Source organism: Brachybacterium sp. YJGR34 (assembly GCF_003347015.1).
GTDB lineage: Bacteria > Actinomycetota > Actinomycetes > Actinomycetales > Dermabacteraceae > Brachybacterium.
Genome location: NZ_PNFB01000003.1, coordinates 220,344 through 267,139 on the forward strand (window position 1 = coordinate 220,344; position 46,796 = coordinate 267,139).

General features: G+C 73.1%; 43 protein-coding genes and 2 pseudogenes (1 of these 45 only partly in view). 28 read left to right on the forward strand and 17 right to left on the reverse strand.

The window, feature by feature from the left end; genetic code table 11:
* From CXH06_RS18755 to CXH06_RS04935, 3 genes are all read right to left on the reverse strand, one after another.
* Positions 1–435, reverse strand: the beginning of a protein-coding gene (locus CXH06_RS18755; RefSeq protein WP_114854036.1) for an RNA polymerase sigma factor. It extends 870 nt beyond the left edge of the window; only the first 435 of its 1,305 coding nucleotides appear in the window; it begins with the start codon at positions 433–435; its stop codon lies beyond the left edge, outside the window.
* A gap of 5 nt (positions 436–440) precedes the next feature.
* A complete protein-coding gene (locus CXH06_RS04930; RefSeq protein WP_114854037.1) occupies positions 441–791 on the reverse strand; it encodes a YciI family protein in 351 nt (116 codons plus the stop codon).
* A 146-nt stretch (positions 792–937) separates the two neighbouring features.
* Entirely contained in the window at positions 938–1,324 is a 387-nt protein-coding gene (locus CXH06_RS04935; protein WP_114854091.1) for a DUF1801 domain-containing protein, read from the reverse strand.
* Between the two features lie 234 nt (positions 1,325–1,558).
* Between CXH06_RS04935 and CXH06_RS04940 the strand changes: the two genes are divergently transcribed.
* From CXH06_RS04940 to CXH06_RS04955, 4 genes are all read left to right on the forward strand, one after another.
* Positions 1,559–2,581, forward strand: coding sequence for a siderophore ABC transporter substrate-binding protein (locus CXH06_RS04940; RefSeq protein WP_114854038.1), 1,023 nt, complete (start codon positions 1,559–1,561; stop codon positions 2,579–2,581).
* 86 nt (positions 2,582–2,667) lie between these two features.
* Positions 2,668–3,666, forward strand: coding sequence for an ABC transporter permease (locus tag CXH06_RS04945; RefSeq protein ID WP_114854092.1), 999 nt, complete (start codon positions 2,668–2,670; stop codon positions 3,664–3,666).
* Complete coding sequence (locus CXH06_RS04950) at positions 3,659–4,759, forward strand: iron chelate uptake ABC transporter family permease subunit (protein WP_114854039.1); 1,101 nt, start codon at positions 3,659–3,661, stop codon at positions 4,757–4,759. Before CXH06_RS04945 ends, CXH06_RS04950 begins: the two co-directional genes overlap by 8 nt.
* Positions 4,756–5,520: an ABC transporter ATP-binding protein gene (locus tag CXH06_RS04955; protein ID WP_114854040.1), complete on the forward strand. Its 765-nt coding sequence runs from the start codon at positions 4,756–4,758 to the stop codon at positions 5,518–5,520. The genes CXH06_RS04950 and CXH06_RS04955 overlap by 4 nt, the downstream gene beginning before the upstream one ends.
* 47 nt (positions 5,521–5,567) lie before the next feature.
* On the opposite strand, the gene CXH06_RS04960 is transcribed toward CXH06_RS04955, so the two are convergent.
* From CXH06_RS04960 to CXH06_RS04970, 3 genes are all read right to left on the reverse strand, one after another.
* Complete coding sequence (locus tag CXH06_RS04960) at positions 5,568–6,413, reverse strand: aldo/keto reductase (protein WP_114854041.1); 846 nt, start codon at positions 6,411–6,413, stop codon at positions 5,568–5,570.
* A 65-nt stretch (positions 6,414–6,478) separates the two neighbouring features.
* The gene (locus CXH06_RS04965; RefSeq protein WP_114854042.1) at positions 6,479–7,285 is read right to left on the reverse strand and encodes an ABC transporter permease; all 807 of its coding nucleotides are present in this window, start codon (positions 7,283–7,285) and stop codon (positions 6,479–6,481) included.
* Positions 7,278–8,249, reverse strand: coding sequence for an ABC transporter ATP-binding protein (locus CXH06_RS04970; protein WP_114854043.1), 972 nt, complete (start codon positions 8,247–8,249; stop codon positions 7,278–7,280). The genes CXH06_RS04965 and CXH06_RS04970 overlap by 8 nt, the downstream gene beginning before the upstream one ends.
* A 91-nt stretch (positions 8,250–8,340) precedes the next feature.
* Here CXH06_RS04970 and CXH06_RS04975 point away from each other — a divergent pair, with 91 nt between their 5' ends.
* The 13 genes and pseudogenes from CXH06_RS04975 (at position 8,341) to CXH06_RS05035 (ending at position 24,558) form a co-directional block, all read left to right on the forward strand.
* Positions 8,341–8,982 (forward strand): TetR/AcrR family transcriptional regulator, encoded by a 642-nt coding sequence (locus CXH06_RS04975; protein ID WP_114854044.1) that lies wholly within the window; start codon positions 8,341–8,343, stop codon positions 8,980–8,982.
* Between the two features lie 66 nt (positions 8,983–9,048).
* Complete coding sequence (locus CXH06_RS04980) at positions 9,049–10,590, forward strand: LssY C-terminal domain-containing protein (protein WP_114854045.1); 1,542 nt, start codon at positions 9,049–9,051, stop codon at positions 10,588–10,590.
* Positions 10,591–10,698: 108 nt separating this feature from the next.
* Complete coding sequence (locus CXH06_RS04985; protein WP_114854046.1) at positions 10,699–12,129, forward strand: APC family permease; 1,431 nt, start codon at positions 10,699–10,701, stop codon at positions 12,127–12,129.
* A 39-nt stretch (positions 12,130–12,168) separates the two neighbouring features.
* On the forward strand, positions 12,169–12,597 hold the full coding sequence (locus CXH06_RS04990) for a universal stress protein (RefSeq protein ID WP_114854047.1): 429 nt from the start codon (positions 12,169–12,171) through the stop codon (positions 12,595–12,597).
* 182 nt (positions 12,598–12,779) lie between these two features.
* Positions 12,780–14,837: a PhoX family phosphatase gene (locus CXH06_RS04995; protein ID WP_114854048.1), complete on the forward strand. Its 2,058-nt coding sequence runs from the start codon at positions 12,780–12,782 to the stop codon at positions 14,835–14,837.
* Positions 14,838–15,130: 293 nt separating this feature from the next.
* Positions 15,131–18,112, forward strand: a complete 2,982-nt coding sequence (locus tag CXH06_RS05000) for a DUF4040 family protein (RefSeq protein WP_114854049.1) — start codon at positions 15,131–15,133, stop codon at positions 18,110–18,112.
* A pseudogene (locus CXH06_RS05005) lies at positions 18,109–18,435 on the forward strand (sodium:proton antiporter); the annotation flags it as partial. The gene CXH06_RS05000 and the pseudogene CXH06_RS05005, both read left to right, overlap by 4 nt.
* A gap of 92 nt (positions 18,436–18,527) precedes the next feature.
* Positions 18,528–20,069: a proton-conducting transporter membrane subunit gene (locus CXH06_RS05010; protein ID WP_114854051.1), complete on the forward strand. Its 1,542-nt coding sequence runs from the start codon at positions 18,528–18,530 to the stop codon at positions 20,067–20,069.
* Positions 20,066–20,551, forward strand: coding sequence for a Na+/H+ antiporter subunit E (locus tag CXH06_RS05015; RefSeq protein WP_114854052.1), 486 nt, complete (start codon positions 20,066–20,068; stop codon positions 20,549–20,551). The genes CXH06_RS05010 and CXH06_RS05015 overlap by 4 nt, the downstream gene beginning before the upstream one ends.
* Positions 20,548–20,808, forward strand: a complete 261-nt coding sequence (locus CXH06_RS05020) for a monovalent cation/H+ antiporter complex subunit F (protein WP_114854053.1) — start codon at positions 20,548–20,550, stop codon at positions 20,806–20,808. The genes CXH06_RS05015 and CXH06_RS05020 overlap by 4 nt, the downstream gene beginning before the upstream one ends.
* Complete coding sequence (locus CXH06_RS05025; protein ID WP_114854054.1) at positions 20,805–21,200, forward strand: monovalent cation/H(+) antiporter subunit G; 396 nt, start codon at positions 20,805–20,807, stop codon at positions 21,198–21,200. Before CXH06_RS05020 ends, CXH06_RS05025 begins: the two co-directional genes overlap by 4 nt.
* Positions 21,201–21,251: 51 nt before the next feature.
* A complete protein-coding gene (locus CXH06_RS05030) occupies positions 21,252–23,321 on the forward strand; it encodes a prolyl oligopeptidase family serine peptidase (RefSeq protein WP_114854055.1) in 2,070 nt (689 codons plus the stop codon).
* 13 nt (positions 23,322–23,334) lie between these two features.
* Positions 23,335–24,558 carry a serine hydrolase gene (locus tag CXH06_RS05035; protein WP_114854056.1) on the forward strand — a complete coding sequence of 408 codons (1,224 nt, stop codon included), beginning with the start codon at positions 23,335–23,337 and terminating at the stop codon, positions 24,556–24,558.
* A gap of 3 nt (positions 24,559–24,561) precedes the next feature.
* Here CXH06_RS05035 and CXH06_RS05040 read toward each other — a convergent pair whose 3' ends face one another.
* Positions 24,562–25,050 (reverse strand): glutathione peroxidase, encoded by a 489-nt coding sequence (locus CXH06_RS05040; RefSeq protein WP_114854057.1) that lies wholly within the window; start codon positions 25,048–25,050, stop codon positions 24,562–24,564.
* Positions 25,051–25,120: 70 nt separating this feature from the next.
* Between CXH06_RS05040 and CXH06_RS05045 the strand changes: the two genes are divergently transcribed.
* Positions 25,121–25,723, forward strand: coding sequence for a GNAT family N-acetyltransferase (locus CXH06_RS05045; RefSeq protein ID WP_114854058.1), 603 nt, complete (start codon positions 25,121–25,123; stop codon positions 25,721–25,723).
* Positions 25,724–25,968: 245 nt separating this feature from the next.
* The gene (locus CXH06_RS05050; protein ID WP_198684008.1) at positions 25,969–27,480 is read left to right on the forward strand and encodes a DUF222 domain-containing protein; all 1,512 of its coding nucleotides are present in this window, start codon (positions 25,969–25,971) and stop codon (positions 27,478–27,480) included.
* A gap of 12 nt (positions 27,481–27,492) precedes the next feature.
* On the opposite strand, the gene CXH06_RS05055 is transcribed toward CXH06_RS05050, so the two are convergent.
* Complete coding sequence (locus tag CXH06_RS05055) at positions 27,493–28,467, reverse strand: aminoglycoside phosphotransferase family protein (protein WP_232820201.1); 975 nt, start codon at positions 28,465–28,467, stop codon at positions 27,493–27,495.
* Complete coding sequence (locus tag CXH06_RS05060; protein WP_232820202.1) at positions 28,464–30,047, reverse strand: serine hydrolase; 1,584 nt, start codon at positions 30,045–30,047, stop codon at positions 28,464–28,466. The genes CXH06_RS05055 and CXH06_RS05060 overlap by 4 nt, the downstream gene beginning before the upstream one ends.
* Positions 30,048–30,122: 75 nt before the next feature.
* Here CXH06_RS05060 and CXH06_RS05065 point away from each other — a divergent pair, with 75 nt between their 5' ends.
* The gene (locus CXH06_RS05065; RefSeq protein WP_114854060.1) at positions 30,123–30,860 is read left to right on the forward strand and encodes a glutamine amidotransferase; all 738 of its coding nucleotides are present in this window, start codon (positions 30,123–30,125) and stop codon (positions 30,858–30,860) included.
* Between the two features lie 78 nt (positions 30,861–30,938).
* Complete coding sequence (locus tag CXH06_RS05070; RefSeq protein ID WP_114854061.1) at positions 30,939–31,841, forward strand: glycoside hydrolase family 25 protein; 903 nt, start codon at positions 30,939–30,941, stop codon at positions 31,839–31,841.
* Positions 31,842–31,858: 17 nt separating this feature from the next.
* On the opposite strand, the gene CXH06_RS05075 is transcribed toward CXH06_RS05070, so the two are convergent.
* Complete coding sequence (locus CXH06_RS05075; protein WP_114854062.1) at positions 31,859–32,308, reverse strand: SRPBCC domain-containing protein; 450 nt, start codon at positions 32,306–32,308, stop codon at positions 31,859–31,861.
* Positions 32,309–32,508: 200 nt separating this feature from the next.
* Between CXH06_RS05075 and CXH06_RS05080 the strand changes: the two genes are divergently transcribed.
* Positions 32,509–33,231: an AAA family ATPase gene (locus CXH06_RS05080; protein ID WP_114854063.1), complete on the forward strand. Its 723-nt coding sequence runs from the start codon at positions 32,509–32,511 to the stop codon at positions 33,229–33,231.
* Positions 33,232–33,259: 28 nt separating this feature from the next.
* Here CXH06_RS05080 and pdxH read toward each other — a convergent pair whose 3' ends face one another.
* Together pdxH and CXH06_RS05090 are read right to left on the reverse strand one after the other, a co-directional pair.
* Positions 33,260–33,958: a pyridoxamine 5'-phosphate oxidase gene (gene pdxH / locus CXH06_RS05085; RefSeq protein ID WP_114854095.1), complete on the reverse strand. Its 699-nt coding sequence runs from the start codon at positions 33,956–33,958 to the stop codon at positions 33,260–33,262.
* A 208-nt stretch (positions 33,959–34,166) separates the two neighbouring features.
* A complete protein-coding gene (locus tag CXH06_RS05090; RefSeq protein WP_157975606.1) occupies positions 34,167–34,475 on the reverse strand; it encodes a hypothetical protein in 309 nt (102 codons plus the stop codon).
* Between the two features lie 107 nt (positions 34,476–34,582).
* Here CXH06_RS05090 and CXH06_RS05095 point away from each other — a divergent pair, with 107 nt between their 5' ends.
* The gene (locus CXH06_RS05095) at positions 34,583–35,182 is read left to right on the forward strand and encodes a GNAT family N-acetyltransferase (protein WP_198684009.1); all 600 of its coding nucleotides are present in this window, start codon (positions 34,583–34,585) and stop codon (positions 35,180–35,182) included.
* Here the strand turns inward: CXH06_RS05095 and CXH06_RS05100 are convergent.
* Positions 35,157–35,672, reverse strand: a complete 516-nt coding sequence (locus CXH06_RS05100; RefSeq protein WP_232820203.1) for an N-acetyltransferase — start codon at positions 35,670–35,672, stop codon at positions 35,157–35,159. The two genes, CXH06_RS05095 and CXH06_RS05100, sit on opposite strands and share 26 nt — an antisense overlap.
* Before the next feature lie 200 nt (positions 35,673–35,872).
* Between CXH06_RS05100 and CXH06_RS05105 the strand changes: the two are divergent.
* Positions 35,873–37,089: pseudogene (locus CXH06_RS05105) on the forward strand (acetyl-CoA C-acetyltransferase).
* Complete coding sequence (locus tag CXH06_RS05110; protein WP_114854066.1) at positions 37,089–38,432, forward strand: acyl-CoA dehydrogenase family protein; 1,344 nt, start codon at positions 37,089–37,091, stop codon at positions 38,430–38,432. Before CXH06_RS05105 ends, CXH06_RS05110 begins: the two are co-directional and overlap by 1 nt.
* Before the next feature lie 7 nt (positions 38,433–38,439).
* On the opposite strand, the gene CXH06_RS05115 is transcribed toward CXH06_RS05110, so the two are convergent.
* The 4 genes from CXH06_RS05115 to CXH06_RS05130 form a co-directional block, all read right to left on the reverse strand.
* Positions 38,440–39,417: an aldo/keto reductase gene (locus tag CXH06_RS05115; RefSeq protein WP_114854067.1), complete on the reverse strand. Its 978-nt coding sequence runs from the start codon at positions 39,415–39,417 to the stop codon at positions 38,440–38,442.
* A gap of 107 nt (positions 39,418–39,524) precedes the next feature.
* Positions 39,525–41,264, reverse strand: a complete 1,740-nt coding sequence (locus CXH06_RS05120; RefSeq protein WP_198684010.1) for an ATP-binding protein — start codon at positions 41,262–41,264, stop codon at positions 39,525–39,527.
* Between the two features lie 86 nt (positions 41,265–41,350).
* A complete protein-coding gene (locus CXH06_RS05125) occupies positions 41,351–42,466 on the reverse strand; it encodes a PLP-dependent cysteine synthase family protein (protein WP_114854069.1) in 1,116 nt (371 codons plus the stop codon).
* 37 nt (positions 42,467–42,503) lie between these two features.
* Complete coding sequence (locus CXH06_RS05130; RefSeq protein ID WP_114854070.1) at positions 42,504–43,217, reverse strand: GNAT family N-acetyltransferase; 714 nt, start codon at positions 43,215–43,217, stop codon at positions 42,504–42,506.
* 212 nt (positions 43,218–43,429) lie between these two features.
* Here CXH06_RS05130 and CXH06_RS05135 point away from each other — a divergent pair, with 212 nt between their 5' ends.
* From CXH06_RS05135 to CXH06_RS05145, 3 genes are read left to right on the forward strand one after another with little or no spacing between them, the layout of a single operon-like run.
* On the forward strand, positions 43,430–44,101 hold the full coding sequence (locus CXH06_RS05135; RefSeq protein WP_114854071.1) for a TetR/AcrR family transcriptional regulator: 672 nt from the start codon (positions 43,430–43,432) through the stop codon (positions 44,099–44,101).
* 33 nt (positions 44,102–44,134) lie between these two features.
* Positions 44,135–45,058: an ABC transporter ATP-binding protein gene (locus CXH06_RS05140; RefSeq protein ID WP_114854072.1), complete on the forward strand. Its 924-nt coding sequence runs from the start codon at positions 44,135–44,137 to the stop codon at positions 45,056–45,058.
* Positions 45,055–46,731 carry an ABC transporter permease gene (locus CXH06_RS05145; RefSeq protein WP_114854073.1) on the forward strand — a complete coding sequence of 559 codons (1,677 nt, stop codon included), beginning with the start codon at positions 45,055–45,057 and terminating at the stop codon, positions 46,729–46,731. Before CXH06_RS05140 ends, CXH06_RS05145 begins: the two co-directional genes overlap by 4 nt.
* Positions 46,732–46,796: the final 65 nt, after the last annotated feature.

Below are 46,796 nucleotides of genomic sequence, written 5' to 3' on the forward strand. Positions count from 1 at the left end.
GACGAACCGCAGCATCAGCGCGATCCGATCTGCCGGGGCGATCGCCGGATGGCAGCAGCCCATGAGCATGGCGAGGCGCTCGTCGGGCAGGTCCCCGGCGGCGAGGGCGCGCTCGTCCGCCGGCGGGCCGACGGGCTCGCCCTGCTGGAGGTGCAGCTCGGCGAGGCGCCGCGCGGCGACCTGGTCGTGGCGCACCCGGTCCAGGGCGACGTTCTTCGCGGCCGTGGTCAGCCAGGCCAGCGGTCTCTCGGGGACGCCCTGGGCGGGCCAGGTGCGCAGGGCCGCGGCCATCGCCTCCTGGGCGGCGTCCTCGGCGAGGTCGAGGTCGCCGAGGCGGCGCACGAGGGTCGCCAGCAGACGGCTGTGCTCCTCCCGGTGGATCCGGGCCAGCACGTCGTCGGCCGAGGGCGCCTCGTGCGCCGCGTCGGAGGACATGGTGCTCAGAACTCGAGCATCGCGCGGATCTCGACGCGGCCGCCGATCGCGCCCGGGCACTTCGAGGCCCAGGCCAGCGCCTCGTCGAAGCTCTCGACGTCGAGCACGATGGTGCCGCCCACGAACTCCCGGCTCTCGGCGTAGGGTCCGGCGGTGACCACCGGCTCCGCCGTGGCCGAGGCCTTGCTCACGCTCGTGCCGTCCTCGGGGTCGGAGAGGCCGAAGCCTCCGGCCAGCACGCCGGCCTTCTCGAGCTCCGCGTCGAAGGCCATGAACTCCTCGACGCCCGGACCCTCCTCGCTCTCGCCGCAGCGATCGTCGGCCATGTTCCCCATCAGCAGCAGTACGTACTTCATCGTGGCTCCTCCATCGGTGCGGTGACCGAGCCGAGCGGCCCGGACACCATCATGACGAACGAGGAGCGCCCGGATCGACAGTCCGGGGAAGGTCTCCGCTCCGCCACCCCGAGCCCCGAGCTCCCCGTCCGCGGCCGCCGCCGCGGTCAGCGGGCGAGGTTCAGCGCGACCGCCTCCCGCACCAGCTCCGCCACGGCCTGCGCGTCCACCTCATCGCCCTCGCCGTGGTCGATCGCGCGAGCGACCGTGCTGTCCAGGCGGCTCGTGAACAGCGGGCTGGGCTCCATGTGAGCGCCCTTCGAGAAGGTCAGTCGCACCGACGCCTTGAGGACATCGACGAAGCAGACGTCGCCCTCATGGGTCCAGAACGCCACGCCCTCGGGCTTCGAGGGCTTCTTGTACTTGACCGCCTCGACGATGTCCGGATCGGCGGAGCGGATCGCGGCGCGCAGGGCGCTCATCGTCTCCTGCTTCCAGCCGCTCTGCCGGGCGATGATGTCGTCGATCTGCTGGGAGGCGGTCGCGTCGCTCATGTCCGGATCCTCGCGGACGGGTCCGGCGAGGGCAAGTGCGGCGCCGAGCTCCTCCGTGGTCATGACCGCCACGACCCGGGGTGAGTCGCGCGTCACACCCCGGCGAATACCGCAACGCGGGGCTGGCGAAATGCGGCGAGGTGAGGCTAGCCTCAGTGACGTCCCCGCTCGGTGTCGCGGCCCTCCCGGTCGCCTCCTCGCACCGGGCTCCGGCCCCGAACGAAGGCAGACTCCATGACGTCCCTGACCCGCCGCCACCTCGGCGCCCTCTCCGCCGTCGGCGCCCTCGGCCTGACCCTCACCGCCTGCGGCGCCTCGACCGACGCGGCCGATGCCGACGGCGGCGCCGCGGCCAGCGATGCGGGCGGCGGGAGCGCAGCGGGGACCGTGGAGGTCGAGGACAACAACGGCGCCCAGAGGGTCGAGGTGCCGCCGGCCTCCGTGGTCGCCACCGACAACCGCACCTTCGAGACCCTCGCGGACTGGGAGGTCACCCTCACCGCCGCCGCCCGCACCCTGATGCCCTCGACGAACCCCTACAAGGAGGACGAGTCGATCGTCGACCTGGGCAGCCACCGCGAGCCCGATCTCGAGGCCGTCGTCGCCGCCGAGCCCACCCTGATCATCAACGGCCAGCGCTTCACCCAGTACCACGACGACTTCGTGAAGTACGCCCCCGAGGCGACGGTTCTCGAGCTCGACCCCCGTGACGACCAGCCCTTCGCCGACGAGCTCAAGCGCCAGGTCGCCGCGCTGGGCGAGATCTTCGACAAGCAGTCGGAGGCGGAGACGCTGGGCACCGACCTCGATGCGTCCATGGAGCGCGTCACCGAGGCCTACAACGGCGAGGACACGGTCATGGCCGTGACCACCTCCGGCGGCGAGATCGGCTACATCGCCCCCGGCGTGGGCCGCACCCTGGGCTGGACCTTCGACGCGCTGGGCCTGGTCCCCGCGCTCGAGGTCGAGGGCTCGAGCGACGACCACGAGGGCGACGACATCTCCGTCGAGGCCATCGCGGACTCCGATCCCACCTGGATCCTGGTGATGGACCGCGACGCGGCCATCTCCGCCGACGATCCCGAGTTCACCCCCGCCAACGAGGTGCTGGAGGCCTCCGAGGCGCTGCAGTCCGTCACCGCGGTCACCGAGGGCAACATCGTCTACATGCCCGCGGACACGTACACCAACGAGTCGATCCAGACCTACACGGAGTTCTTCACGACCTTCGCCGAGGCGCTCGAGGCGAAGGCCTGAGCCACGTCCGCCGCTGAGCTCCGCACGGCGGGCCGGGCCCTCGCGGCCGGGCCCGCCGTGCGGCGCGTCCGTGCCCAGGAGAGATGATGTCCACCCCCGCCCTCGCCACCGGGTCGCCGCCACGGCGCCGCGGACGCGAACCACTCATCGACCGCAATCTCGTGATCGGTATCGTGCTGGTCGCGCTGCTGCTGGTCGCCTCGCTGCTCACCGGTGTCTACGACGTCTTCGGCGCGGACGACGGCGCGGAGATGTTCGCGATCACCCGCATCCCCCGCACCGTCGCCCTGGTCCTCGCCGGGGCCGCGATGGCGATGTCGGGGCTGATCATGCAGCTGATGACCCAGAACCGCTTCGTCGAGCCCTCGACCACGGGCACCACCGAGTGGGCGGGGCTGGGGCTGATCCTGGTGATGGTGCTGGTGCCGACGGCGAGCCTGCTGACGAAGATGTCCGTGGCGATCGTCTTCTCCTTCGTCGGCACGATGGTCTTCTTCCTGTTCCTGCGGAAGGTCACCCTGCGCAGCTCCCTCATCGTCCCGATCATCGGGATCATGCTCGGGGCCGTGGTCGGCTCGGTCTCCACCTTCGTCGCGCTCCAGTTCGACGCCCTGCAGAACCTCGGGGTGTGGTTCGCCGGCTCCTTCACCTCGGTGATGCGCGGCGGGTACGAGGTGCTGTGGATCGTGCTGCTGGTGGGGATCGCGGTGTTCGTCGTCGCCGACCGGCTCACCGTCGCGGGCCTCGGCGAGGACGTCGCCACCAACATCGGCGTGAACTACCAGCGGGTGCTGCTGATGGGCACCGGCCTGGTCGCCGTCGCCACCGGCGTGGTCACGGTGGTGGTGGGCAACCTGCCGTTCCTGGGCCTCATCGTGCCCAACATCGTCTCGATGGTCCGCGGCGATGACCTGCGCACCAACCTGCCCTGGGTGTGCCTGCTGGGCATCGCGATCGTGACCATCTGCGATCTCATCGGGCGCACCATCATCATGCCCTTCGAGGTGCCGGTCTCGCTGATCCTCGGGATCGTCGGCGCCGTCGTCTTCATCGCGCTCCTGCTGAGGCAGCGTCGTCATGGGTGACCGCACCGAGCTCCGCCCCGCGCCGGCCCCCGCCGGCCCGCCGGTCCCCGCCGCCCCGTCGGCCCCGGCTCCGCGTCTCGCGCGCGAGCGCCGCAGCGGCTCCGGGGCCTTCCCCGACGCGCGCAGCCGCCGACGCTACTGGACCATGGTCGCGGTGCTGTCCGTGCTCGCCGCGGGCTGCGCCCTCGGCCTGCTCGCGATGGACAACCCGATGCCCGTGGGCTCGCGCGGGTTCTGGCTGATCGCCGAGATGCGGGTGACCTCGCTGGTGGTGATGGGCGTGGTCGCCTTCTGCCAGGCGATCGCCACGATCACCTTCCAGACCGTCACGAACAACCGGATCATCACGCCCTCGATCATGGGCTTCGAGTCCCTGTACACCCTCATCCAGACCACCGCGGTGTACGTCATCGGGGCCGCCGGGGTGGTCGCGATCCAGGGGACCGGCCAGTTCCTGCTGCAGGTCGTGGCGATGGTGGGCCTCTCGGTGCTGCTCTACGGCTGGCTGCTGCGCGGGCGGTACGCGAACATCCAGGTGATGCTGCTGGTGGGCATCATCATCGGCGGCGGCATGGGGGCGATCTCCACCTTCATGCAGCGCCTGCTGTCCCCGAGCGAGTTCGACGTGCTCTCCGCCCGGCTGTTCGGCTCGGTGACCAACGCGAGCGCGGAGTACCTGCCCTACGCGATCCCGATGATCCTCATCGCCGGGGTGCTGATCTGGGCGAACGCCCGCACCCTCAACGTCCTGGCGATGGGCCGGGAGGTCTGCGTGAACCTCGGCGTGCGGCACGGCCGGCAGACCATCGCGATGCTGGTGCTGGTCTCGGTCCTCATGGCGGTCTCCACCGCCCTGGTGGGCCCGATGACCTTCTTCGGCTTCCTCGTGGCCACGCTGACCTACCAGCTCGCCGGCACCCACGACCACCGCCGGGTGCTCCCCCTGGGCGTGCTGGCCGGCTTCGTGGTGCTCTCCGGGGCGTACTTCGTCATGAACCACGTGTTCTACGCGCAGGGCGTCGTGTCCATCATCATCGAACTCGTCGGCGGGACCGTGTTCCTCGTCGTCATCATGCGGAAGGGGCGCCTGTGATCACCATCGACGCGGTGCGGAAGCAGTACACCTCGGCGTCGGGGACGGTCGAGATCGGTCCGGTCACCGCCCGGATCCCCGCCGGCGGCGTGACCGCCCTGGTGGGGCCCAACGGCGCCGGCAAGTCGACCATGCTGACCATGGTGGGGCGCCTGCTGGACATCGACGAGGGCGCGATCGAGGTGGCCGGCTACGACGTCTCCTCGACCGCCTCCAAGGACCTCGCGAGGATCCTCTCGGTGCTGCGCCAGGAGAACCACTTCATCACCCGGCTGACGGTGCGCCAGCTGGTGGGATTCGGCCGCTTCCCCTACTCCAAGGGGCGGTTGACGGTGCACGACGAGCAGAAGATCTCCGAGGCCATCGACTTCCTCGACCTCGACGAGCTCGAGGGGCGCTACCTCGACGAGCTCTCCGGCGGGCAGCGCCAGCGCGCCTACGTCGCGATGGTCCTCGCGCAGGACACCGAGTACGTGCTGCTGGACGAGCCGCTGAACAACCTCGACATGCGCCACAGCGTGCAGATGATGGGCCGCCTGCGCGACGCCGCCCGGCAGCTGGGGCGCACCATCGTGGTGGTGCTGCACGACATCAACTTCGCCGGCCACTACGCCGATCACATCATCGCCATGAAGGACGGCGGCGTGGTCGAGTCCGGGCCCGTCGGCGAGATCATGGACGGGGCGATCCTCAGCCGCGTCTTCGACACCCCCGTGCACGTCATCGAGGGGCCGACGGGACCGCTGGCCGTCTACTACTGAGGGCGGGGCGGCGCGCTCCGTGCGCCGGTCCCCGCCCCCGTCCGGCCTCAGGACTCCTTGGTGGACGGATCCGCGCCGCCGCGGCCGTCGGGGCGGTCCAGGGCGTCGATCGCCGCGACCTCCGCGGCGGTGAGCTCGAGCTGCGCGGCGGCGAGGTTCTCCACGATCCGCGAGGGCGTGACGGACTTCGGGATGGTCACCAGGCCGCTCGCGAGATGCCAGGCGAGCACCACCTGCGCCGGGGTCGCCCCGTGCGCGGCCGCGATCTCGGTGATCGCGGCGTTCTCGAGCAGATCGGACTTGCCCTGGCCCAGCGGGCCCCAGGACTCGGTGACGATGCCGTGCTCCTCGTGGAAGGCGCGCAGCTCGCGCTGCTGGAAGTAGGGGTGCAGCTCGATCTGGTGGACGGAGGGCACCACGCCGGTGGCGTCGATCGCCTCGCGCAGCTGCGGCAGCGGGTAGTTGGAGACGCCGATCGAGCGGGCCAGTCCCCGCTTCTGCAGCTCCACCAGCGCCTTCCAGGCCTCGACGTAGGTGCCCTGGACGGGCACCGCCCAGTGCACGAGGTAGAGGTCGACGTACTCGGTGCCCAGGCGCTCGAGCGACGCCTCGCAGGCGGTGATCGCATCGTCGAAGCGCTGGGCGTCGTTCCACAGCTTGGTGGTGAGGAAGATGTCCTCCCGCGCCACGCCGGAGGCGCGGATCGCGCGGCCCACGCCCTCCTCGTTGCCGTACACCTTCGCGGTGTCGAGGTGGCGGTAGCCGGCCTCGAGGGCCTGCACGGTGACATCGGCCGCGACATCGTTCTCGACCTTGAACACGCCGTAGCCGAGCTGGGGGATGGAGGCTCCTCCCGGCAGCGGCAGGGACGGGACGGCGCTCTGATCAGACATGGGGATCCTCTCCTCGGGGGTCCCGCCAGCCTAGCCGCGAGCTGCGCTCGAGCGGGCGGCGCCGCTCACCGTCGCCGCACCAGCGCCCGGAGGGTGACCAGCAGGCCCAGCGCGGTCCACAGGGTCAGGACCAGCAGGTCACGACCGGAGGCCGTGAAGGTGTCCGCGGCGATCCCGGCCCGCAGGAGATCGGCGGCGGGCTGGATGGGCAGCACCTCGTGCACGCGCTGGAACCAGTCCGGCAGCTGGCTCGCCGGGAAGGTGATCGGCGAGAACAGCAGGACGAAGAACACCAGCACCTGGGACAGCAGCTGCGCCAGCATCGCGGGGAAGGACACCGCGATCGCGTAGCCCACGGAGGTGGCCATCGTCGTCACCAGCAGCGAGGCGAGGATCAGCAGCGGCCAGTCGAAGGAGAAGGCGAGGTCGTAGCGCAGATGTCCGACCAGGAGCCCGATCGCCACGCCGGGCAGGGCGATGAGGGTCCACACCACGAGGTCGACGGCGAGCAGCAGCGGCCGGGCCACCGGAAGCGCCCGCTGGTAGTCCAGCGCCCCGGAGGCCCGGGCGCGGGCGACTCCCTGCGGCACGATGACCAGGCCGATGGTCAGCAGCAGGATCGTCGGCGCGCCGGAGGACAGGAACAGGGCGGCCTCCGCCGTGATGTCGGGGATGAGCAGGCCGAAGCCGATCACGATCCCCGCGGCGAGCATGGCCTGGACGACGACGATGAGCGGCAGCATCGCGCCGATCGACGCGAGCGACCAGCGCAGCAGCATGCCCAGGCTGCGCCAGGGGCTCACCTGGACCGGGGTGATCGACGGCGGGTGCGGTGCGGTCGGCGTCCTCGGGGCGGCGGTCGGCTCAGTCATCGGTGGCCCCCTCGCGGGTCGGGTCGGGCGGTGTGGTCAGCGCCAGGTAAGCGTCCTCGAGCGTCGACGGCGTGAGCGAGAAGCCCTCGATCCGGTGCTCGGCGTGCTGCGCGGCGGCCCAGGCGACGGCCGGGGCCGCCTCCTGCGCCGCGACGGTGAGCAGGGTGCGCCGGCCGGTCCGGACCCGGCGCCGCACCGCCAGGTGAGGGTCCGTGGCGGAGGGGTCCGCCCCCTCGGGCGGCAGCTGCAGCTCCAGGCGCAGGTCGGTGTCCTGGGTCCCGCGCAGGTGGGCGGGCGACCCCTCGGCGACCAGCCGGCCCCGGTCGAGGATCACCAGCTCGTCCACGATCCGCTCCGCCTCGGAGACGTTGTGGGTGACCAGCAGGACGCCGCTGCCGGCGTCGCCGCGGCGTCGCACGGCGTCCCAGAGCAGCCGGCGCCGCGAGGCGTCGATGTCGTTGGTGGGCTCGTCGAGGATGAGCAGCGGGATGGGGGCCGCCACGGCCATGGCGAAGCCGGTCAGGCGCCGGATCCCGCCGGACAGCCCGCCGCCCTCGGGCAGGGCGCGGCGGTCCATCCACGGGCCGATGTCCAGCTCCTCGGCCAGGGAGACCGCGGCCGCGCGGGCATCGCGGGGCGTCAGGCCGCGCAGGCCGCCGGCGATCTCGATCGCCGAGCGCGGGGTGAGCCCGTCGATCGGCGCCTGCGCCTGCGGCTGCAGGGCGACGTGCCGCCGCGCGGCGGCCGGGTCCCGCACGGCGTCGGTCCCGCCCACGCGGATGTCCCCGGCGTGGGGTCTCAGCAGGCCGACGATCTGGGAGACCACCGTGGTCTTCCCGGCGCCGTTGTGGCCCAGCAGGCCCACCACCTCCCCGGCGCGGACGTGGAAGGAGAGGTCGTCATTGGCGACGACCGGACCGTAGCGGCGGGTGAGGTCGGTGATGCGGAGCACGTCGGGGTCCATCGCGCCTCCTTGGATACCAATGGTCTGTGGATACCGACGGTATGTGGATACCGCAGGTACGTCAAGGGTCCCGCGGCTCTACGCTGGTGCCATGACAGAGATCCCCGACCCCCTCTCCCGCCGGGATCGCCAGCAGCAGACGCGCGAGGCGCTGGTCGCCGCGGCCCGCGAGGTGTTCTCCGAGGACGGGTACCACGCGGCCAGCCTGGCGCGGATCGCGCGCGTGGCCGGCTTCTCCAAGGGCGCCGTGTACTCGAACTTCGAGGGCAAGTCCGCGCTCTTCCTCGCGGTGATGGACAAGAACCTGGAGCTGGCCGAGGCCGATCCGCGGCATCCGTTCTCGCCGCCCGGCCACCCGGCCTCCACCGGCTGGGACGTGGCCGGGAGGGAGGGCTTCCCACGGCAGGCCACCCAGGGCTTCGCGCTGGCCACGCTCGAGTTCATCGCCCGCGCGGCGCGGGACGAGGCCCTCGCCCCCCAGCTGCATCAGCGGCTCGCGACGATCCTGGACCGTTACGACGCCATCGCCCGATCGGCGCGGCCCGAGGGCGAGACGCTCGAGGCGGCGGACGTCGGCCGGCTGCTGGCCGCGCTGGACCAGGGAGCCGGGCTGATCCTGCTCGCCGGGGACGTGATGCCGGGCCCCGCGGTGTTCACCGCCGGGATGCGCCGCCTGGTCGACCCGGCGCGCGCGGCCGCCGAGGAGGCGGCCGGGGGTGCGGCGGGGGCGTAGGTCGGGAACGGCCAGGCGGCCGCTCTACGATGGCGGCATGATCCCCCGGAGTTCGGAGCACGGCCGATGACGCCGGTGCGCTCCTCGCGTCTGGCACCGCTGAGCCGCCCGCTCCCGCAGGAGCCGCCCGTGTACGACCACGCCGGTGGGCACTCGCCCACGGCGCGCCGGATCGACGTCTACGCCTTCCTGGACAACCTCTTCATCGCCGCGGGCGTGGTGGTCTCGATCTGGCTGGCCCTGCTGTACCTGGTGGAGGGCTTCTCGCTGACGCCCGCACGCCTGCTGTACCTGCTCGTGTTCTGGGTCCTGCTGACCTACATCACGCTGCCGCGCCTGCACCAGCTGATGACGTGGATCTACCTGCCGGACTACTTCTTCGGCCGCACCCGCACCACCGAGGGGGTGCTCTCGGACCCGATCAACCTGGCCTTCGACGGCCCGGAGCGGGATCTGCACGTGGCGATGCGCCGCGCCGGCTGGGTGCTGGCCGAGGAGCGCACCCTGGCCTCCGCCTGGGCGATGGTCCGCTCCACGCTGCTGCGCCGCTCCTACCCCGCGGCGCCGGTCTCCGACCTCTACCTCATGGGGCGCCGCCACGACTTCACCTACCAGCAGGAGGTGGGCGGCACCACCACCAAGCGTCATCACGTCCGGTTCTGGCGGATGCCGCCGGACTTCGTGCTGCCCGGCGGCTATCGCACCGACTGGCTCGCCGCCGGCACCTACGACCGCGCGGTCGGCTTCTCCTTCTTCACCCTGCAGATCACCCACCGCATCGACGAGAACATCGATGTCGAGCGCGACTACCTCGTGGACACCGTGCGGTTCGCCGATCCGCAGGTCGAGGTGGAGATGATCGAGGAGTTCTCCACCGCCTATCACGACCGCAACGGCCAGGGCGATCGCTTCCGCACCGACGGCGACCTCCCGGTCATCGACGTCGAGGGGGCGTCCCGGCGCTCCGAGGGCGCGAGCGCGATGATGCTGCCCCGGCACCGGCCGACGGGCTCCTCGGTGATGAAGTCCCGTGCCCGCGCGGCCACCCAGTCCGCGCTGGCCGCGGCGCGGCGGCCGGGCGATGCCCGGGCCACGGTGGGCGACGAGCTCTCCGCGCAGTGGCACGGCACGGTCGACGACTTCCACGAGGTCCTCGCCCGGGCGGCGGACCACCACCTCCCGCCGCCCACCGTGATCCTCACCGGCGTCCTGGTGCTGATCCAGGCCGTGCTGGTGGGGGTGCAGTGGTTCGGCGTCCTCAGCGGCATCGTCTTCAGCGCCCTGGCCCCGGACCTCGCCCTGATCCTCCCGTCCCGGGACGGGATCGTGCTGGCGACCGTCTTCGCGACGGTGCTGGTGCTGCTCCAGATCGGGGTGCTGCGCCGCAGCCGCTGGGCCCGCATCGCCCTCATGGCCCTGTTCCTCGTCGACGCCTTCGCGCGTCTGACCGTGGCGACCTCCCTGGCCGGGGACATCGCCCACCCGCTGCTGGTGGGTGCCGGCGCCTCCGCGCTCGGCGTGATGGCGATCAGCTCCGACGCCTCCCGGCAGTGGGTGCAGACCCTGCGCGTGGACTCGCGGGAGGACGCTCGCGGCACGGAGAGGTGATCCGGGTCACCGGGGAGTAGTATTCCGGCACCGCGTCGAGGGAGTCCCGGATCCACCGGCCCCGGGCCCCGGCCGGGCGTCGCCGCATCCTTGTCCGGGAGGATTTCCATGAGCGAGACCACCGAGACCGAGTCGTCGTCCCCCGCGCCGTCGGAGCTGAAGAGGGCGATCACCCCGAAGCTGCTGCTGCTGTTCATCGTCGGAGACATCCTCGGCACGGGCGTCTATGCCCTGACCGGGCAGGTGGCCGGCGAGGTGGGCGGCGCCGGCTGGCTGCCGATCCTCCTCGCCTTCGCCGTCGCGATGGTCTCCGCGCTGTCCTACGTCGAGATGGTCACGAAGTACCCGCAAGCCGCCGGCGCCGCGCTCTACGTCCACAAGGCCTTCGGGATCCACTTCCTGACCTTCATGGTCACCTTCGCCGTGCTCTCCTCCGGCATCACCTCGGCGTCCACCAGCGCGATCTTCCTCGCGGAGAACGTCCTGGTCGCCTTCGGCCTGGAGGACTCCCTGGGCGCCGCCGCCGGGGGCACCGCCACCCTCATCGCCCTGCTCTTCATCGGCCTCGTGGCCGGCGTCAACCTCTACGGCGTCTCGGAGTCGGTGAAGGCCAATGTGGTCCTGACCCTCATCGAGCTCACGGGCCTGGTGACCGTGATCCTGGTGAGCCTCGCGGTGGTGTTCCAGGGCCGGGCGGACTTCTCCCGGGTGATGGTCTTCGAGACCGCGGGGGACAAGAGCATGCTCCTCGCGGTGACCGGTGCGACCGCGCTCGCGTTCTTCTCCATGGTGGGCTTCGAGGACTCGGTGAACATGGCGGAGGAGACGGTGGACCCGGTGAGGAACTTCCCCCGGGCCCTGATCGGCGGCCTGTCCGTCACCGGCGTGGTCTACGTGCTGGTCTCCGTGCTCGCCGTGGCGGTGGTCCCGATCGGGGAGCTCGCCTCGGCGACCACGCCGCTGCTCTCCGTCGTGGAGCGCGGTGCCCCGGACCTCCCGATCGACACGATCTTCGCGGTCATCTCGATCTTCGCCGTGGCCAACACGGTGCTCATCAACATGATGATGGCCTCCCGCCTGCTCTACGGCATGGCGCGACAGGAGGTCCTGCCCGGCTTCCTGCGCGGCGTGCTCCCGGGACGGCGCACACCCTGGGCGGGGATCGTGTTCTCCACCGGCCTGGCCGTCGCCCTGGTGCTCACCGTCCGGTTCCTGCTCGCCGAGGACACCATCGGTGCGCTCGGCGGCACCACCGCGATGCTGCTGCTGGCGGTCTTCGCCATGGTCAACATCTGTGTGCTCGTGCTGCGCCGGGACCGGGTGGCCGTGCGCCACTTCCGCACGCCGACGGCTCTCCCGGTGATCGGTGCGATCACGTCCATCGCGCTGATCACGCCGCTGGCCCAGCCCCTCGAGCGCTACGCCATCGCGGGCGGCCTGCTGGCCATCGGGCTGCTGCTGTACGTCATCACCTGGCTGTACAACGGCGCGGTCCGGGCGCGTCGCACCCGCATCCGCCGCCCCGACGATCTGGGCTGAGCGCCTGCCCCGCCGTCACGCCCCGGAAGAGGAGATGCCATGTCGACCGTCCTGCTGGCCTACGTCCCCGGACCCACGAGCGACGCCGCCCTCGCGTACGCCGTCGAGGAGGCGCGACGACGCGGCGCCTCCTTGCTCGTGCTCGCGTCCGAGCGGCGCCACGACCCTCGTGCGCCCCGCGGAGACGTCGATCCGCGCCCGCTGGACGCGCGTCTGGCCGAGACCGGTCTCGAGGTCGATCTGCGCACGGTTCCCCGTCGCGACGACCCGGCCGACGACATCCTCGAGGCGATCGAGGCGGAGGACGTGGACGTGGCGGTCCTCGGCATCCGCCGCCGCACCCCGATCGGGAAGATCCTCCTGGGCTCGACGTCCCAGCGGGTCGTGATGGAGTCCCCGGTGCCGGTGGTGCTGGTCAAGCCGGAGGACTTCGCCGCCCCGCCACGGGTCCGGCCCGGTGCCGACTGATCCGATCCGGGACGATCTCCGGACGCTCTGACCAGGCGTTGTGGCTCCTCGGTTCCGGGCCGTTCACCGGCTGGTTCCGAGCCGGAAGCTCGTCCCTCACTTTGCTGTCGCATCGTCAGCACGTCTCGACCGCCGGGCCGGCCCCGGCGGCAGGGAATCCCGACGACAGCAAAGGACCCCAGATGGCTCTCATCGACCTCCCCCTGCTCATGAAGGACGCCGTGCGCGGCAAGCGCTCGGCGGTGACCTGTGCGCTCAAGTGCGGCAACCAGTGCGCCTTCGGTCCCTGCAACCACAGCGACAACGCCACCTTCCGCGACGTGGCCTCCGCCGCCCTCTCGCGCCGCACGGTGCTGGGCGGTTCCACCGCCGCGCTCGCGATCGGCCTCGCCGGCACGCAGGGCGCCCTCGCGGCCCCCGCGGGCTCCACCGGCGCCGCCCCGGCGAAGCCGAAGACCACCGCTCCGAACGGCTCCGCCCTCGAGTTCGAGGCGATCGCCCCCGTCGACGCCGCGGCCGACGAGTTCACGGTGCCCGAGGGCTTCGAGTGGCGCAGCGTCATCCGCTGGGGCGACCCGCTGTTCGCCGACGCCCCCGAGTTCGACTGGGACGCCCAGAGCGCCGAGGCGCAGAAGCAGCAGTTCGGCTACAACAACGACTACACCGAGATCCAGGAGATCCCCGGCAGCAAGGGCCGGCGGGCCGTGATGTTCGTGAACCACGAGTACACGAACGAGAACATCATGTTCCCCGCGAGCCTCGACGAGGACGAGGTGATCGACATCGGCATGGCCGCCCACGGCCTGACCGTCGTCGAGCTGGAGCGCCAGAACCACAACAAGCCCTACACCTATGTCCAGGGCGCGCCCCTGAACCGTCGCATCCTGCTGGACGACGAGTTCGCCCTCACCGGTCCCGCCGCCGGCAGCGACCTGCTGAAGACCGTCGAGGACCCCGAGGGCCGGACGGTCCTGGGCACGCTGGGCAACTGCGCCGGCGGCCTCACCCCGTGGGGCACGCTGCTCTCCGGCGAGGAGAACTTCCACAGCTACTTCGTCGCCCCCGGCACCTCGGAGGCCGAGCAGCGCTACGGCCTGCGCGATGCGCCCACCGCCCGCGGCTGGGAGAAGAAGCACGCGCGCTTCGACGCGACCGGCGAGGGCTACGAGAACGAGCCCAACCGCTTCGGCTACATCGTCGAGGTCGATCCCTTCGACCCCACCTCGACCCCGCGCAAGCACACCGCGCTGGGCCGCTTCAAGCACGAGGGCGCCAACGTCATCATCGCCGAGGACGGCCGCGCCGTCGCGTACTCGGGCGACGACGAGCGCTTCGACTACCTCTACAAGTTCGTCTCCCGCGACACCTACGTCGAGGGCGACCGCGAGCACAACATGACGCTGCTGGAGAACGGCGACCTGTACGTCGCGAAGTTCACCGGCAACTCGCCGGCCGCGGAGATCGACGGCTCCGGCGAGCTCCCGTCCGACGGCGCCTTCGACGGCTCGGGCGAGTGGCTGCCGCTGCTGCTCGACGGCGAGAGCGCCGTCGAGGGCTTCAGCGTCGAGGAGGTCCTCGTCCACACCCGTCTCGCGGCCGATGCCGTGGGGCCCACCAAGATGGACCGCTGCGAGGACGTGGAGCCCTCGCTGCACAGCCGTCGCGTCTACGTGGCCTGCACCAACAACTCCAACCGCGGGGTCGAGGGATACGCCGCCCCCGACGAGACGAACCCCCGCACCGAGAACCGCGACGGCCACATCGTGGAGATCGACGAGCAGGGCGACCAGACCTCCACCACCTTCGCGTGGAACCTGCTGATGGTCTGCGGCGACCCCGCCCAGGGCGACCAGACCTACTTCTCCGGCTTCCCCGTGGACCAGGTCTCCCCGGTCTCCTGCCCGGACAACCTGGCCTTCGATGCGGTGGGCAACCTGTGGATCTCCACCGACGGCCAGCCCTCCGGCATCGGCTACAACGACGGTCTGTTCCGGGTGACCCTCGAGGGCGATGCCCGCGGTCGCGTCGAGCAGTTCCTCTCCGTCCCGCGCGACGGCGAGACCTGCGGCCCGATTATCCGCGACGAGGACCGCACGGCCTTCGTCTCCGTGCAGCACCCGGGTGAGGACGGCTCCTTCGAGGAGCAGTTCTCCTTCTTCCCGGACTACGACGGGAAGGGGCCGCGGCCCACCGTCGTCCAGGTGATGCCGTCCAAGCCCGGGCGCGGACTGGGGCGCTGAGACCCCGCGCGCCGCAGCGGCCCCGCAGCTCCGGCTGCGGGGCCGCTCGTCGTCCCCGCACCGGGCCCGCCCGGGCCCGTCCGCGACGGCTCCACGTTATGAATCCGCTCACCTCCGGCACGCTCGGGAGCCCTCGCGAGCCCCGATCGAGTCTTATTCTTATCGCGCACGCGCGCGGAGCGCCCTCTCCCTGCCAGGACGATCGGCTTTGGAGCGGTGCTCCCGGGCTGGATAGACTCCGAGCCATGTCCCGCCACGTCTTCGCAGCCCACTCCATGGCGGGGTGCTGACGGATGTCCGTGCTGTGGACCCTGCTGATCCTCGTCGCGACCGTCGCGCTCACCCCGCTCCTGGACCGCGCCCTCGGCCGCTCCGCCTGCTGGCCGCTCGCCGCGCTGTACCTCGCCGCCGCCGCGGCCCTGCTCCCGGCGACCGCCGCCGTGCTCACGGGCGCCGGCGACGAGGATGTCACCGCCTTCGCCGTGCCCTGGGCGCCGCAGTGGGGCATCGAGCTCGCCTTCCGGGCCGACGGCCTCGGCATCGTCTTCGCGATGATCGCCCTGGTCATCGGCGCCGTGGTGCTCGCCTACTCCGCGCGGTACCTCGAGCGCGGCAGCCAGCTGAGCTTCTCCCTGGTGATGGCGCTGTTCACGCTGTCGATGGTGGGCCTGGTGCTCGCCGACGACCTGGTGCTGCTGTTCATCTGCTGGGAGCTGACGTCCATCGCGTCCTTCCTGCTCATCGCCCGCTCCGGCGCCGCCGGTCAGGCCGCCTCCCTGCGCACGATGCTGATCACCTTCCTAGGCGGGCTGTCGCTGCTGGCCGCCGTGGCCCTGATGGTGATGCGCCTGGGCACCTCCTCCCTGCAGGAGGTCCTGGCCTCGGACATCTGGACCACGGACCCGGCCTTCACGACCCTGGTCGCCGTCCTGGTGGCCGTCGCCGCTTGCACGAAGTCGGCCCAGTTCCCCTTCCACGTCTGGCTGCCCGACGCGATGGCCGCGGCCACCCCGGTCTCCGCCTACCTGCACGCCGCCGCCGTGGTCAAGGCCGGCATCTTCCTCCTGCTGCGCTTCAGCCCCGCCTTCCACGAGGTGCTCGCCTGGAACCTGCTGCTCATCATCGCCGGCCTGATCACCGCCTTCGTCGGCGGATTCCTGGCCCTGCAGCAGCGTGACCTCAAGAAGCTCATGGCCTACTCGACGGTCAGCCAGCTGGGCCTCATCGTAACCGTGATCGGCGTGGGTACCGAGGCGGCGATCCTCGCCGCGGTGCTCCACACCATCGCCCACGCCCTGTTCAAGTCCGGACTGTTCATGATGGTCGGCGTCATCGACCACGGCGCCCACACGCGCGAGCTGCGCCGGATGCCGGCGCTGCTGCGCGCGATGCCCGGCGCCTTCGCGGTGACGCTGCTGGGCTGCATGTCGATGGCCGGCCTGCCGCCGATGCTCGGCTTCGTCTCCAAGGAGTCGCTGCTGACCGGCGCCCTGGACGCGGGCGGTCCTGCCTGGGCGGGCTGGGTCGTGGCGCTCGGCATCGCCGGCGCCAGCGTGCTGACCTTCGCGTACTGCGCGAAGATCGTGCTGGGAGCCTTCATCGACGGCCGCGACGAGGACGCGGTCACCCCGCGGCGCGAGGTGCACCCCGCGGACCGCGTCATGCTCTGGACGGCGGCGCTCCCGATCCTCGCGGGCCTCCCGCTCGCTCTCGTGGTCGGCGTGCTGGACACCCCCGTCTCCCGGGCGATCGAGGCGGCCCTGCACGAGGGGGAGGTGCACGCGCACCTCGCCTTCTGGCACGGCCTGACCCCGGAGCTCGCCATCACCGCGGGCGTCATCACGCTGGGCACCCTGATCGCCCTGAACCGGCGCCGGCTGCTGCCGGCCCTCGAGGCCCGTCCCTTCCCGGTCGACGGCGCCCGCGTGCTGACCGCTGTGGACCGCCTGGCCGAGCGGATCGGCGCCGTGCTGGTCCGCCCCATCGCCTCCGATGACCCGATGCGCCACCTCGCCGCGATCCTGGTGCTGTTCTCCGCCGTGGCGCTGGGCTCGCTGGCCGTGCTGGCGGGATCGCTCGAGCCGATCACGGAGGGCGTCAACCAGCCGATCGACGGCATGCTGCTGGTGCTCATCACGGGAGCGACCCTCCTGGCCTGCACCCGGCGGGACCGGCTCGGGGCCACGGTGTCGATCTCGGCTGTGGGCATCCTCGCCACCGTCCAGATCCTCGCGCTCGGCGCCCCGGACGTCGCCCTGACCCAGCTGCTGGTCGAGTCGCTGACGATCATCGTCATCATGCTGGTGCTGCAGAAGCTGCCCCGGCACTTCGAGCCCCCGACCCGTTCCCGCCATCGCGGGGCCGTCGTCCTCGCGGTGCTCGCGGGGCTCGCCGCGGGAGCGGCCACCTTCCTGTTCGCCGGTCGCCGCGACCGCAGCGAGGTCGCCGAGTACTACATCGCGAACGCCGAGGAGATCACCGGCGGCCACAACATCGTCAACGTCATCCTCGTCGAGTTCCGTGCCCTGGACACCCTCGGGGAGCTGGCGGTGCTGGGCATGGCCGGCGTCGCGATCGTCGCGGTGCTCTCGAGCATCCGCCACCGCTTCATCGACCCCCACGACCGTCCCGAGCCGGACGCGCCCGCCGCGCTGCGCGAGGAGGGCACCACCGCCCATCGCGCCATCACCTCCGCCTGGAGCAATGCGGCCGCCCTGCAGATGATGGTGCGGGTCACCGCGCCGATCCTCGCGCTGGTCTCGGCGATGCTGTTCCTGCGCGGCCACAACGCCCCGGGCGGCGGCTTCATCGCGGCCCTCGTCGGCTCCTCGATCGTGGCCCTGCTGTACCTCTCGACCTCGCGCGACCGCCAGATCGGGCCGCCCCGCCTGCCGCTGCTGCTCATCGGCGCCGGCATCGCGGTGGCGATCGGCTCGGGCGTGCTCGGCTTCGCCGCGGAGGGCTTCCTCGAGCCCCTGCACGGCTACCTGTTGGGCGTGCACGTCTCGAGCTCGATGATCTTCGACCTCGGGGTCTACCTCGCGGTGCTGGGGCTCGTGATGGTGGCCGTCAACCTGCTGGGCACCTCGGCGGCCGTCGGCGACCCGGACTCCGAGGAGGAGACCCGCGAGCGCGCCGACGAGGCCTTCGAGGGCGAGCTCGAGGGCCCGCTGGAGACCATCCGCGGTGAGCGCGCCCCGCGCCGGCGGCGCGTCGGCCGCGGCACCGCGCACCTGTCCTCCGGGACGCGACCCAAGGAGGTCGGACGACGATGATCCTCAGCCTCACGGTGGCCGTCCTGGTCGCGGGCGGCGTGTATCTGCTGCTGCAGCGGAGCATGGTCCGCGCGGTCTTCGGGATCACCCTGCTCAGCCATGCCGCGAACTTCGCCCTGCTGATCACCGGCGTGCCGGGATGGCGGGCCGAGCCCCTCACCGACGTCTCCCCGCGCGGGGAGATGGCGGATCCGCTGCCGCAGGCCTTCGTGCTCACCGCCATCGTCATCACCATGGCGGTGACCGTGTTCATGCTGGCGCTGGCGGTCATCGGCCGCGACGACGACCTGGGGGCCCATCCCGAGACCGGGGCGGCGCGCGACGTCGAGGGCCCTGACGCCGACGGGCACGCGGCCGCGGTGGACGACATCGCCGGGCGCACCGCCGCCGGACCCGAGACCGAGGGGCGCGACGCATGAGCTCTTTCCTGGACGCCTCCCTGCTCCCGCTGTTCATCGCCGTGCCGATGCTGGGCTCCGCCCTGCTGGTGCTGGTGCGCCGCCGCGCCCTCGAGGTGGCTCTGCTGCTGACGGTGCCGATCCTGGTCGGCGCCGGGGCGGTGGCGCTGATGCTCGCGCATCGCACCGAGCCGGTGCTCGCCCACGCCGTCGGCGCCTTCTCCGACCTCATCGCGATCCCCTTCGTCTCGGACCCGTTCACCGCGCTGATGCTGCTGGTGACGGCGCTGTCCACGCTCGCGGCGAGCATCTTCCTGGTGCTCACCGGCGAGTCCCGGTACCGCTTCGTGCCGCCCCTGGTGCTGCTGCTGACGGCGGGCGTCAACGGCGCCCTGCTCACCGGCGACCTCTTCAACCTCTTCGTGTGGGTCGAGGTCATGCTGATGCCCTCCTATGCGCTGATCGCCCTGACCGGCACCTGGCGGCGGCTCGGCATCGGACGGCTGTTCGTGCTGGTCAACCTCCTGACCTCGACGCTGCTGCTGATCGGCGTGGGCTTCGTGTACGGCACCGCCGGCACGGTGAACCTCGCGGCCCTGGCCGGCGCCGGGAGCGAGGACCCGCGGACCGCCGCGGCCCTCGCGGTGGTGCTGCTGGCGCTGGCCGTCAAGGGCGGCATGGTCCCGGTGCACTCCTGGCTGCCGCGCGCCTACCCGGCGACCTCGGCCGGGATCATGGCGCTGTTCTCCGCTCTGCACACCAAGGTCGCGCTGTACGCGATGTACCGCATCGTCGCGGTGACCTTCTCCGACGGGCTGCCGTTCATGGCGGTGCTGGCGGTGCTGGTGCTGGTGACCATCCTGGTGGGCGCCTTCTCCACCGCCGCCTCCTCCCGGGTGCGTACCGCCATGGGCCATCAGATGGTCGCGGGCGTGGGGCACATCCTGCTGGGCCTGGTGCTGTTCTCCCAGGTCTCCCTCGCCGCCGGCATCCTCTACCTGGTCCACCACGTGGTGACCATGTCCGCGCTGCTGCTGACCACCGGAGCGGTCGAGCACACCTACGGCCTGGGCCGCCTCGAGCAGCTCGGCGGGCTCGCGCGCCGCGACCCCTGGGTGATGGCCGTGCTGGCCCTGGGGCTGTTCAGCCTCGTGGGCCTGCCGCCCACCTCGGGGCTCTGGGGCAAGATCGGCCTGGTGCGCGCCTCCGCGGAGCAGCTCCTGGCCGAGCAGCCGATCCTCGGCTGGGCCGCGATCCTCGCGATCCTCGCCGCCTCGGTGGGGTCCCTGCTGGGTCTGCAGCGCCTGTGGCGGAAGATGGCCTGGGGCTCCGACCTCACCACCTACCGTCCGGACGACCCGTTGACCGGGCGCGGCCCCGCCACGCCCCTGCCCGAGGGGACCCGGGTCCCGCTGCGCCTGCTCGCCCCGGGAGGGGCGATGCTCGCGGTCTCGGTCGCGATGTTCGTCGGCATCGGGGCGGTCCTGCCGCTCACCGAGGCGGCGGCCGCGGGCCTGCTGGACGTCCCCGCCTACGTGGAAGCGGTGAGCTCCGCATGATGCGCCTGTGGTACGCCCTGAGCTACGCCCTCTGGATCCTCCGCGAGATCATCGCCGGATCGATCGAGGTGGCGCGGACGACCTACTCGCCGGGCACCCGCACCTCCCCGGCGATCGTCGAGTACCCGCTGCGGGCGGAGACCGACGTCGAGATCGTCGCGATGGCGTCCTCGATCACCATCACGCCCGGCACCCTCGTGCTCGGCACCTCGCACGGGACGCTCCAGCAGCGGCCCAGCCTGTTCGTCCACGCCCTCTTCGCGAGCTCCCGCGAGCAGGTCCTCGCCGATCTCACCGAGATGGAGGACCGCCTGCTGCGCGCCGTCCGCGGCCGCGGCGGGGCCGCGGCGATCCCGGCCACGCGCCGCGGCGGCATGGACCTGGAGTACCGGGATGGTCGTGCCCTGCGCCGCTCCGACGAGGTCGGCAACACCGAGGGGCGCGAGGCCGCCGAGGCCCGCGCCGCGGAGGAGGAACGATGACCGTCGTCCTGTGGCTGACCCTGGCCATGCTCGCCGCGGCGGTGCTGGTGGGGCTGGTCCGCATCGCCACCGCCCCGGACCCCGCCAGCCGCGCCGTCGTCGGCGACCTGGCCTACTTCTCCGCGATCGGGGTGATCGTGCTGCTGGGCCTGGTCAACGACTCCGCGGCGGCGGTCGACGCCGCGCTGCTCGCCGCCTTCCTGGGCATCCTCGCCACAGTCGCCCTCGCTCGCATTCTCACCAGGGGGCGCCGATGACCGCCGTGCTCGACCTCGCCCTGAACGTCCTCATCGCCGTGCTGCTGCTCGGCGGCGCGTTCTGGATCCTCACCGCCGCGCTGTCGATGTTCCACGTCCGCGACGCCGTCAGCCGCATCAACGTCTTCTCGCCCGCGACGGGCCTGGGGCTGCCCATGATCGTGGTGGGCGCCTTCCTGCAGCACACCCGGGTGACGGGCTTCGAGCCCGGGGTGCTGGTCAAGACCCTCCTGACCGTGGTCGCACTGATCATCGTCTCCTCGGTGGCCTCGAACGTGCTCTCCCGGGCCGCGTATCTCTCCGGATCGGAGATCGACCCCCGCACCGCCCCGCAGGATCTCTCCCGCGCGCCGGGGGAGGGGGAGCAGGAGCCCCATCGCGGAGATCGCTGACCGCTGAGGGAAGGAGCCCCGGCGGCTGCGTCGGCCCTCTAGTCTGGGCGCATGGTGACGACGCTCCCGTACGGTTCCTGGCCCTCCCCGATCACCGCGGCGCAGCTCGCGACGGGCGGCACCCGCCTGGGCGGTGCGCGCCTCGTGGGCGACGCCGTGTGGTGGCAGGAGGGCATCGCGACCGAGGGCGGGCGGCAGGCGATCATGCGCTCCGCCGGTCCGGTGGGGCTGCCCGCTCCCGGGTCCGCCGCCGAGGAGTCGGCCGAGCCGGTCACCGTCCTGCCCGCACCCTTCAACGCCCGCTCCCGCGTCCACGAGTACGGCGGCGCGAGCTGGACCGCGGTGCCCGGCAGCGGTCCGTCGCCCCTGATCGTCTTCGTGAACTTCGAGGACCAGCGCGTGTACAGCCTCCGCGAGGGGGAGGAGCCGCGCCCGCTGACCCCTGTCGGCCCCGAGGTCGCCTCCGCCCAGGGGCCCTCGCTGCGCTGGGCGGAGCCCACGGCCGTCACGCCGCCGGGCGGCGAGGTCGAGGTGTGGTGGGTCTGCGAGGACCACACCGTCGACCCCGCCGGCGCCGCGGGCCCCTCGGCCCCGGCCATCGAGCGCTCCGTCGTCGCGGTGCCGCTGGACGGCTCCGCGGCCGAGGACCCGACCGCCCTGCGCCGCGTCACCCCCGCCTCCCGCTTCGTCGCGGGGGCGCGCCCCAGCCCCGACGGCAGCCGCGTGGCGTGGATCAGCTGGGAGCACCCGCAGATGCCCTGGGACGGCACGCAGCTGCACGTCGCACCGCTGATCGCCGGTCGGGCGGGGGAGGGCGAGACCGTCGCCGGCGGCGAGGACGTCTCCGTGCTGCAGCCGGAATGGCTCGACGACGAGCACCTGATGTTCGTCTCCGACGCCTCCGGCTGGTGGAATCCCTGGGTCTGGTCCGCCGACGGCGACACCCGCCAGGTCCTCGAGCTCGATCAGGAGTTCGCCGGCGCGCTGTGGGCGCTGGGGACCACCTGGTACCAGGTGCTCGACGCCCGCACCGCGCTCGTCCGGCACGGCCGCGCCGCGACCTCGCTGAGCCTGCTGCGGATCGACACCGGCGAGCTCACCGCGCTCGAGTGCCCGCTCACCCAGATCGCCACGGCACAGCGCCGGGACGACGGCCTGCTGCTCCTGGCCGGCGCCTCGCCCACCCAGTTCGCCGCCCTGTACACCGCCCGTCTCGACCTCGACGGCGCCCCGGCGCTGTCGCAGCCGTCGGTGCTGCGCTCCTCCCGCACCGACGCCCCCGATCCCGGGGTGCTGCCCGTCGGCGAGCCGATCGAGGTCCCGCTGCCGGACGGCGGCGTGGTCCACGCGATCCTCCACCGGCCGCACCAGGAGGGGATCGCCGGACGCGAGGGCGACCTGCCGCCGGTCATCGCCCAGGTCCACGGCGGTCCCACCAGTCACGTCCCTCCGGTCCTGTCGCTGCCGGTGGCCTACTACACCTCCCGAGGACTGGGGGTGGTGGTCGTGAACTACGGCGGCTCCACGGGCTACGGCCGCACCTACCGCAACCGTCTGCGCGGCCAGTGGGGTGTGGTCGACGTGCAGGACACGGTCGCGGTGATGGAGCACCTGGTCGCCCAAGGGCTCGCCGACGGGAACCGGCTCGCGATCGAGGGCGGCAGCGCCGGCGGCTGGACCACGCTGGCCTGCCTGACCCGGACCGACACCTTCGCCGCGGGCGTCTCCAGCTTCGGCGTCGCCGAGCTCGAGCGGTTCCGCGCGGACACCCATGACTTCGAGTCCCGGTACATCGACGGGCTGGTGGGCCCGTATCCGGAGCGGCGCGACCTCTACGTGGAGCGGGCGCCGCTCAGCCACGTCGACGAGCTCGAGGTGCCGGTGCTGCTGCTCCAGGGCGAGGAGGACCGCATCGTCCCGCCCAGCCAGTCCGAGCTGTTCCGCGACGCGCTCGCCGCGAAGGGCATCCCCCACGCCTATCTGCTGTTCGCGGGGGAGCAGCACGGGTTCCGCCAGGCCTCGACCATCATCCGCGCCACCGAGGCGGCGCTGTCCTTCTACGGGCAGGTGCTCGGCTTCAGCCCGGCCTGCGTCCCGGTGCTGGAGCTGGAGCGCGGCTGAGGCCGCGCCCGTCATGGCCCCGTCCCCGGAGCTCCGTCCCTCCGCCGCCGCGCCGTGGGCCCGGCGCCCGCCGTCGGCGCCCCTGCAGCGGGCGGCGCCGGGCGCCGTCGGCCTCGACGCCGACGAGCTCGCCCGGATCCCTGCCATCCTCCGGGAGGGTCTGGAGCACCAGCCGCCGCGCTTCGCCGGGGCGAGCGTGCTGGTGGCCTCGCGCGGGGCGGTCGTCCTCGAGCACGCGGAGGGCTGGGCGGTGGGCTGGCAGGACGCCGCGACCCCGCTGCCCGCGGGGCAGCGGGTCCCCGCCCGCACGGACACCCTCTACGACATCGCCTCGCTGACGAAGATCGTCACCGCCGTCGCGGTCCTGCAGCTCGTCGAACAGGGGGTGCTGGGGCTCGAGGACCCCGTGGCCCGGCATCTGCCGCGCTTCGCGACGGGCGGGAAGGAGCAGGTCACCGTCGCACACCTGCTCACCCACGTCAGCGGCCTCCCCGCCCTGATCGACCTCGGCGCCGTGGGGCCGGATCCCGCGGCGCAGCGGGAGGCGGTGCTGACCGCCGCACCGAGCACGGGCCCCGGCGAGTCCTACGTGTACAGCGACCTGGGGCCGATCACGCTGGGATGGCTGGTCGAGGAGCTCACGGGTCAGCGGCTGGATGGTCACGTGCGCGAGCACATCACCGGACCGCTCGGCATGGGCGAGACGATGTTCCGCCCGCCCGCCGCGCTGCGTCCCCGCATCGCCGCCACCGAGTTCTCCGCGGCCGACGGGGAGATCCTGCGCGGGCGCGTCCACGACGAGAACGCCGCCGCCCTCGGGGGCGTCGCCGGGCACGCCGGGCTGTTCTCCACCGCCGGCGACCTCGCGATCCTGGGACAGATGCTGCTGGGCGGCGGGCAGCACGGCGAGGCGCGGATCCTGCGGCCGGCGACGGTGGAGGCGATGTTCACCGACCGCATCGCGGCGATCACCGGGCCGGGCGGGGCGCGGCGCGGCCTCGGCCCCGAGCTGGAGGCGCCGCGCTACCACGGCGGGCTCACGAGTCCCTGGTCCGGCGTGCACACCGGCTTCACCGGCACCTCGATGGTCATCGACCCGCTCAGCGACACGATCGTGGTGCTGCTGACCAACGCCGTCCACCCCGCCCGCGAGCGGGCCGGGGCGATGGCGACCCGGCGGGAGGTCTCCAGCTGCGTCGCCCGCGCAGCGGGCCAGGGGGCGGGTCGGGACGGCTGAGCCTCAGCCCTCGGCGGCCAGAGCCTCCTCGACGTCGCCGGCGACGTCGGCCGGCTCGACGCTCGGGGCGTAGCGGCGCAGCACGGTGCCGTCCCGGCCCAGCAGGAACTTCCCGAAGTTCCACTCGATCTCGCCGGCGGGGACGTCCCCGTGCGCCCCGGTCAGCCAGCGGTAGAGCGGATGCGCCCCCTCGCCGTTGACGTCGATCTTCGCGAACATCGGGAAGGTGACGCCGTAGGTGACCTCGCAGAACTCGGCGATTTCCGCCGCGGTCCCGGGCTCCTGGTGCATGAACTGGTCGCAGGGGAAGCCCAGCACCGTCAGGCCCTGGTCCCGGTAGCGCTCGTGCAGCTCCTGCAGCCCGGCGTACTGCGGCGTCAGGCCGCACCGGCTGGCGGTGTTGACCACGAGCACCACGGCGCCGAGGTGCTCGGCGAGCGGCTGCTCGGTGCCGGAGAGGGTGGTGGCGGTGAAGTCGGCGAGAGTCGTCATCCGCCCAGTGTGGGCCATGCGTCGGGAGCGTCGCTCCTGGCGCCGCCGGCGGCGTTGATAGCGTGTTCCGATGGACCACGTCTCGCCGTTCGATCAGCTCGTCGACGTCGATCAGGCCGTCGACTACGCCGAGAATCTGCTCACCGGTCGCACCGTCCGCCTGCGTGCTCTGCGGCAGGACGACCTGCTCTCCCTCGAGCAGTGGTGGTTCGACCCCGCGGTCGTGGTGCTCCAGAACTCGACGGTGCAGCCCTGGCCCGCCGGAGGCGTCTCGGACCTGTTCACCCAGTGGAGCGCCAATCGCACGCCCGATGCCGTCGGGTTCAGCATCGAGCACCGGGAGACGGGCGAGTTCATCGGCCACGTCACCCTCTTCGGCCGCGACTCCGTCAACCAGACGGCCACCCTGGCGATCATCCTCGGCCCCGCGTTCCAGGGCCACGGGCACGGCTCCGACGCGCTGCGCGTGATGGTCGGCTACGGCTTCCTCCAGCTGGGACTGCACCGCATCGAGCTGCACACCTGGGCGTTCAACACCCGCGGCATCGCCGCCTACCGCAAGGCCGGGTTCGTCGAGGAGGGTCGGCGCCGCGACGCCGTGCTCTTCAACGGCCGTCGCCACGACGAGGTCATCATGTCGATCCTGAGGAGCGAGTGGTCCGGGGACCGCTGACGGCGCGCGCATTGTTCCTCCCCACCGCTGGGTTTTCCACACATGAGGGTGGGCGGAATTCCGTCTTTCCTCCACAGAGGAGGGTTGTCCACCGCTCCGGCGAGTGGATGGGCGGGTGTCCTGGCGCGTCGAAGCGCCTTCTGACCTGGTGGCCCGTAGGGCGAGGGCGGCGTCGCGAGGGGTGCGGGATGTCGACGGCCCGAGGGGGTGTTTCGCCTGTCGGGGGTGCCGGGGATGATGTGTCCATGTCGAATTCGTCGTGGTGTCCGGGGCCTGAGGGGGATTTCTCCCCCGAGGCTCTCGCCGGTGCCGTCCGGGGGCGGGGGACCGAGGGGCTGACGGATCTGTTCACGGCGATGGCCGGGGTGCTGCAGGCTCTCGCGGCGGACCGCGGCGAGCTGTTCGCGACGGATGCGCGGGCCCGCGGCGCGTTCACGGTGCTGCTGGAGGCGCTGCAGAGCACGCGCGGAGCGGTCGATGCGCTGGAGGCGCGGACGCTGGTCGCCCTGCGGGACGTGACGCGGCGGGAGCGGCTGGCCGCGGCGCGGGACCGCGCGGCGCGCGGGGAGGGCAGGGCCCCGGCGGTGGGGGCGGTGCACGAGGACGCGGATCGGGTGACGCGGCGGGATCTGTCGCTGATCACGCGGAGGTCGCCGCATCGTGCGGGGCGGACGCTGGGCTCGGCGCAGCGACTGGTGGAGTCGATGCCGTCGATGATGAGCGCACTGGGGGAGGGGAAGCTGGGCGCGGACGCGGTGTATGCGGCGGCGGACGCGGGCGCGGTGCTGTCCCCGGAGACGCTCTCGGCGGTGGACGAGCAGCTGGGGCGGCGACTCGCGGACCTCGATTCGGCCGGGACGCGGCAGGTCAAGGACGCGGTGGCGGTGATCGCGGCGGAGACGGACCCGGAGGGGGAGAGGGAGCGTCACCGTCGCTCGGTGCCGCGGCGCCATGTCACGCTGACGCCGGGACGGCACGGGATGGCGACGCTGAGCGCGCATCTGCCGGCGATGGAGGCGGAGCTGATCCGCAAGAAGCTGGCGCTGGCGGCGGAGCGGGCGCGCAGCGAGGGATCCCGGGAGGGGCACGGGGCGCAGATGGCCGATGAGCTCGTGGCGCGCCTGCTCTCACGGGACGCGGAGGCGGAGCCGGTGACGCTCGAGCTGGGCGTGGTCATCACCGACCGGGCGCTGTTCCGTCCCGAGGCCGGGGAGGTCGCGCAGCTGGAGGGGTACGGACCGGTGCCGGCGGTGTCCGTACGGGCCCAGATCCGTGCTGCGCTGGAGACCCCGCAGGGCGAGGATCCCTTCGGGGCCGACGGACCGGCGGTGCGGGTGATGATCCGCCGCCTCTACACCCACCCCACCACGGGGGAGCTGGTGGCGATGGATGCGCGCTCGCGGGTCTTCCCGCCGGGGATGAAGAGGTTCCTGTCGCGCCGGGACCTGCGGTGCCGGGGCCCGTTCTGCAACGCCCACGCCCGGCAGGCCGATCACATCGTCCCCCACGCGCGGGGCGGGCCGACGAGCCTGGCGAACGGACAGCAGGTCTGTGCGCACTGCAACCAGAAGGAGGACGACACCGCGGCCGTCCTCCGCGAGCGCGCCCTGGGACGTCCCGGCCACAGCGTGACCTGGACCGGGCACTCCGGCGCCCGCCGCACCACCGTCCCCCCGCCCCTGATCTGGCCCCGAGGACGGGACCGGAGCCGGAGCCGGGGCCGGGAGCACGGCCCGGACCCGGACGGCGTGCCGTAGCTCCCGTCCTGGTCACTCCACCCCGTCGGCCACCAGCCTCAGCGCCGCCTGCGCCGCGCCCTCCATGCCCGCGGACTCCTGGACGCAGCGCGCCAGCAGCCAACGGCGTGCCCGCGCCGGGTCCAGGCCCGCGAGGGATGCCATCCTCCCGGCGAAGCGGCTCGGCTCCGCGGCCAGGCGCTCGGGATCATTGAACATGTGCTGCAGCAGGTCGTAGTGCGGATCGCCCACGTACGGCTTCGGGTCGATGAGCACCCAGCGCCGCTCGGAGCCCTCGCCGGCGGCCAGCACGTTGGACGGATGCAGATCGGTCGCCAGGAGCACCTGCTCGCCGTCCCACTGCCGGGGCAGCTCGCGGAACAGGGCGAGGCCGTGGGCCGTGACGTCGGCGGGGAGCGAGGAGAGACCGGCCTCCGCGCGCTCCTGCGCCCCGTCCGCCCACCACGCGCACATCGAGCTGAGCGTCCGGAACTGTCCGGCCTCGGACGTGGGCAGCAGCTCCTCCGGTCGCACCCAGAGCTGCCGCGCCACGGCGACCACGATCTCGTCGCGCTCGGGCCAGGTCAGCAGCTGCGCGAGCGGCGTCCCGGGACGCACCCGGTCCAGCAGCAGGGCCGCCGTCGCGCCCCGACGCTCGCTGCGATGCACCCGCGCGGCCCCCCGCCCCTGCCAGGCGACCATCCCCGCCGCCTCGTCGCGGGCCTCGTCATGGGCCCAGGCCACCTTCAGCACCCGCTCGGAGCCGTCGACCTCCCGGACAGGCGCCACCCAGGCCGAGGAGCCTCCGGGGCGGAACGGGGCCGACGGCGTCAGCGACCACCGGGCGAGCAGTTCCTCCACGATCCCCGGCAGGTCGTCGCGCCAGGCGACGAGGCCCGGGTCGGCGGCCTCGGCGAGCAGCGGCGGCATCGGGTGACCGGCGACCAGCGGCGCACCGCCGCCCGCCGCACCGCCGCCCGCGGCGCCGCCGCTCTCCGGCCCGGTCACGGCGCGACCACCCGCTCGGGCATCGTGAAGTCCGCGCTCGGCGTGAGCACCTGCCCGGTGCTGATCAGGGCCGTGCAGCGCACGGTCCCGTCCCCCGTGCTCCTCCCGAGGCGCGCCAGCAGGGGCTCGGACCAGCTCCCGTAGCCCGAATCGCCCCAGGCCGGGAGCTCCACCGCCTCCGCGCCCGGCGCGATCGGGTCCTCGCGCACCGCGCCGACGGATAGCTCGAGCGCCGTCGCCGCCGGGTCCGCGGACGCCTCGTCCAGCGCGAACAGCCGCACACCCAGACGCGTCAGCCGCGTGCGGCCCCACAGCGAGTCGTAGGTGCCGGTGAGGACCTCCGTGAGCTCCTCGGCGCTCAGCGCACTCCCGGCCGCGGCCGGCTCCACCGCGGCCTGGGCGGACAGCACCGCCGGGCGCGGCCGACCGTCGGAGCCGCCGCCCTGCGCCCCGGGGCTCTCCCACTCCTCGGCGCTCGGTGCCGGCCGGCCCGCCGCGAGGGAGAGCAGCCCCAGGATCCCCAGGGCCAGCTCGGAGCTCGGCGCGTCCACGGCGGTCCCGATCACGCTTACCACCAGGCGTTCTCTCGGCGCGGCCCAGGTGCGGGACAGGCCCGTCGGGAAGCCCCCGGAGTGGCCGATCACCGTGAAGCCGTGCAACCGGCCCTCCTGCAGCCCCAGCCCGTACTGGCCGCCGTCGTGCAGGGACCAGACCCGTCGGCGCATCTCCCGCAGGGAGCCCGGCGTCAGCAGCGCATCACCGGTGAGCACCTCCCCGGCGAAGCGCGCGATGCTCCCCGCGCTCGCCCAGAAGCCGGTCGCGGCCGCGAGCGCACCGGTGGGGATCTGCTCCACCACCCGCCGCGGGCCGTGCAGGAGGGAGGTGTGTCCGGCGGCGAAGCCCCCGGGCGTCTCCGGACCGGGGGCGTCCGCCGGGAGGTCCGGGCCGATGCCCTCCACCCCCACCGGGTCGAGCACCAGCGCGGTGACCGCCGCGGCGAAGTCCTGCCCGGTGACCTCCTCGATGACCAGGCCCAGCAGGCCGTAGCCGATGTTCGAGTACTGCAGGTGCAGCCCCGCCTCCGCCGTGACGGCGCCGGTGCGCGCGATCTCCAGCAGCTGCTCGCGCTCCGGGAAGGGAGTGCCCAGGCGCCACCACCGCGAGTCCGCGGAGTCCCGGGTCAGGCCCGAGGAGTGGGAGAGCAGGTCGCGCAGGGTGCGGTCCGCGACGGGAGAGCCGGCCAGCTCCGCCACGCGCTCGCCGACGGTGTCGTCCAGGCGCAGCCGCCCCTGCTCCCGCAGCCGCATCACGGCCAGGGCGGTGATCATCTTCGAGTGCGAGGCGATCCGCAGGCGGTGCGCGGTGGTCAGCGGCAGATCGGCCGAGACGTCGGCAGGCCCCACGGCGACCTCGGTGATCAGCTGGCCGTCGTGCCAGATCGCGGCCTGGATCCCGGTCTGGCGGCGCAGACGGCGCTGGGTCTCGAGCCACTCCGGCAGCATCGCGGCGACGTCCCGGACGGCGGCGTGCGGCAGCGCGGCGGGAGCGGAGGACGGACGGGCGGTGGCCGAGGCGGTCACGGCATCTCCTTCGAGGTCGGGACGAGAGACACACTACGGTCCCGGGCTCCCTGCCGCGCCCGCTAGCATGCGGTCGTGAAACCGTTCGTGCAGATCGCCACCCGCCCCGAGGACGACGTCGCCCTCACCGAGCGCCAGGCGGTGCTGTCGTTCACCGGTCTCGCCGAGGACGAGCTGCTGTGGGCCCGGCTGGACCGCGATCCCTTCCCCGACCTCGCCATGGAGGACATCTCCGGGATCATCCTGTGCGGCAGCCCCTTCACCGTCTCCGACCCGGTGGAGTCCAAGCCCGCCGCGCAGATCAGGGCGGAGCAGGAGATCTTCCGGATCCTGGACCAGGTGATCGCCGCCGACCTCCCCTTCCTCGGCGCCTGCTACGGCATCGGCACTCTCGGCACCCACCAGGGCGCCCTCGTCGACACCGTCCACGGCGAACCGCTGGGCGTCGTCGAGGCGACCCTCACGCCCGCGGGGCGGCGGGACCCGTTGATCGAGGCGGCGGGACTGAGCAAGTCCTTCGACGGGATCGTGGGCCACAAGGAGGCGGTGCACACCCTGCCCGATCACGCGACCGTGCTGGTCTCGGGGACCACCTGCCCGGTGCAGATGTTCCGCGTGGGCACCCGCCAGTACGCCACCCAGTTCCATCCGGAGCTGGACATCCCCTCCACCATCGAGCGGGCGCGCGCCTACCGCGACCACGGGTACTTCTCCCCGGACCAGATGGAGGAGCTCTTCGCGACCCTCCGCCGCCGCAGCGCGGACCAGCCGCCCCGCCTCCTGCGCGCCTTCGTCGAGGTGTTCGCCCGCTGATCCGGGCGGTGCCGCGGTCGACAGGCCCGCGCCGTCATCTCCCGGCCCGCCGGCACCGGCTCGGGTAACCTCCGCACCGTGCCCCGTTTCACACCTGAGCAGGTCCGCCGCCGTCAGATCGTCGCCGGAGCGATCGCCGTGCTGCTCGTGCTCGCCGTCGGCGGATGCACCGTCAGCATGATCGGCGCGCTGCGCGGCGGCGAGGAGGCCGCAGGTCGGGGCGCCGACGAGGCGATCGCGGACCGGGAGCCCTTCGTCGCCGACGACGAGGCGATGACCGTCCCCGCCACCGCCCAGGACGCGGCGGTCGCCGCGAACCTGCCCGAGGGGATCGAGCTCGCACCGGACGAGGTCCTGGGCATCGACGTCTCCAGCCATCAGGGCGACATCGCCTGGGACCAGGTCGCCGCCGACGGCGTCGCCTTCGCGTACGTCAAGGCGACCGAGGGCTCCGGCTTCGTCGACTCCCACTTCCGCGCCAATTGGGACGGGGCCGAGGGGGCCGGCATCACCCCCGGCGCCTACCACTACTTCACGCTGTGCTCCCCGGGCGCCGAGCAGGCGGAGGACTTCCTCGCCGCGGCGCCCCCGGTGGACGGGGCGCTGCCACCGGCGCTGGACCTCGAGTTCGACGGGGCCTGCGAGGAGCGGCCCGAGGCGGCGCACGCCCAGACCGAGATCGACGAGTTCACCGCGATCGTCGAGGAGGCGTGGGGGCGGCGCCTGGTCATCTACTCCTCCTCCGAGTGGCGCGCGCACTACGGGCTCCCGGTCACCGACTCGCGGCCGGACTGGCTGTTCGCCGCTGGCCAGCGGCCCGAGCAGGAGGACTGGGCGGTGTGGCAGCTGCGCTTCGACGGCACGGTCGCGGGGATCGACGGCGGGGTCGACATCGACGTGGCCCGGATCGAGCAGCTGCGCGAGGGGGCGGCCATCCCCGAGGGGGAGGGCGCTCTCGTCCACGCGCCGCCGGAGGACTGAGAGGCCGCGGCGTCGGCTCAGCCGGGCAGGTCGCGCCCGCGGACGGTCTCGCGCCGGTAGTCGGCGACCAGCTGATCGAGGACCGTGGTCCAGTGCTCGAGCAGTCCCTGGCGCTCGGCCGGCCCCAGCAGCCGTTCCTGGTGGACCGCGAGCACCGTGCCGCCCGCGGCCTCCTGCAGCGTCACCTGGAACACCGTCTCGTGATCGAGGGCCTCGGGCTGCCAGCGCAGGCGCACCCGTCGGCCCATATGGCAGCCGACCACGCGGCCGCACGCCGCGGTCCCGCGGCGCAGCGGGGCGCCCACCATCTGCGGGACGGACTCGACGCCCAGCCACTGCGGGAGCCACTCGGACAGCAGGCGCCGCCAGACGTCCTGGTCGGGGGCGGGAAGGGTGCGACGCACGCCGAGCTCCCACCCGGCGTCATGGGTGAGGCCGACGGGATGGTGCCAGGTCTCGGTCTGCATACGGCCACGGTAGGGCGAGGCCCCGGGGGATCCCAGGGCGCTCTCCGAGGCGTCCTCAGGTGTTCGCCGATCCGTCGCCGAGCGGCCATCCGCAGGCAGGCGAGCCGGCGCGTCGGGGCTGCCTGGCATGCTCTGACCATGACAGCGCGCCGGACCCGCCCTCCCGCCCCCACCCCGTCGTGGTGCCGGGGGAGGCGCTGATGCCCGGCCTGCTCGACGGCCCGGTGCTCCCGCTGCGGGAGGTGCGTGCCCATCCCGAGGCACCCGCGGACCTCTCCGTGTGGCCGGCGACCCTGCCACCGGTGCGCCAGGTCCTCGAGGGCGGCCTGGTGCTCGGGGCGTCCACGGTGCTGACCGGGGACAACGGTGCCGGGAAGTCCACCCTCGTCGAGGCGATCGCCGCGGCGTACGGCCTGAATCCCGAGGGCGGCGGCACCGGCGCGCAGCACGCCACCCGCGCCACCGAGTCGCCGCTGGCCGATCACCTGCAGCTGGTCCGCGGTGCGGGCGCTCCGCGCTCGGGCTTCTTCCTGCGGGCCGAGACCATGCACTCCCTGTTCACGTACTACGAGGAGATCGGCGTGGGCGGGATGATGCATGAGCGCAGCCACGGGGAGTCGTTCCTCGAGATCGTCGCCGAGCGGTCCCGATCGCGCGGGCTGTGGGTGCTGGACGAGCCGGAGTCGGCACTGTCGCTGCCCGGCTGCCTGGCCCTGCTGGGGCTCCTGCGGGACCTGGTCGGCACCGGATCGCAGGTCATCCTGTCCACCCACTCCCCGGTGCTCGCGGCGCTGCCCGGCGCGGACCTCTACGAGGTGGGCACCTGGGGGCTGCGCCGCAGCGACTACGACGATCTCGAGCTGGTGCGCACCTGGCGCAGCTTCCTGGACTCCCCGCAGCGGTTCCTGCGGCACGTGGACTGAGGGGCCCGGCGCCGGCGACCGCCGGCGCTCAGGGCTGCAGTCGGTGCCGGCTCCAGGCACCGCCCGCCGTCCGGAGGTACGCGATCCGGTCGTGGAAGCGGTGCTCGCGGCCCTGCCAGAACTCCATGCGCTCGGCCTGCACCCGCAGCCCGCCCCAGTGCGCGGGCCGCGGCACCGGACCGTCCGCGAAGCGCGCCTCGACCTCGGCGTACTGTTGCTCGAGATCCTCCCGGGAGGCGATCTCCTCCGACTGCTGGGAGGCCCAGGCGCCCAGCTGGGCGCCGCGCGGGCGCCGCGCCCAGTAGGCGTCGGAGACCGCGGCGGGGACCGGTGCGGCGGCCCCCTCGATGCGCACCTGGCGCTGCAGCGCGTACCAGGGCATCAGCAGCGCGGCCCGCGGGGTCGCCGCGATCTCGCGCGCCTTGGCGGAGCGCAGGTTGGTGTAGACGACGAAGCCCTCGGCGTCATGATCCTTGAGCAGCACGGTCCGCGAGCGCGGGGACGGGGCGCCCGCGGCGTCGAGGGCGACCGTCGAGAGCACCACGGCGGACGGATCGCTGAGATCGCCGTGCTCGGCGCGACGGGCGAAGGCCGCGTCCAGCCAGGCGTCGAAGAGCGCGATCGGGTCCTCGGGCGCATCGTCGGCGAGGGACCCGGTGAGGTAGTCGGTGCGCTCGGCGGCCAGGCGGTTCCCGGGGGTGGGCTCGGTCGCGGGGTGCTCGCTCATGGCGGTGATCCTAGGCCGTGGCGACGGCCGATGGCACGGGCGCCGACGGTCGATCCCTCCATGCAGTGGCCGGTCGATGACGATCAGTGTCGGAATGCGTCCAGGTGGGCCCCATAGCGACGAGCCTGGCCGTATTCCGACAGTGATCGTCATGTCCTGCCGGCGCCCCGGGTCCGGCGGCCGAGTCCTCACCGCCACGGCGTCCGGCTCAGGCGGTGGCGAGGTGCCCGCCGCCGTGCCCGGTGCGCCGGTGCGTCCCGTGCCCGCGGCCCAGCAGCGCGAGCAGGCCGCGACGGCGCGCGGGCCGCGCCGCGGGGTCGGCCGGGCCGGGGGCCGCGGCAGGGGCGACGATGAGCTCGAGCGTGCTGGGGTCCAGGCCGCGGGCGCCGGCGCGGGTCCGGGTGGCGCGCAGGGCCCGCAGCGACTCCAGGTCGCCCCACTCCTCGGGCAGCGGGCGGTAGTCGATGAGGTCGGTGGTGGCTCGGGTCCGGCTGGTGGCGATGGTCGCGTCTCTCATGCCTCCACTGTCCTCGCGCTCGCCGCGCGGCGCGTCCGCCCGGGAGCGCGGGGAGGTCATCCTGTGGTCGGATCCTGGGACGCGATCGAGGGCGAGAGGTGATGGGCATGGAGGACGAGGACGCGGTGGATGCGCGCGACGGGGTGCTGCTCGCGACGGAGCGCCTGTGGCTGCGGCCGTGGCGCCCGAAGGAGGCGGTGGTCCTGCGCGCGCTCTGGGCCGAGCGTGACCCCCGCGTCCCGCCGCACCGCCGGATCGACGAGGACGGCCGCCCGAGCCTCGAGGACCTCGAGGCCTCGATCCGGCGCCAGGCCCACCGCCCCGGCGGACTGGGGCTGCCCGCCCTCGAGATCCGGGCCACGGGGGAGGTGATCGGCTACTGCGGACTGGTCGAGGACGGTCCCGGCGCCGCCGCCCTCGGGGACGAGCACCCGGGGCCGGAGCTCGCCGTCGAGCTGCTGCGCAGGGCGCAGGGCGCCGGCTACGCGACCGAGGCCGGCCGGGCCGTGATGGCCTGGGCGCGCGGGGCCGGGATCCCGCGCCTGCAGGCCACCGTGTGGGACTGGAACTACGCCTCGCGCCGACTGCTGACCAGGCTGGGGTTCGTCGAGACGGACCGTTCCCGGCCCGCCGGGGCGGAGCACGAGATGCTGGTCATGACCGCCGTGCTGGGAGAGTCCCTCACCGCACCATCCGCAGGTCCCTGAGCCCGCCCAGCTGCTCCTCCACGTGGGTGGCCCCGTCGGCCACGAAGCCGAGCTTCTCGTAGAACCGGCGTGCCCGAGGGTTGTCCTCGGCGACCCACACGCTGGCGCCCTCGCCCTGGAGGATCTCCTCGGCGAGGGCGCGGGCCAGGCCGCTGCCGAACCAGTCCGGGTCGAGGTAGAGCACGGACAGCTCGCGCGGCCGCACGGGCTGCGGATCCCGCGGCGCCCAGGATGCGGCCAGCCCGATCGGCCGGCCGGTCCCGTCGCGGCCGATGCGGAAGGTGCCGCCGTCGGATGCGGGGTTCCCCGGCGTCAGCCACAGCGTCCAGTGCCGGATGCGGCGCGCGATCGCCTGCTCGCCGAACCACTCGTCGCCCTCGAGCAGGTGTCCGTAGGCGACCTCCCAGCCGCGCACGTGCAGGCGGGCGAGGGCCGGGACGTCCTCGAGGGCGGGGGTGTCGATCGTGAAGGCACGGTCCGTGCTGGTCATGGGGAGAGTCTCGCAGGTGCGCGGCGGGACGGCCGGCATCACAGCGACCGTGAGCGGTGAGCGCGCCCCCTTCCCCCGGATACCTGCAACCCGTAGTATCACCAACGGCCCGTCATCGAGGACGCCGTCGCCGTCGGCCCCGATGCCGGACCCGCGCCGGGCGTGATGCGTCCGCGTGATCCGCCGTCGAAGGAGACTCCGTGCCCGAAGCCGTCGTCGTCGCCGCCGCCCGGTCACCGATCGGACGCGCCCGGAAGGGCTCGCTCGCGGACCTCCGCCCGGACGACCTCGCCGCCAGATGGTCCGCGCCGTCCTCGACCAGGTCCCGCAGCTGGACCCGGAGAGCCTCGACGACCTGCTGCTGGGCTGCGCGATCCCCGAGGGCCGCCAGGGCGGCAACCTCGCCCGCACCGTCGCGATCCAGCTGGGCCTGGACGCCGTGCCCGGGGCGACCGTGACCCGCTTCTGCGCCTCCTCACTGCAGAGCACCCGCGCCGCCTTCCATGCCATCCGCGCCGGGGAGGCGCAGGCGGTGATCTCCGCGGGCGTCGAGTCGATCTCGCAGAGCAGCGGACAGCTCCTGGACCCCGAGGCCCGCAATCCGCTCTTCCGCGAGGCCTGGGAGCGCACCGCCCGCCGCGCCGCCCGCGAGCTCCCCGCGCCCTGGCACGATCCGCGCGAGGACGGCGAGCTCCCCGACGCCTACATCCAGATGGGCCAGACCGCGGAGAACGTGGCCGAGCTGCGCGGCATCACCCGCGCGGACCAGGACGCCTACGCCCTGCGCTCCCAGGCCCGGGCCGAGGCGGCGATCGCGGGCGGTTCCGCGGCACGCGACATCACCCCCGTCGCCCTCCCGGACGGCACCCTCGTCACGGCCGACGACTCCCCGCGCCCCGGGGCGACGCTCGAGGCCATGGGCGCGCTCGACCCCGTCTTCCGCCCGGGCGGCACGGTCACCGCCGGCAACTGCTGCCCGCTGAGCGACGGCGCCGCCGCGCTCGCGATCCTCGCCGACGACCGCGCGCGGGAGCTGGGGATCACGCCGCTGGCCCGCATCGTCGCCACCGGAGTCTCCGGCCTCAGCCCCGAGATCATGGGCCTCGGCCCGGTCGAGGCCACCCGCCGCGCCCTGGCGAACGCCTCGATGAGCATCGCCGACATCGACCTGGTCGAGCTCAACGAGGCCTTCGCCGCCCAGGTGCTGCCCGCCGCCGAGGACCTCGGCCTCGACCACGACAGGCTCAACGTCCACGGCGGCGCGATCGCGCTCGGCCACCCCTGGGGCTCGACGGGAGCCCGCATGACCACCACCCTGCTCCACGGCCTGCAGGAGCGCGACGGCCAGCTGGGCCTGGCGACCCTGTGCGTCGGCGGCGGCCAGGGCATGGCCCTCATCATCGAGAGGATGCACTGATGACCAGCACCGACCCCACGCCCACCAGCGCCCCGGCCCCGGGAGTCCTGGGCATCGGCGGCGACCTCGGCCCCGCTGCCGAGCACCGCAGCCCCTCCGTGGTCACGGACCGGGCCGTCGTCTCCCCGCCCGACGCCGACGCCGTCACCGCCGCGGAGCTGCTGCCCGCGACGGCGGACCACTTCGCCCTCTTCCAGGACGTCGCCGGGGAGGACCTCGCGGCCTGGCGCGACGCCCGCTCCCTCGCGGCCGAGGTGCTCCCGCAGATCAACGACTGGTGGGACCGCGGCGAGTACCCGCGCGCGCTGATCGGCCGCCTCGGCGAGCTGGACCTGCTGACCGACGGGCTCGACGTCCCCGGCCACCGTCGCCTCTCGCCGCTCGCGACCGGCCTGGTCACCATGGAGCTCTCCCGGATCGACGGCTCCGTGGGCACCATGGTGGGCGTCCAGGGCGGCCTCGCGCTGCGCTCGATCCTGTGGCTGGGCTCCGAGGAGCAGAAGCGGCGCTGGGTCGAGCCGATCGCGCGCGGCACCGAGCATGCCGGTTTCGCACTCACCGAGCCGGACCACGGCTCCGATTCCGTCTCGCTGGAGACCGTGGCCCGCCGCGAGGGGGAGCAGTGGGTGCTGAGCGGGCAGAAGCGCTGGATCGGCAACGGTGCCGGCTGCCACCTCACCGTGGTCTGGGCCCGCGTCGAGGATCCCGAGGACGAGGTGCTGCACGGCCGGGTCAGCGGCTTCCTCGTCGAGCAGGACCGGCCCGGCTACGAGGCCGAGGTGATCCGCGGGAAGGTCGCCCTGCGCGCCATCGACCAGGCCCACATCACCCTCGACGAGGTGCACGTCCCGCTCGGGGCGCGCCTGCCCGGCGCCCGATCCTTCGCGGACACCTCGCGGGTCCTCTTCGCCACCCGCGCCGGCGTGGCCTGGGGCGCGCTGGGGCATGCGACCGCCTGCTACGAGGCCGCCCTCGAGCACGCCACCACCCGCATCCAGTTCGGTCGGCCGCTCGCGAAGGCGCAGTCCATCCAGGTGCGGCTGGCGAGCATGCTGCAGTCCCTGACGGCGATGCAGCTGTACTGCCGGCGCCTGGCGGAGCTCGAGGCCGAGGGGGCGCTGCACCCCGAACAGGCCTCGCTGGCCAAGGTGTTCGCCACCCGCACCGCCCGTGAGATCGCCTCCGACGCCCGCGACATGCTGGGCGGCTCCGGGATCCTGCTCGAGAACCGCGTGGTCCGCCACCGCAGCGACCTCGAGGCCCTGCACACCTACGAGGGCACCGACACCATGCAGTCGCTGATCGTGGGACGGGCGATCACGGGCCTCAGCGCCTTCACCTGAGGGGCGCTCAGCGCCCGGCGCGCAGCGCCGCCACGGCCCGCCGCTCCTCGCCGCTGAGCGGACCGCGTCGCTCGGCGTCGAGGCATTCCTCCAGCTCCTCGCGGTTCTTGACCCCGAGCACCACGGTCGCCACCCCGTCCACGTCCAGCGCGCAGCGATGCGCCAGCGCGGCAGGGGACTCGCCGAGCTCGGCGGCGAGCTCGCGGAAGCCCGCGGCGCGCTCGTACTCGGCGACGACGGGGTGGCCGGGATCGACCGCGCGATCGATGCCCCCGGTCAGAGCACCCGCGGCGACTGCGCGGATGCCGATCACGGGCACCCCGGCGCGGCGGGCCGAGGCCAGGATCTCGCCGTTGCGCGGGGTGGCCTGCTCGCCGAAGATCCACATGTCCCCGGACAGGTCCAGCGCATTGACCACCACCTGGACGGCACCGGGCGTCTCCTCGCCGGCCAGGGCCTCGAGCACCGCGGCGGGATGGCCCACTCCGGTCAGCCCCCAGTCCCGGATCAGCCCCTCCTCGCGCAGCGCGAGGAAGGTGGGCAGGACCTGCTCCTGGAAGACCGACCAGCCGGCAGTGCGCGGAGCGCGCGCCGCATCCCCCGGCGGCCGCAGCTGGCTGTGCAGGAGCAGCAGATCCACCTGCTCGCGACCCAGCCGCTGCAGGCTGCCGGCCAGGCTCTCCCGGATCCGCGCGGGGACGTCGTGGGGCGCGATCTCGTCGTCCGGGGCCTCGACCTTGGTCGTGATCAGCGGATGCTCCGCCGAGGAGAGGCCGGCGAGCGCCTCGCCCGCCACGCGCTCGGCCTCGTGGTCGGGGCCGTAGGAGGGGGCCAGGTCCAGCATGGTCACCCCCGCCTCGAGGGCCCCGTGCACGGTGGCCACGGCCTCGGCGCGGTCGGTCGCGCCCCACACGCCGCCGATGCCTCCGCCGCCGAGCGTCAGCGCGCTCACCGCGCCCAGTCGCCCGAAGTCTCTCGTCCTCATCGCCGTTCTCCTCCCGGGAGTCTCTGCTCGACGGTCACGCTACAGAGCAGCGGGCGCGGGGGATAGAGGGTGGCCGCGGCAAGGTCGTCCTCGCGGGCGGCAACGGGTCACTCGAACTCGAGCTCCTCCTGGTTCCCTGCGTCGCTCCGACGGGAGGAACGCTGTGAGCGACTGGTGGGGAAACGGTCGCCCGGTCCGTATGTGACGCTGGGGCCGCGGGTCGCTGTGCTCGTCTTGACCAGGATGCGCCGGTCCACCAGGTCCGACAGAATGCGCGATGCTGTCGCCGGCTTGACGTCGAACATCGTCTGGACCATACGCCCGTTGATCTGCCCCGCTTCGCGGACGATCTCGACGACTTTGCGGTCCGTGTCGTCGCCGGAGCGCCGGCGGTAGGTGACCGCGGCCCCGAGAGCGCGGACAGCGGGACCGACCAGGCGATACTCTCCCTGCCTGCTGCGCGCTGAATCTGCGGTGCGCTCGAGAAGGGCATCACCGGGCGCCGAGAGGCGCATCAGGATGCTCTCGGTCTCTCGGTCGGTCTTCTGGAGGATCGGAGCGATTCTGCGCGCGGTGACGGTGCGGTGCGTGAGCAGGAATGTCATCACGAGGAGGGCGTCGGGGTCCTCTCGCTGGTCCTCGGGGAGGGCCGCGACGAACCGTGTGACCGGCTCATTGGGAGGGCCGCCCTCCAGAGTGATCTCCACCGTGTCGCCGTCTGTCATGAACACGGGAGGCTGGTGTCCGACGGACGTCATGGCGGCATACATCCGGTCGACCCCGACGCCGGCCGCCTCTCCGAGGCCCAGACCACGAATCGCCTGGACCAGTGAAGGATTGCGGCTTCGACTGCTGACGGTCAGCACATTCTCGATGGTGACGCCGGGTGCGAAGCCGCCCGGAGAGGTGAGGCGCAGCCTGCCGTCGCCGTGCTCGATCTGGATCGGCGAGGGATCGCGATGATCCCGGTGCATGAAGGCGTTGACCACAGCCTCCCGAAGCGCGCCCTCCGGCAGGTCGCCGATGAGCAGCTGTGAACCTCCCGGTAGGACGATGGCGGTGCGAGTCACCTGCGCTTCGATGAACTCCAGCGTCCGACGGATCGCCCAGAGCCCCGACCCGGTGATCTGCTCATTCGCGCTGAGCAGGCCTGAGGCGCGGGTCCGGCGGACATAGCGCACATGGACGGTCTGCTCGTCGCGGAACAGCATGCGTCCGCCGTTGGTCAGGTTCTCGCCGGACACTGCGCCGAGGCGACGGCAGACATCGGGCCAGGGGAGTGCCGCCCAGGAGCGACGTTCCTCATCGGCAGCCTGCCGAAGCATCTCTCGTGCGATCTCCACGGCGAGTGGTGAGACATCCTCCAGCGGGATGCCGGAGTCCTTGCCGGACCAGTCCTCGCCGCGACGATCCTGGAGCACGGTGGCGATGCGCTGCGGAGACATCGGTCGGCAGGCATCCCCGACGCGTTCCCGAGCAATTCCCCTGACCAGGTGGACATCCGGGCTCGGCGGGACCGTGATGATGGTCAGGGTCGACCCCCGGAAGGTCAGAGGACGGGCGATCACGATCAGGGAGGGCTCGGTGACTTCGTAGATGCGGTTGACCGTCGCCGTGCAGTCGAGCGGCGAGCCGACGAAGGCGTCGGTGCCGGGAACGCGATCCTTCACGCCGACGACGATCATGCCGCCATTCGCATTCGCGAAGCATGCCGAGGCTTCAGCGAGGTCGACGAGAGCATCGGGGACCGAGCGATCGACGGTCTTGAAGTCGATGGTCTCGCCCTCCAGGGTGTTCGCCGCTTCGCCCGCTGCGACGCGCTCGAGGAGGGGTGTCACGTCGTCCATGGTTTCTCCTAGTTTTGACGTACTCCCGACTGTCATCCTAGATCAAAACTGGTGAAAACTCCTCCGGCACACGGAGTCGGCGCCGCTCACCGCCGCCCGAGCGGCAGCTCCCTCTCGAGGGCCGCGCGCCAGGGCCCCAGGTCCCAGCCCTGCGCGGCGACCCAGTCGTCGTCGAAGTAGGTGTCGGTGTAGCGGTCGCCGGGGTCGCACAGCAGAGTGAGCACCGAGCCGTTCTCGCCCCGCGCGCGCATCTGGGCGATGAGCTGCGCGGAGGCGACGAGGTTCGTGCCGGTCGACGCGCCGACCCGTCGGCCCAGGTGGTCCGAGAGGTGGCGGGCGGCGGCGACCGAGGCCGCGTCGGGCACGCGGATCATGCGGTCCACCACCCCGGGCACGAAGCTCGGCTCGACCCGCGGCCGGCCGATCCCCTCGATGCGGGAGCCGTGCTCGGTGGTCACGCTCGGATCGCCCTGCACCCAGCCGTCGAAGAAGGCGGAGTTCTCGACGTCGGCCACGCACAGCGCGGTGGGCAGGCGCCGGTAGCGCAGCAGGCGCCCGAAGGTCGCACTGGTCCCGCCGGTGCCGGCGCCGACGACGATCCAGCGCGGCACGGGATGCGGCTCGAGCTCCAGCTGGGCCAGCGCGCTGACCGCGATCGAGTTGTTGCCGCGCCAGTCGGTGGCCCGCTCGGCGTGGGTGAACTGGTCCAGGAACAGCCCGCCCTGCTCCGCGGCCAGGCGCCGCGCCTCCCGGCTCATGCACTCGGCGCTCTCGACCACGTGGCAGCGCCCGCCCGCCGCCTCGATGAGGGAGACCTTGTGGCGGCTGGTCCCGCGCGGGATGACGGCGATGAAGGGGATGTCGAGCATCCGCGCCACGTGCGCCTCGCTGACGGCGGTGGAGCCCGAGGAGGCCTCGATGACCGGCATGCCGGGCCGCAGCTGCCCGTTGACCAGGGCGAGGAGGAACAGCGAACGGGCCAGGCGGTGCTTCAGACTGCCCGAGGCGTGGGTCGACTCGTCCTTGAGGTAGAGCTGGATGTCCCAGTGCGCGGGCAGGTCCAGGGTGACCAGGTGGGTGTCGGCGCTGCGGCGCCCGTCGGCGTCGAGGCGCTGGATCCGCTCGGCGACCCAGGCGCGCAGCGCCTCGTCGCTGCGATCCACGTCCTGCAGGCTCCGGGGCCAGGTGGCTGCATCGTCCATGGTCCGACGGTAGCCGCCGGCCGTGGGGGCCGCGCTCTCAGGGCGTGCGCACGGCGCCGAAGGTCACCGGGCGGCGCAGCGCGAAGCCCAGCTTCTCGTAGCCGGCGATCGCGGCGGTGTTCGAGGCCGCGGCGTGCAGCAGGGCGCGGTCTCCGCGCTGCTGGATGTGGAAGGCGACGTCGAGCACGAGGGCCGAGGCGAGCCCCTGGCGCCGGTGCTCCGGGTCGACGGCGACGGCACTGATCTCGGTCCAGCCCTCGGGACGGAGGCGCTCGCCGGCCATCGCGATCAACCGGCCCTGGCGGCGGATGCCCACGTAGCGGCCCATCTCGTGGGTGCGCGGGCGGAAGGGGCCCGGCTGGGTGCGCTCGACCAGGGCGAGCATCTCGGCGCTGTCGGCCGCGCCGAGCTCGACGGCCTCCGCGCAGGGCCGGGTCGCCAGGTGGTCGGTCTGGACCAGCTGCACGCCGGGGAGCGAGAACTCCCAGGTCCAGCCCTCGGGCAGGGTCGGCTCGGCATGGGAGACGCTCACGCTCGCGCCGTGCCCGTGCACCTCGAGGATCGCGTCCCACACCGCGGGGTCCTCCCAGTCGCGCACGCCCGCGAAGGGGGAGACGTCCTCGGGATAGCGCCGGACGAGGTCGTCGCCGATCGCGAGATGCGCGTGGTGCCCGGTCAGCGAGGACCAGGCCGGGTTGTCCAGCGCCGCCTCGTCCGCGCGGTCTCGATCGGGCGCGTCCTGCGCGGTCATGCGAGCTCCTCGCTCCTCGGGCGGTGCCGGTGCGGCACCGGGTCGATCGCACGCTACTCCCGGCGCGGGCCGCGGTGGCGGGGCGGGGTCTGTGAGGTCCGACGCCACGCCGGGGAGCTCCTGCTTGCCCCGGGCGTGAACGCGTGTTTACACTCGGTCCCACCCTTCGTGAACGAGCGTTCACGAACCCCGGAGCGGAAGGAGGCCCTCGCATGGAGGACGCGACCACGGACCCGATCGTCGAGGCGGCGATCGGGCGCTTCGCCCGGGACGGATTCGGCGCCTCCCTGCGTGCGATCGCGAAGGACGCGCACGTCAGCGCCGCGCTGCTCGTCAAGCGCTTCGGGACGAAGGACGGGCTGCGCGCGGCCTGCGACGACGAGGTGCGGCGCGCGATCCGCCGCACGAAGGCCGAGAGCATCGACGCGGCGGCGGAGCATCGGCCGATGTGGACGCTGCCGACGCACGACGAGCACGCCGCGCTGACCGGCTACCTCCTGCACTCGGTGCTCGACGGCGGGGCCTTCGGACGCGCCTTCCTCGAGCACATGATCGACGACGCCGAGGGCTATATCGCCGATGCGATCGAGCGGGGCCTGGCGCGTCCCAGCCGCGACGAGCGCGCCCGCGCCCGGTACATGGTCCATGCCGGCATCGGCTCGATGCTCGTCTCGATGCTCCTGTCCCCGGAGCGCGAGCGCACGGACCTCGGCGCCCTGCTGCGCCGGGTCCAGCTGGACATGGCTCTGCCCACCCTCGAGCTCTACACCCAGGGCTTCTTCACCGACGAGACCGTGCTGCGCAGCGTCGAGGACCAGCTGGCGGGGGCGCCCGGCGGCGAGACCCGGCCCGATCCGCCCTCCGCGGCGGCCACCGACTCCTGACCCTTCCCTTCTCGTCCCTGAGTGGAGACACCCATGTCGATCATCGACATCCAGAACCTCACCAAGACCTTCGGATCGTTCACCGCGCTGGACGGCCTGGACCTCACCGTCGGCGCGGGGGAGGTGCGCGGCTTCCTCGGCCCCAACGGCGCCGGCAAGTCCACCACCATCCGCGTCCTGCTGGGCCTGCTGCGCGCCGACTCCGGCACCGTGCGCCTCTTCGGCGGCGACCCCTGGGCCGATGCCGTGGCCCTGCACCGCCGCATCGCCTACGTCCCCGGTGACGTGGCCCTGTGGCCCAATCTCACCGGCGGGGAGGCGATCGACTACCTCTGCCGGCTCCGCGGGCGTCCCGATCCGCGGCGCCGCGACGAGCTGCTCGAGCGCTTCGAGCTCGACCCGCGCAAGAAGGCCCGCACCTACTCCAAGGGCAACCGGCAGAAGGTCGCGCTCGTGGCCGCGCTCGCGAGCGATGCCGAGCTGTTCGTCCTCGACGAGCCGACCTCCGGCCTGGACCCGCTGATGGAGGCCGTCTTCACCGAGGAGGTGCGCCAGGTCGCCGCGCGCGGACGCGCCGTGCTGCTGTCCAGCCACATCCTCAGCGAGGTCGAGAAGCTCTGCGACACCGTGACCATCATCCGCGCCGGCCGCGCGGTGGAATCGGGCACCCTCGAGAGCCTCCGCCACCTCACCCGCACGCGCGTCAGCGCCGTGGTGGGCGGGGACGCCGCCGCGGTCGCGGCCCGCGAGGGCGTCCACGACGCCCGCACCGAGCAGGCCGGCGCCGGCACGCGCCTCACGGCGGACGTCGACGACACCGCCCTCGGCGAGGTGCTCGCGGCGCTCACCGCGCTCGGCGTCAGCTCCCTGACGGCCACGCCGCCCTCGCTCGAGGACCTGTTCATGCGTCACTACGGCGAGGACATCGCCGCGCTCGAGAGCGAGGCGGCACGATGAGCACCGCGACCCATCCCACGCACCGCGCGCCCGTCCCGGGCGAGAGCGCCTCGCTCGCGGCGACCACCGCCGGGACCGGGCGGATCCTCCGGCACATCCTGCGACGGGACCGGGTGCGGATGAGCGTGTGGACGCTGTCGGTCACCGCCTTCGTGGCCTACTTCGCCTGGGCGCTCGGCACCGTCTTCGACGAGAGCGCGCGCGCCGCGCGCGCCGAGGTCATGCGCACCCCCTCGGGCATCGTCATGGGCGGGCCCGGATACGGCCTGGACGACTACACGCCGATGGTGGCGGTCGCCAACGAGGGCACCACCTGGATCGTGCTCGCCCTGTCGATCCTCGCCATCCTCCACGTCGTGCGGCACACCCGCGCCGAGGAGGAGAGCGGGCGTGAGGAGCTGGTCCGGGCGAGCGTCGTGGGGCGGAACGCCCCCGTGCTCGCCACGCTGGCCTCCCTGGCCCTCCTGCTCCTGGTGATCGCGGTCGCGGGATCGGCGGCCGCGATGATCGGGGAGGACGCCTCCTACGTCGACGGCCTGGCGATGATGGTCGGCAGCGCCCTGGTCGCGCTGGTCTTCGGGGCGGTGACCCTCGTGGCCTGCCAGATCACCGCCTCCGCCCGGGGCGCCACCGGGCTGGGCCTGCTCGTCTTCGGCCTCGCCTTCGTGGTGCGGGCGGCGGGGGACCTCGTCGAGCTCGAGGGGTCGCTGCTGTCCTGGTTCTCCCCCGTGGCCTGGGCGCAGCAGATGCGCGCATACGTGGACCTGCGCTGGTGGCCGCTCCTGCTCGCCGTGGCCGCGACGGGGCTGCTGCTGGTCCTGGCCGCGTTCCTCGCCGGGCGGCGCGACGTCGGCCAGGGGCTCTTCGCCGATCGTGCGGGAGCCGCGGGCGCGGCGTCCTGGCTGCGGAGCCCGGTGGCGATGGCGTGGCGGCAGCAGCGCGGGCTGCTGGGGTGGTGCCTGCTCGGGATGGGCCTGATGTGGTTCGCGACCGGCACGCTCATGAAGACCCTCGGGGACATGGCCACCGAGCTGGTCGCGACCAATCCGGCGCTGGGCGCTCTCTTCGGCGAGGATCCGTCGACCTTCATCAGCTCCTTCCTCGCGGTGATGCTGCTGTTCGTGGTGCTGTGCACGATGGCCTACGGGATCGTCACCACCCACGGGCAGTGCCGCGCCGAGGAGAGCTCCGCCCGGCTCGAGCTCACCCTGGCCGCGCCGGTGTCGCGCCGGCGCTGGCTCGGTGCGCAGCTGCTGGTCTCCGCGGCCGGAGTCCTCGCCCTGCTGGCCGTCTCGGTGCTCGCGACCTGGGCCGGGGCCGTCGTCGTGGGCGTCGAGGAACCGGTGCTGCAGGACTACCTGCTGGCATTCGCCGCCTACGCCCCGCCCACGCTCGTGGCCACGGGGCTCTCGGCCGCGCTGTACGCCTGGGTCCCGCGGCTCGCCGGGCTCAGCTGGCTGCTGCTCGCCGTGGTCCTCATCGTGACGATGTTCGGGGAGCTGCTCGACCTCCCCGAGGCCGCGCTGGGGCTCTCCCCGCTGCACTGGGTCTCCACGCCCTTCGTCGAGGAGTTCGACGGCGCCGGGGCGCTCGGGGTGACGGCGGCGGCGCTCGTGCTCTACGCCCTCGCGCTGCTCGGCTTCCGCCGACGGGACCTGCAGACCCAGGGCTGAGCCGACCGGCGCGCCGGCGCGGAGCGCGGCCGGCCTGTGGATCGGTGCGGTCAGGTGCTTCTGAC

What these genes read in the sequence shown, in the direction of transcription:
- CXH06_RS05020 (WP_114854053.1), top strand. Translation starts at nt 20,548, where the DNA reads ATGACCGTCGTCCTGTGGCTGACCCTGGCCATGCTCGCCGCGGCGGTG.
- CXH06_RS05145 (WP_114854073.1), top strand. Translation starts at nt 45,055, where the DNA reads ATGAGCACCGCGACCCATCCCACGCACCGCGCGCCCGTCCCGGGCGAG.
- CXH06_RS05015 (WP_114854052.1), top strand. Translation starts at nt 20,066, where the DNA reads ATGATGCGCCTGTGGTACGCCCTGAGCTACGCCCTCTGGATCCTCCGC.
- CXH06_RS05035 (WP_114854056.1), top strand. Translation starts at nt 23,335, where the DNA reads ATGGCCCCGTCCCCGGAGCTCCGTCCCTCCGCCGCCGCGCCGTGGGCC.
- CXH06_RS05090 (WP_157975606.1), bottom strand. Translation starts at nt 34,475, where the DNA reads ATGAGAGACGCGACCATCGCCACCAGCCGGACCCGAGCCACCACCGAC.
- CXH06_RS05040 (WP_114854057.1), bottom strand. Translation starts at nt 25,050, where the DNA reads ATGACGACTCTCGCCGACTTCACCGCCACCACCCTCTCCGGCACCGAG.
- CXH06_RS04980 (WP_114854045.1), top strand. Translation starts at nt 9,049, where the DNA reads ATGACGCCGGTGCGCTCCTCGCGTCTGGCACCGCTGAGCCGCCCGCTC.
- CXH06_RS05110 (WP_114854066.1), top strand. Translation starts at nt 37,089, where the DNA reads ATGACCAGCACCGACCCCACGCCCACCAGCGCCCCGGCCCCGGGAGTC.
- CXH06_RS04970 (WP_114854043.1), bottom strand. Translation starts at nt 8,249, where the DNA reads ATGGACCCCGACGTGCTCCGCATCACCGACCTCACCCGCCGCTACGGT.
- CXH06_RS05050 (WP_198684008.1), top strand. Translation starts at nt 25,969, where the DNA reads ATGTCGAATTCGTCGTGGTGTCCGGGGCCTGAGGGGGATTTCTCCCCC.
- CXH06_RS05095 (WP_198684009.1), top strand. Translation starts at nt 34,583, where the DNA reads ATGGAGGACGAGGACGCGGTGGATGCGCGCGACGGGGTGCTGCTCGCG.
- CXH06_RS04990 (WP_114854047.1), top strand. Translation starts at nt 12,169, where the DNA reads ATGTCGACCGTCCTGCTGGCCTACGTCCCCGGACCCACGAGCGACGCC.
- CXH06_RS05075 (WP_114854062.1), bottom strand. Translation starts at nt 32,308, where the DNA reads ATGCAGACCGAGACCTGGCACCATCCCGTCGGCCTCACCCATGACGCC.
- CXH06_RS05100 (WP_232820203.1), bottom strand. Translation starts at nt 35,672, where the DNA reads ATGACCAGCACGGACCGTGCCTTCACGATCGACACCCCCGCCCTCGAG.
- CXH06_RS05140 (WP_114854072.1), top strand. Translation starts at nt 44,135, where the DNA reads ATGTCGATCATCGACATCCAGAACCTCACCAAGACCTTCGGATCGTTC.
- CXH06_RS04995 (WP_114854048.1), top strand. Translation starts at nt 12,780, where the DNA reads ATGGCTCTCATCGACCTCCCCCTGCTCATGAAGGACGCCGTGCGCGGC.
- CXH06_RS05120 (WP_198684010.1), bottom strand. Translation starts at nt 41,264, where the DNA reads ATGGACGACGTGACACCCCTCCTCGAGCGCGTCGCAGCGGGCGAAGCG.
- CXH06_RS04960 (WP_114854041.1), bottom strand. Translation starts at nt 6,413, where the DNA reads ATGTCTGATCAGAGCGCCGTCCCGTCCCTGCCGCTGCCGGGAGGAGCC.
- CXH06_RS04985 (WP_114854046.1), top strand. Translation starts at nt 10,699, where the DNA reads ATGAGCGAGACCACCGAGACCGAGTCGTCGTCCCCCGCGCCGTCGGAG.
- CXH06_RS04965 (WP_114854042.1), bottom strand. Translation starts at nt 7,285, where the DNA reads ATGACTGAGCCGACCGCCGCCCCGAGGACGCCGACCGCACCGCACCCG.
- CXH06_RS04930 (WP_114854037.1), bottom strand. Translation starts at nt 791, where the DNA reads ATGAAGTACGTACTGCTGCTGATGGGGAACATGGCCGACGATCGCTGC.
- CXH06_RS05010 (WP_114854051.1), top strand. Translation starts at nt 18,528, where the DNA reads ATGAGCTCTTTCCTGGACGCCTCCCTGCTCCCGCTGTTCATCGCCGTG.
- CXH06_RS04975 (WP_114854044.1), top strand. Translation starts at nt 8,341, where the DNA reads ATGACAGAGATCCCCGACCCCCTCTCCCGCCGGGATCGCCAGCAGCAG.
- CXH06_RS05130 (WP_114854070.1), bottom strand. Translation starts at nt 43,217, where the DNA reads ATGACCGCGCAGGACGCGCCCGATCGAGACCGCGCGGACGAGGCGGCG.
- CXH06_RS04945 (WP_114854092.1), top strand. Translation starts at nt 2,668, where the DNA reads ATGTCCACCCCCGCCCTCGCCACCGGGTCGCCGCCACGGCGCCGCGGA.
- CXH06_RS05125 (WP_114854069.1), bottom strand. Translation starts at nt 42,466, where the DNA reads ATGGACGATGCAGCCACCTGGCCCCGGAGCCTGCAGGACGTGGATCGC.
- CXH06_RS05030 (WP_114854055.1), top strand. Translation starts at nt 21,252, where the DNA reads ATGGTGACGACGCTCCCGTACGGTTCCTGGCCCTCCCCGATCACCGCG.
- CXH06_RS05025 (WP_114854054.1), top strand. Translation starts at nt 20,805, where the DNA reads ATGACCGCCGTGCTCGACCTCGCCCTGAACGTCCTCATCGCCGTGCTG.
- CXH06_RS04935 (WP_114854091.1), bottom strand. Translation starts at nt 1,324, where the DNA reads ATGAGCGACGCGACCGCCTCCCAGCAGATCGACGACATCATCGCCCGG.
- CXH06_RS05135 (WP_114854071.1), top strand. Translation starts at nt 43,430, where the DNA reads ATGGAGGACGCGACCACGGACCCGATCGTCGAGGCGGCGATCGGGCGC.
- pdxH (WP_114854095.1), bottom strand. Translation starts at nt 33,958, where the DNA reads ATGAGCGAGCACCCCGCGACCGAGCCCACCCCCGGGAACCGCCTGGCC.
- CXH06_RS04940 (WP_114854038.1), top strand. Translation starts at nt 1,559, where the DNA reads ATGACGTCCCTGACCCGCCGCCACCTCGGCGCCCTCTCCGCCGTCGGC.
- CXH06_RS05045 (WP_114854058.1), top strand. Translation starts at nt 25,121, where the DNA reads ATGGACCACGTCTCGCCGTTCGATCAGCTCGTCGACGTCGATCAGGCC.
- CXH06_RS04950 (WP_114854039.1), top strand. Translation starts at nt 3,659, where the DNA reads ATGGGTGACCGCACCGAGCTCCGCCCCGCGCCGGCCCCCGCCGGCCCG.
- CXH06_RS05080 (WP_114854063.1), top strand. Translation starts at nt 32,509, where the DNA reads ATGCCCGGCCTGCTCGACGGCCCGGTGCTCCCGCTGCGGGAGGTGCGT.
- CXH06_RS05000 (WP_114854049.1), top strand. Translation starts at nt 15,131, where the DNA reads ATGTCCGTGCTGTGGACCCTGCTGATCCTCGTCGCGACCGTCGCGCTC.
- CXH06_RS05115 (WP_114854067.1), bottom strand. Translation starts at nt 39,417, where the DNA reads ATGAGGACGAGAGACTTCGGGCGACTGGGCGCGGTGAGCGCGCTGACG.